This is a genomic window from Staphylococcus simulans, from assembly GCF_047037175.1.
Taxonomy (GTDB): domain Bacteria; phylum Bacillota; class Bacilli; order Staphylococcales; family Staphylococcaceae; genus Staphylococcus; species Staphylococcus simulans_C.
The window spans coordinates 865,070-922,740 of the sequence record NZ_CP178241.1 but is presented as its reverse complement, the minus strand read 5'-3'; the positions used below and the strand labels follow the sequence as shown (position 1 = coordinate 922,740).

At 35.9% G+C, this 57,671-nt stretch carries 54 protein-coding genes and 2 riboswitches (1 of these 56 cut by a window edge); of the genes, 40 read left to right on the top strand and 14 right to left on the bottom strand.

Annotated features, from left to right (window positions below; genetic code table 11):
* Positions 1 to 82, top strand: a riboswitch (SAM riboswitch) (it extends 34 nt beyond the left edge of the window).
* A 108-nt stretch (positions 83 to 190) separates the two neighbouring features.
* From metK to ACFCT9_RS04355, 3 genes are all read left to right on the top strand, one after another.
* Positions 191 to 1,387 (top strand): methionine adenosyltransferase, encoded by a 1,197-nt coding sequence (metK, locus tag ACFCT9_RS04365; RefSeq protein WP_412521205.1) that lies wholly within the window; start codon positions 191 to 193, stop codon positions 1,385 to 1,387.
* Positions 1,388 to 1,483: 96 nt separating this feature from the next.
* Complete coding sequence (locus tag ACFCT9_RS04360; RefSeq protein ID WP_412521203.1) at positions 1,484 to 2,383, top strand: hypothetical protein; 900 nt, start codon at positions 1,484 to 1,486, stop codon at positions 2,381 to 2,383.
* A gap of 121 nt (positions 2,384 to 2,504) precedes the next feature.
* Positions 2,505 to 3,341 carry an aldo/keto reductase gene (locus ACFCT9_RS04355; RefSeq protein WP_412521201.1) on the top strand — a complete coding sequence of 279 codons (837 nt, stop codon included), beginning with the start codon at positions 2,505 to 2,507 and terminating at the stop codon, positions 3,339 to 3,341.
* Between the two features lie 58 nt (positions 3,342 to 3,399).
* Here the strand turns inward: ACFCT9_RS04355 and ACFCT9_RS04350 are convergent, their stop codons facing one another.
* The 3 genes from ACFCT9_RS04350 to ACFCT9_RS04340 are packed head-to-tail and all read right to left on the bottom strand — an operon-like array spanning position 3,400 to position 4,473.
* Positions 3,400 to 3,753: a fluoride efflux transporter FluC gene (locus ACFCT9_RS04350; RefSeq protein WP_412521199.1), complete on the bottom strand. Its 354-nt coding sequence runs from the start codon at positions 3,751 to 3,753 to the stop codon at positions 3,400 to 3,402.
* Positions 3,746 to 4,117: a fluoride efflux transporter CrcB gene (gene crcB / locus ACFCT9_RS04345; protein WP_412521197.1), complete on the bottom strand. Its 372-nt coding sequence runs from the start codon at positions 4,115 to 4,117 to the stop codon at positions 3,746 to 3,748. Before crcB ends, ACFCT9_RS04350 begins: the two co-directional genes overlap by 8 nt.
* Before the next feature lie 47 nt (positions 4,118 to 4,164).
* Complete coding sequence (locus ACFCT9_RS04340; RefSeq protein ID WP_412521196.1) at positions 4,165 to 4,473, bottom strand: hypothetical protein; 309 nt, start codon at positions 4,471 to 4,473, stop codon at positions 4,165 to 4,167.
* A 187-nt stretch (positions 4,474 to 4,660) separates the two neighbouring features.
* Here ACFCT9_RS04340 and ACFCT9_RS04335 point away from each other — a divergent pair, with 187 nt between their 5' ends.
* The gene (locus tag ACFCT9_RS04335; protein WP_412521195.1) at positions 4,661 to 5,377 is read left to right on the top strand and encodes a transaldolase; all 717 of its coding nucleotides are present in this window, start codon (positions 4,661 to 4,663) and stop codon (positions 5,375 to 5,377) included.
* Between the two features lie 142 nt (positions 5,378 to 5,519).
* Positions 5,520 to 5,981: a hypothetical protein gene (locus tag ACFCT9_RS04330; RefSeq protein ID WP_412521193.1), complete on the top strand. Its 462-nt coding sequence runs from the start codon at positions 5,520 to 5,522 to the stop codon at positions 5,979 to 5,981.
* Here ACFCT9_RS04330 and ACFCT9_RS04325 read toward each other — a convergent pair.
* Positions 5,956 to 6,396 (bottom strand): hypothetical protein, encoded by a 441-nt coding sequence (locus ACFCT9_RS04325; protein ID WP_412521192.1) that lies wholly within the window; start codon positions 6,394 to 6,396, stop codon positions 5,956 to 5,958. The two genes, ACFCT9_RS04330 and ACFCT9_RS04325, sit on opposite strands and share 26 nt — an antisense overlap.
* The gene (locus ACFCT9_RS04320) at positions 6,396 to 6,893 is read right to left on the bottom strand and encodes a sigma-70 family RNA polymerase sigma factor (protein ID WP_412521190.1); all 498 of its coding nucleotides are present in this window, start codon (positions 6,891 to 6,893) and stop codon (positions 6,396 to 6,398) included. Before ACFCT9_RS04320 ends, ACFCT9_RS04325 begins: the two co-directional genes overlap by 1 nt.
* Before the next feature lie 205 nt (positions 6,894 to 7,098).
* Here ACFCT9_RS04320 and ACFCT9_RS04315 point away from each other — a divergent pair, with 205 nt between their 5' ends.
* From ACFCT9_RS04315 to ribE (ACFCT9_RS04285), 7 genes are all read left to right on the top strand, one after another.
* Complete coding sequence (locus ACFCT9_RS04315; protein WP_023016000.1) at positions 7,099 to 7,320, top strand: hypothetical protein; 222 nt, start codon at positions 7,099 to 7,101, stop codon at positions 7,318 to 7,320.
* Positions 7,321 to 7,718: 398 nt separating this feature from the next.
* Positions 7,719 to 8,564, top strand: a complete 846-nt coding sequence (locus ACFCT9_RS04310) for an N-acetylglucosaminidase (protein WP_412521188.1) — start codon at positions 7,719 to 7,721, stop codon at positions 8,562 to 8,564.
* Between the two features lie 140 nt (positions 8,565 to 8,704).
* Complete coding sequence (locus tag ACFCT9_RS04305) at positions 8,705 to 10,186, top strand: FAD/NAD(P)-binding protein (protein ID WP_412521186.1); 1,482 nt, start codon at positions 8,705 to 8,707, stop codon at positions 10,184 to 10,186.
* A 94-nt stretch (positions 10,187 to 10,280) separates the two neighbouring features.
* Positions 10,281 to 10,417: riboswitch (FMN riboswitch) on the top strand.
* 163 nt (positions 10,418 to 10,580) lie between these two features.
* Entirely contained in the window at positions 10,581 to 11,630 is a 1,050-nt protein-coding gene (gene ribD, locus ACFCT9_RS04300) for a bifunctional diaminohydroxyphosphoribosylaminopyrimidine deaminase/5-amino-6-(5-phosphoribosylamino)uracil reductase RibD (protein ID WP_412521185.1), read from the top strand.
* A gap of 4 nt (positions 11,631 to 11,634) precedes the next feature.
* Entirely contained in the window at positions 11,635 to 12,267 is a 633-nt protein-coding gene (ribE, locus tag ACFCT9_RS04295) for a riboflavin synthase (RefSeq protein ID WP_412521184.1), read from the top strand.
* A 15-nt stretch (positions 12,268 to 12,282) separates the two neighbouring features.
* Positions 12,283 to 13,464 carry a GTP cyclohydrolase II gene (ribA, locus tag ACFCT9_RS04290; protein ID WP_412521182.1) on the top strand — a complete coding sequence of 394 codons (1,182 nt, stop codon included), beginning with the start codon at positions 12,283 to 12,285 and terminating at the stop codon, positions 13,462 to 13,464.
* Between the two features lie 33 nt (positions 13,465 to 13,497).
* Positions 13,498 to 13,959, top strand: a complete 462-nt coding sequence (gene ribE, locus ACFCT9_RS04285; protein ID WP_412521181.1) for a 6,7-dimethyl-8-ribityllumazine synthase — start codon at positions 13,498 to 13,500, stop codon at positions 13,957 to 13,959.
* A gap of 70 nt (positions 13,960 to 14,029) precedes the next feature.
* On the opposite strand, the gene ACFCT9_RS04280 is transcribed toward ribE (ACFCT9_RS04285), so the two are convergent.
* Positions 14,030 to 15,025 (bottom strand): proline dehydrogenase family protein, encoded by a 996-nt coding sequence (locus tag ACFCT9_RS04280; protein WP_412521179.1) that lies wholly within the window; start codon positions 15,023 to 15,025, stop codon positions 14,030 to 14,032.
* A gap of 261 nt (positions 15,026 to 15,286) precedes the next feature.
* On the opposite strand from ACFCT9_RS04280, the gene ACFCT9_RS04275 reads away from it, so the two are divergent.
* Positions 15,287 to 16,117 (top strand): alpha/beta fold hydrolase, encoded by an 831-nt coding sequence (locus ACFCT9_RS04275; RefSeq protein ID WP_412521177.1) that lies wholly within the window; start codon positions 15,287 to 15,289, stop codon positions 16,115 to 16,117.
* Positions 16,118 to 16,292: 175 nt separating this feature from the next.
* Positions 16,293 to 17,249: an L-lactate dehydrogenase gene (locus ACFCT9_RS04270; protein ID WP_412521175.1), complete on the top strand. Its 957-nt coding sequence runs from the start codon at positions 16,293 to 16,295 to the stop codon at positions 17,247 to 17,249.
* Positions 17,250 to 17,307: 58 nt separating this feature from the next.
* On the opposite strand, the gene ACFCT9_RS04265 is transcribed toward ACFCT9_RS04270, so the two are convergent.
* Together ACFCT9_RS04265 and ACFCT9_RS04260 are read right to left on the bottom strand one after the other, a co-directional pair.
* Positions 17,308 to 17,865 (bottom strand): class I SAM-dependent methyltransferase, encoded by a 558-nt coding sequence (locus ACFCT9_RS04265; RefSeq protein WP_412521173.1) that lies wholly within the window; start codon positions 17,863 to 17,865, stop codon positions 17,308 to 17,310.
* The gene (locus ACFCT9_RS04260; RefSeq protein WP_412521171.1) at positions 17,862 to 18,824 is read right to left on the bottom strand and encodes a TIGR01212 family radical SAM protein; all 963 of its coding nucleotides are present in this window, start codon (positions 18,822 to 18,824) and stop codon (positions 17,862 to 17,864) included. The genes ACFCT9_RS04265 and ACFCT9_RS04260 overlap by 4 nt, the downstream gene beginning before the upstream one ends.
* Positions 18,825 to 19,093: 269 nt before the next feature.
* On the opposite strand from ACFCT9_RS04260, the gene ACFCT9_RS04255 reads away from it, so the two are divergent.
* The 3 genes from ACFCT9_RS04255 to ACFCT9_RS04245 all read left to right on the top strand — a co-directional run bounded on the left by ACFCT9_RS04255 (position 19,094) and on the right by ACFCT9_RS04245 (position 23,327).
* Positions 19,094 to 20,272: an MDR family MFS transporter gene (locus tag ACFCT9_RS04255; protein WP_412521169.1), complete on the top strand. Its 1,179-nt coding sequence runs from the start codon at positions 19,094 to 19,096 to the stop codon at positions 20,270 to 20,272.
* Positions 20,273 to 20,574: 302 nt separating this feature from the next.
* Positions 20,575 to 22,989: a leucine--tRNA ligase gene (gene leuS / locus ACFCT9_RS04250; protein ID WP_412521167.1), complete on the top strand. Its 2,415-nt coding sequence runs from the start codon at positions 20,575 to 20,577 to the stop codon at positions 22,987 to 22,989.
* A 20-nt stretch (positions 22,990 to 23,009) separates the two neighbouring features.
* Complete coding sequence (locus ACFCT9_RS04245) at positions 23,010 to 23,327, top strand: rhodanese-like domain-containing protein (RefSeq protein WP_412521165.1); 318 nt, start codon at positions 23,010 to 23,012, stop codon at positions 23,325 to 23,327.
* Between the two features lie 84 nt (positions 23,328 to 23,411).
* Here the strand turns inward: ACFCT9_RS04245 and ACFCT9_RS04240 are convergent, their stop codons facing one another.
* The gene (locus ACFCT9_RS04240) at positions 23,412 to 24,668 is read right to left on the bottom strand and encodes an NAD(P)/FAD-dependent oxidoreductase (RefSeq protein ID WP_412521164.1); all 1,257 of its coding nucleotides are present in this window, start codon (positions 24,666 to 24,668) and stop codon (positions 23,412 to 23,414) included.
* A gap of 270 nt (positions 24,669 to 24,938) precedes the next feature.
* On the opposite strand from ACFCT9_RS04240, the gene ACFCT9_RS04235 reads away from it, so the two are divergent.
* The 8 genes from ACFCT9_RS04235 to ACFCT9_RS04200 all read left to right on the top strand — a co-directional run bounded on the left by ACFCT9_RS04235 (position 24,939) and on the right by ACFCT9_RS04200 (position 32,817).
* Positions 24,939 to 26,573: a polysaccharide biosynthesis C-terminal domain-containing protein gene (locus ACFCT9_RS04235; RefSeq protein WP_412521162.1), complete on the top strand. Its 1,635-nt coding sequence runs from the start codon at positions 24,939 to 24,941 to the stop codon at positions 26,571 to 26,573.
* Positions 26,573 to 27,268 (top strand): pseudouridine synthase, encoded by a 696-nt coding sequence (locus tag ACFCT9_RS04230; protein ID WP_412521160.1) that lies wholly within the window; start codon positions 26,573 to 26,575, stop codon positions 27,266 to 27,268. Before ACFCT9_RS04235 ends, ACFCT9_RS04230 begins: the two co-directional genes overlap by 1 nt.
* 25 nt (positions 27,269 to 27,293) lie before the next feature.
* A complete protein-coding gene (locus ACFCT9_RS04225) occupies positions 27,294 to 27,710 on the top strand; it encodes a YtxH domain-containing protein (protein ID WP_412521158.1) in 417 nt (138 codons plus the stop codon).
* A 192-nt stretch (positions 27,711 to 27,902) separates the two neighbouring features.
* The gene (pepV, locus tag ACFCT9_RS04220) at positions 27,903 to 29,318 is read left to right on the top strand and encodes a dipeptidase PepV (protein ID WP_412521156.1); all 1,416 of its coding nucleotides are present in this window, start codon (positions 27,903 to 27,905) and stop codon (positions 29,316 to 29,318) included.
* A 2-nt stretch (positions 29,319 to 29,320) separates the two neighbouring features.
* Positions 29,321 to 30,169 (top strand): D-amino-acid transaminase, encoded by an 849-nt coding sequence (gene dat, locus ACFCT9_RS04215; RefSeq protein ID WP_412521154.1) that lies wholly within the window; start codon positions 29,321 to 29,323, stop codon positions 30,167 to 30,169.
* 268 nt (positions 30,170 to 30,437) lie between these two features.
* Positions 30,438 to 31,229: a phosphotransferase family protein gene (locus ACFCT9_RS04210; protein ID WP_023015987.1), complete on the top strand. Its 792-nt coding sequence runs from the start codon at positions 30,438 to 30,440 to the stop codon at positions 31,227 to 31,229.
* A gap of 13 nt (positions 31,230 to 31,242) precedes the next feature.
* Positions 31,243 to 31,881: a tRNA (guanosine(46)-N7)-methyltransferase TrmB gene (gene trmB / locus ACFCT9_RS04205; protein WP_412521151.1), complete on the top strand. Its 639-nt coding sequence runs from the start codon at positions 31,243 to 31,245 to the stop codon at positions 31,879 to 31,881.
* 105 nt (positions 31,882 to 31,986) lie between these two features.
* The gene (locus ACFCT9_RS04200; protein WP_412521149.1) at positions 31,987 to 32,817 is read left to right on the top strand and encodes an MBL fold metallo-hydrolase; all 831 of its coding nucleotides are present in this window, start codon (positions 31,987 to 31,989) and stop codon (positions 32,815 to 32,817) included.
* Positions 32,818 to 32,900: 83 nt separating this feature from the next.
* On the opposite strand, the gene ACFCT9_RS04195 is transcribed toward ACFCT9_RS04200, so the two are convergent.
* Positions 32,901 to 33,212, bottom strand: coding sequence for a hypothetical protein (locus ACFCT9_RS04195; RefSeq protein ID WP_412521147.1), 312 nt, complete (start codon positions 33,210 to 33,212; stop codon positions 32,901 to 32,903).
* A gap of 83 nt (positions 33,213 to 33,295) precedes the next feature.
* On the opposite strand from ACFCT9_RS04195, the gene ACFCT9_RS04190 reads away from it, so the two are divergent.
* The 10 genes from ACFCT9_RS04190 (at position 33,296) to ccpA (ending at position 45,499) form a co-directional block, all read left to right on the top strand.
* The gene (locus tag ACFCT9_RS04190) at positions 33,296 to 34,372 is read left to right on the top strand and encodes a M42 family metallopeptidase (protein ID WP_412521145.1); all 1,077 of its coding nucleotides are present in this window, start codon (positions 33,296 to 33,298) and stop codon (positions 34,370 to 34,372) included.
* Between the two features lie 25 nt (positions 34,373 to 34,397).
* The gene (locus tag ACFCT9_RS04185; protein ID WP_412521143.1) at positions 34,398 to 34,706 is read left to right on the top strand and encodes a thioredoxin family protein; all 309 of its coding nucleotides are present in this window, start codon (positions 34,398 to 34,400) and stop codon (positions 34,704 to 34,706) included.
* Between the two features lie 92 nt (positions 34,707 to 34,798).
* The gene (locus ACFCT9_RS04180; RefSeq protein WP_412521141.1) at positions 34,799 to 35,665 is read left to right on the top strand and encodes a DUF1444 domain-containing protein; all 867 of its coding nucleotides are present in this window, start codon (positions 34,799 to 34,801) and stop codon (positions 35,663 to 35,665) included.
* Between the two features lie 12 nt (positions 35,666 to 35,677).
* Positions 35,678 to 36,277 (top strand): YtpR family tRNA-binding protein, encoded by a 600-nt coding sequence (gene ytpR, locus ACFCT9_RS04175; protein ID WP_412521139.1) that lies wholly within the window; start codon positions 35,678 to 35,680, stop codon positions 36,275 to 36,277.
* A 23-nt stretch (positions 36,278 to 36,300) separates the two neighbouring features.
* Positions 36,301 to 39,840 carry a DNA translocase FtsK gene (locus tag ACFCT9_RS04170; RefSeq protein ID WP_412521137.1) on the top strand — a complete coding sequence of 1,180 codons (3,540 nt, stop codon included), beginning with the start codon at positions 36,301 to 36,303 and terminating at the stop codon, positions 39,838 to 39,840.
* A 17-nt stretch (positions 39,841 to 39,857) separates the two neighbouring features.
* On the top strand, positions 39,858 to 41,171 hold the full coding sequence (gene murC, locus ACFCT9_RS04165; RefSeq protein ID WP_412521135.1) for a UDP-N-acetylmuramate--L-alanine ligase: 1,314 nt from the start codon (positions 39,858 to 39,860) through the stop codon (positions 41,169 to 41,171).
* A 70-nt stretch (positions 41,172 to 41,241) separates the two neighbouring features.
* On the top strand, positions 41,242 to 41,682 hold the full coding sequence (locus ACFCT9_RS04160; RefSeq protein ID WP_412521133.1) for a DUF948 domain-containing protein: 441 nt from the start codon (positions 41,242 to 41,244) through the stop codon (positions 41,680 to 41,682).
* Positions 41,683 to 41,817: 135 nt separating this feature from the next.
* On the top strand, positions 41,818 to 42,972 hold the full coding sequence (locus ACFCT9_RS04155) for a hypothetical protein (RefSeq protein WP_412521131.1): 1,155 nt from the start codon (positions 41,818 to 41,820) through the stop codon (positions 42,970 to 42,972).
* 238 nt (positions 42,973 to 43,210) lie between these two features.
* Positions 43,211 to 44,302 carry a bifunctional 3-deoxy-7-phosphoheptulonate synthase/chorismate mutase gene (locus tag ACFCT9_RS04150; protein WP_412521615.1) on the top strand — a complete coding sequence of 364 codons (1,092 nt, stop codon included), beginning with the start codon at positions 43,211 to 43,213 and terminating at the stop codon, positions 44,300 to 44,302.
* 207 nt (positions 44,303 to 44,509) lie between these two features.
* A complete protein-coding gene (gene ccpA / locus ACFCT9_RS04145) occupies positions 44,510 to 45,499 on the top strand; it encodes a catabolite control protein A (protein WP_412521129.1) in 990 nt (329 codons plus the stop codon).
* A 70-nt stretch (positions 45,500 to 45,569) separates the two neighbouring features.
* Here ccpA and ACFCT9_RS04140 read toward each other — a convergent pair whose 3' ends face one another.
* Together ACFCT9_RS04140 and ACFCT9_RS04135 are read right to left on the bottom strand one after the other, a co-directional pair.
* The gene (locus tag ACFCT9_RS04140; protein ID WP_412521127.1) at positions 45,570 to 46,724 is read right to left on the bottom strand and encodes an acetoin utilization protein AcuC; all 1,155 of its coding nucleotides are present in this window, start codon (positions 46,722 to 46,724) and stop codon (positions 45,570 to 45,572) included.
* 12 nt (positions 46,725 to 46,736) lie between these two features.
* A complete protein-coding gene (locus ACFCT9_RS04135; RefSeq protein ID WP_412521125.1) occupies positions 46,737 to 47,369 on the bottom strand; it encodes a GNAT family N-acetyltransferase in 633 nt (210 codons plus the stop codon).
* 212 nt (positions 47,370 to 47,581) lie between these two features.
* Between ACFCT9_RS04135 and acsA the strand changes: the two genes are divergently transcribed.
* On the top strand, positions 47,582 to 49,294 hold the full coding sequence (gene acsA, locus ACFCT9_RS04130; RefSeq protein WP_412521123.1) for an acetate--CoA ligase: 1,713 nt from the start codon (positions 47,582 to 47,584) through the stop codon (positions 49,292 to 49,294).
* A gap of 368 nt (positions 49,295 to 49,662) precedes the next feature.
* The gene (locus ACFCT9_RS04125; protein ID WP_412521121.1) at positions 49,663 to 51,330 is read left to right on the top strand and encodes a formate--tetrahydrofolate ligase; all 1,668 of its coding nucleotides are present in this window, start codon (positions 49,663 to 49,665) and stop codon (positions 51,328 to 51,330) included.
* 53 nt (positions 51,331 to 51,383) lie between these two features.
* On the opposite strand, the gene ACFCT9_RS04120 is transcribed toward ACFCT9_RS04125, so the two are convergent.
* Entirely contained in the window at positions 51,384 to 52,289 is a 906-nt protein-coding gene (locus tag ACFCT9_RS04120; RefSeq protein ID WP_412521120.1) for a transglycosylase domain-containing protein, read from the bottom strand.
* Positions 52,290 to 52,648: 359 nt separating this feature from the next.
* On the opposite strand from ACFCT9_RS04120, the gene tyrS reads away from it, so the two are divergent.
* Entirely contained in the window at positions 52,649 to 53,911 is a 1,263-nt protein-coding gene (gene tyrS / locus ACFCT9_RS04115) for a tyrosine--tRNA ligase (RefSeq protein ID WP_412521118.1), read from the top strand.
* A 100-nt stretch (positions 53,912 to 54,011) separates the two neighbouring features.
* Here tyrS and ACFCT9_RS04110 read toward each other — a convergent pair whose 3' ends face one another.
* Complete coding sequence (locus ACFCT9_RS04110; protein ID WP_412521117.1) at positions 54,012 to 55,181, bottom strand: S1C family serine protease; 1,170 nt, start codon at positions 55,179 to 55,181, stop codon at positions 54,012 to 54,014.
* A gap of 197 nt (positions 55,182 to 55,378) precedes the next feature.
* Between ACFCT9_RS04110 and ACFCT9_RS04105 the strand changes: the two genes are divergently transcribed.
* Positions 55,379 to 55,990: a lysophospholipid acyltransferase family protein gene (locus ACFCT9_RS04105; protein ID WP_412521115.1), complete on the top strand. Its 612-nt coding sequence runs from the start codon at positions 55,379 to 55,381 to the stop codon at positions 55,988 to 55,990.
* A gap of 105 nt (positions 55,991 to 56,095) precedes the next feature.
* Complete coding sequence (nagE, locus tag ACFCT9_RS04100) at positions 56,096 to 57,565, top strand: N-acetylglucosamine-specific PTS transporter subunit IIBC (RefSeq protein WP_412521114.1); 1,470 nt, start codon at positions 56,096 to 56,098, stop codon at positions 57,563 to 57,565.
* Positions 57,566 to 57,671: the final 106 nt, after the last annotated feature.

Below are 57,671 nucleotides of genomic sequence, written 5' to 3'. Positions count from 1 at the left end.
AAGAAGCCCAGCAACCTCTCCTTGGCGGAGAAAGGTGCCAAACCGTTTGCAAATGTCACTAAAGATGTTTGAACGATAAGAGCGAAAGGACGTTTAAGGGCTTTCTCTCTATGTATATAGTTTGAAAGTCCTTTTTTATTTGAGCTCGTAGAAAGAGAATTTTCGTAATCAAAATCAAAAGGAGTCAGTTATGTCGAATAATAGAAAATTGTTTACGTCAGAATCTGTTACAGAAGGGCATCCTGATAAAATAGCGGACCAAATTTCAGACGCTATTCTGGATGAATTATTGAAGAAAGATCCGGATGCAAGAGTAGCTTGCGAAACAGTAGTCACTACGGGTATGGCTATGATTGTCGGAGAAATTTCTACAGCAACTTATGTTGATTTTCCTAAGGTTGTCCGTGACACAGTAGCAGAAATCGGTTATACGAGAGCGAAATATGGTTATGATAGCCAAACAATGGCAGTAATGTCAGCTATTGATGAGCAATCACCAGATATCGCACAAGCAGTAGATACTGCTTTAGAATATAGAAATGAAATTTCTGAAGAAGAAATTGAAAGTACAGGTGCAGGCGACCAAGGTTTAATGTTTGGTTATGCGACAAATGAAACTGAAACTTATATGCCAACACCTATTTATTTCTCACATCAACTTGCGAAACGTTTATCAGATGTCAGAAAAGACGGTACATTAACGTACTTACGTCCAGATGGAAAAGTACAAGTGACTGTTGAATATGATGAAAATGATAAACCTGTGCGTATTGATACAATTGTAATCTCAACACAACATGCTGAGGATGTATCATTAGATCAAATTCAACGTGATATTAGAACACACGTGATTGATCCGATTGTACCTGCTGAACTATTAGATGAAGAAACTAAATTCTTCATTAACCCAACTGGTCGTTTTGTCATTGGCGGACCACAAGGGGATGCTGGTTTGACAGGACGTAAAATTATCGTTGATACGTATGGTGGTCTTGCACGCCACGGCGGCGGCTGCTTCAGCGGTAAAGATCCTACAAAAGTAGACCGTTCAGCTGCTTATGCGGCACGTTATGTAGCTAAGAATATTGTAGCTGCAGGTTTAGCCGATAAATGCGAAGTACAACTCGCATATGCTATCGGTGTTGCAGAACCTGTATCTATTGCAATTGATACTTTCGGAACAGGTCAAGTTTCTGAAAGTCAATTAGTAGATGCAGTTAGAGCTAACTTTGATTTACGCCCTGCAGGTATCATTAAAATGTTAGACTTGAAACGTCCTATTTATAAGCAAACAGCTGCATATGGTCACTTCGGCCGTACAGATGTTGCTTTACCTTGGGAACGTGTAGATAAAGTGGACGCATTAAAAGAGGCTGTTCAAGCATAATCGAACAGTTTTTGAATTTGTGACATTTTATTATCGATACATTTGATATTTTCCTTTATAATTAGCATTAAGATATGTAAAGGAGCGGAATATGTTATGGGACCATTAGAAATTGGTTTGATTGCAGCAATTGTGGTCGCTGTTATCTTTTTTGTCTTATTCTTAGTTGTCTTAAACAGCAAGAAAAAGGCGAAGTTGAAATCAGAGGAACAATATGAGGCAAAAGAAAGAAGTTTAAAAGAAAATTATGAAGACGAGCTTGAAAAAGAACGCGTCGAACATAAAAAAGCGGTCACTAAACAACGCGCTGATTTCGATGAAACAGTGACAGCTAAAGACCGTGAAATCGATGCGCTGAAGCTCTTCTCGAAAAATCATAGCGAATATGTAACAGATATGCGTTTAATCGGTATCAGAGATCGTTTAGTGAAAGAGAAACGTATTCGACCAGAAGATATGCACATTATGGCGAATATATTCTTACCTAAAAATGATTTCAATGAGATTGATCGTATTAGTCACTTAGTTTTAACACGTACAGGTTTATACATCATTGATTCTCAATTACTAAAAGGACATGTTTATAATGGTATCAGTCAAGAACAATTCGGCAGTTTACCAACAATTGAACAAGTCTTTGATGTGTTAGATTTGGATAAACGTCATCCACAAACATTAGTGTTAGATGAAAATGATGATAAACAATCAGCTTCATTTGTGAATTACTCAAATCAATTGAAACAAGTTGAACATTTAGCTGATACATTAAAACGTGAATTGAATTTGAAATATACACCAATGGCATTACTCTACTTCAATCCTAAAAATGAAGGTGCCGTGACAATTTCAAATTACGCACAAACGACAAATACGAAAGTATTAGTCGGTCCAGAACAATTAGATGAATACTTTAATAAATTTGTTTTCCATGGACGTATTCAATATAATGTTGAAGATTTACAACGTGTGATGGATGAAATTGAATCATTTAATTAAAACACAAGCACTATCGACTGTATAAAGCAGTGGGTAGTGCTTTTTTAGTGCAAAATGTTTTACAGTGTCCTTTATCATGCAATAGCATAAAGATAACGTAACGAGGCAAGGAGAGAGAAGAATGAACACTTTCAAGTTATATAATGGACAAGCTATGCCACAAATTGGACTGGGAACGTATAGAGTAGAAAATAATGATGCATTAGCACAATCTGTATCCTTTGCGATTGAACAAGGTTACCGCAGTGTTGATACAGCTGCACGGTATGGCAATGAAGAGAAAGTCGGAGAAGGTATTAAATTAGGTATACAAGCTGCAGGAATACAACGTTCAGACTTATTCGTTACTTCAAAATTATGGCTAGAAGATTATGGCAGAATCAATGTCGCGGATGCGTATCAACGTACTTTAGATAAATTAGGGTTATCGTATTTAGATTTGTATTTAATGCATTGGCCAGGTGCAAGTGAAGAAGAGATGATTGAGACTTGGAAGGGAATGGAAGATTTACTGAAACAAAATAAAGTGAAAAATATCGGTGTCAGCAACTTCCAACCGCATCATTTAGAAAGCTTATTATCACATGCTTCGATTAAACCTGTGATTAATCAAATCGAATGTCATCCGTATTTAACACAAGATGATTTAAGATTGTATTTACAAGCGCAACGTATTCAAGCAGAAGCATGGTCACCATTTATGAACGGCGAAGTATTAAAGGATGCGACCATTCAAGCTATTGCGCGTGAAGTAGGAAAATCTGCAGCACAAGTGATTCTAAGATGGCATATTCAACATGATATCGTTGTAATTCCTAAATCAGTCACACCTTCGCGCATTCAAGAAAATCTAAATGTGTTTGATTTCGAACTCACAACTGAACAAATGCGACGCATCGATCAATTAAATCAAAATCAAAGCATTGATCAAGAAGTGCCTGCATATAAATCCTTTTAAATAAGAAGAAGCGTCACCCTTTACAGTTGAGTGTAAAAGGTAACGCTTCTTTTGTTGTTCATGCGATAACATAACCGATGAAACATGCAATAAAGCATAAGCCATATTGTAAAAAGCTATAGCCAATAAACAGCATACGCTGTGATTTTGTCGTTAACATATTCGTTAATTCCAGTGATAGGGTAGAGAATGTAGTAAGTCCTCCTAAGAACCCTACAATGATTAACGGAGAAAACCAAGCGTTTGCTATGGCAATTCCTGAAAGCAAACTGATTAAAAAGCTGCCGACTAAGTTGACAATTAAAGTGGCTACTGGCAGTTTTGTGGATAGCTTTGAACAACTGTTTGTGACAGCTGCACGTACTACAGCTCCTAAGCCGCCACCCAGCATTACTAATAAAATATTACTCATGGCTGAGGGCACCTCCTGCTTTACTACCGATATAACATACTGCTAAACCAAGAAGATAACTTGAAAGAGCATAAACAATTAATAATGTATAGTGTTGTTGATTGAACATTTTAATGAGTTCGAATTGAAAGGTAGAAAATGTAGTTAATGCACCTAAAAATCCAGTTGTAATACCTTTTTTGAGTAAAGGATTGGACTTAAATGCTTGAATCGCTAACGCGGAAAAGAAGCCCATCAAAAAGGCACCTGCTAAATTCGCGATAAACGTTCCAATCGGAAATCCTGTGCCATGATTTAATTGTGAAAAAATAAAGCGCAACAAGGCACCTAAAGCGCCTCCTGCAAAGACATATAAATACTGCAAAATATCGCCTCGTTACATGTGTAATCAAACATATCTTTGTTCGTCAGTTAAAACTTAATCATACCGAATGAGAATAAAGCGGTAATAATATGGATTACAATCACAATAAGTAAAATGATTGGTAAAAGCCTACTTGCTTTACGAATCCAATCTGTACGTTCCTTTGCATGTTTAATGGATTTATCCGCTAAAATAATCGCAATAATTAAGATGATTGCATTAACGACACTGCTTGTGATGATCTTTTTAGCAATTGAATGAAATTGCTCGTTTAACAGTGGGTTATACATGTTGAAGTTAAAACTGATGATAATAAGTATAAGTGTTAGGTAAAAATAAAGTTTTGACCGTGACATGATGACCTCCGTTTCTGTACATTCTTTAATATTATCATATATTTTCTCACTGCTACCAATACTTTTCGAAACGTTTAACAATATTTTTGTGATGAGTTAATCAATCGCGATTTGCATTAGGGAGTGTTATAATCAAGTTACTTTAGAAAGCATTGAAAGTTAACAGTAATAAGGAGGCACTTAATTTATGGTAAAAGCAAATTTAAACGTAGAAGTATTTGCGGATGGTGCAGATATTGAAGAAATGAAAAAAGCTTACAAAAACAATGAGGTTGATGGTTTCACTACAAACCCAAGTTTAATGGCAAAAGCAGGTGTAACAGATTATAAAGCCTTTGCTGAAGAAGCAGTGAAAGAAATTCCAGACGCTTCAATCTCATTTGAAGTCTTCGCGGATGATTTAGAAACAATGGAAAAAGAAGCGGGCATTTTAAAACAATATGGTAAAAATGTGTTCGTAAAAATTCCGATTGTGAATATTAAAGGCGAGTCTACAATTCCTTTAATTAAAAAATTATCAGCTGACGGCGTACAATTAAACGTGACTGCTGTATATACTTTAGATCAAGTTAAAGAAATTACAGATGCAGTGACAGAAGGTGTTCCAACATATGTTTCTGTCTTTGCAGGACGTATCGCTGACACAGGTGTAGATCCACTTCCATTAATGAAAGAATCAGTAGAAGTGACACATGCTAAAAAAGGCGTTAAATTATTATGGGCAAGCTGCCGTGAATTATTTAATGTCATCCAAGCAGACGAAATCGGTGCAGATATTATTACATGCCCAGCAGGCGTTATCAGCAAAATCCCTAATATCGGCAGAGATATCAATGAATTATCAGTAGATACTGTTGAAGGATTTGCGAAAGACATTCAAAAATCAGGACTTTCAATTCTATAAAAAAATAAAATCATAGTATCATGACTCATGATTCTAGTATAAAATAAAGGCAGAAATAATCTTTACAAAGGTATTCATCCTTCGCGTAAAGTTATTTCTGCCTCTTTTTAAAATTAATTATTTTGGCAGGTGTATAGGTTTCGTGAAAAAAGAGCAATTTGAAACAAAAGTAAAAAAGCAACTTTGGTTCCTGAATAAGAAAGAAAAAGGTCAGTTGAACCAAGTATTAAAAGAACTAGAAAACAGTCAGGACAATACTTTAACGTATAAACAACCGATAAAGTTTTCTAATCAATTTTTAAGAACGCATATTTTTCAACAGCGTCATCAAGGAACGGCTTCACTCTTCTTAATTATTGTAGGTATGCTACTCATCAATGCATTATTACTAGGTGTATTCCTATTTGGATTGTTAACTAGTTTAAGTGTCGTTCAATATTTCGTGAATCCGCAAGTGGATTTATCATTCGTACAATTAGCATTTATTCTGATAGGTGGTATTTTAGCGCTTGTTGTCGCAAGTATATTAATGAAAATCGTAACCGCATTCTTTACGAAAAAGTTGTTAGAACATCGCTTCAATCAGCGTCATGAAAAGTCATAAAATGTAAGAAGATACATTCCAACCATTTACGATGCACAAAAGCGTAATGAGCATTAACAACTAAATGCACGCCATTTTTAAAAATCAGCCTTGTCGCATAACGTTCTTGTTTAAGTCCAATGATTTCCAATCCGTTTATAAAGTGTTGGATAGGGGCACGTTTATTTCGGATAGGGAATAAGATGGTTTGCTGATTCACAATTAAAGGTAGTTGTTTACGAATATTAAGCATTTGTTTAAGTTCATAAGAAGCATATTTCGTTGGAGCAGATTCACGTCTAAGCAATGTATTCATGTAAGATTTCAGCGGCACTTTCGTTAAGCCGTGAAACATGTTGTAAACACATTCAATTTGGAAAGTATGATGTGGATAAGAAGTGAAATATAGAATTCTAGGACGTTCACTGATCGCCATTATGATACGTCTCCTTTCAGAAAGTGTTTTAATGGTGCAAGTTTATGTCGCACTTGCATCTGATACTTTCTAATCGTCGTTGCGGACTTCTGCATTAAAGCTTGAATTTCAAACTGCTTATAACCGCATAGTTTTAAATTCAGCCACATACGTTCATAATCATTAAGCAGCAAATAATACTCAGAAGCAATCATCTGTGTGAGATAATTATAATTATCATATGGATGGACAGCTTCAACCTCTGAAATGAAAGTTTGATGACTATCTTCTAGGATGGTTCCTTTCTTTCTAAATAAATCAATGAGATAGTAGTTCAGCCTTTGAAATAAGTAACCGCTCATGCTATTATGAATGGACGTATCAAATTGTTGTAATAATGCCCACATTTTAATGGATAATAGTTGGGCATATTCATCAATATCATACTTAATATTATACTTTTTCAACAAAGCATAAATAATACCTTGGTGTCTTGTGATTAATGTCTCTATATTCATCACTGCACCCATTCAACCTTTGTACATAACATATTATTTCTGGTTGGTTTTTAGTTTAGCGAAACAGATATATTCTTTCATTTGCTAAATGTACAAAATAGGTGTTAAATAGAAGGGTAGAATTAAATAAATTAACAAAATAAATTGTAGTTTTCGACATAATAAGCATGATTTAACATAATTCACAAATAGACGGGAGGATTTTATGGATTACGCTCACTTAAATTTGGAACACTTTTTCGCACGCCATGATGAATTGGATATGATTAAAGATAGTTCAGATTTTGTAATGATTAATAATATGACAAATGAAATGATGTATCGTGATGGCAAAATTGAAGGTACCATCGATTTGAACCGTTACTACTATAAGAATAGATCAGAAGCAGCTAGTTTTATAATTATGGAGTACAAACGTCCAGAGTAATTGTAAATAAAGGCTCGTATTCGCCTGTTTATTGCAGCAATGTCTGTAAATAAATAGGCTGTTTTTTATTTTAGGAATGTGATTTTGCACGAATGATGTACGGAAGTGTTAGAAATATTATTGAAAGACTACAGCAATATTACATTCTGACTAAAAGCACGTACGATAGAAAAAGATATGATAGAATGGTGGTTGGAAAACTCTAAATTGTGATACACTGCAGAAAGTGTTAAGATTTAGAATTAAATCGAATTATTTTTTTATTGTTATAGAACCATAGGAACTATGGGGGTAGCTCGGATATAAAATAATCAGTCAACATGAATGTACCGAGAAGCTTCAACACTAATGTCAACGTGTTAAGCAGTTCACTTTAACTTGACCTAAGAGGTGTAATTATGACGAAACACAAGAAAGGCTCTATCTTTTCAATTATAGGGCTGCTTGTTATTTTGGCTGCAGCGGGTTATATTTTCTTTTCAATGATTTCTGATCAAATTTTATTTAAACATGTCAAAAAAGTAGAAACTGTAGAACATTTAGATGTAACTTTGAATCAAGCAGCTAAAAAACAAATTAATAACTATACAAGCCAACAAGTTTCCGACAAAAATGATAGATGGCATGATGCAACAGGAACTGAAATCAAGAGAGCCATGAACAGTGAAAAGTTTATCGATGATAAAACACAAAAGTATCAATTCTTAGATTTGTCTAAATATCAAGGCATCGATAAAAATAGAATTAAACGTATGTTGGCTGATCGTCCTACATTATTAGCACATACAGACGACTTTATTCATGCGGCGAAGAAACGACATGTCAATGAAGTATACTTAATTTCACATGCTATTTTAGAGACAGGGGCTGTAAAAAGTGATTTGTCTAAAGGTGTAGAAATTGATGGTAAAAAATACTATAACTTTTATGGTGTTGGCGCATTAGATGAAGATCCAATTAAAACAGGTGCAGAGTATGCAAAAAAACACGGTTGGGATACACCGGAAAAAGCCATTGATGGCGGTGCAGAATTTATCCATAAGCACTTCTTATCTAATCCAGATCAAAATACATTATATAGCATGAGATGGAATCCTAAAAATCCTGGGGAGCACCAATATGCGACAGATATCAAATGGGCAGAAAGCAACGCTTCACTCATTGCAGACTTCTATAAAAAAATCAATACTGAAGGTAAATACTATAAGTTATTTGTTTATAAAGATGACAAAGAACATCAATAATAGTTCAATTTTATATTAAGTTTAAAGCGAAATGATTAAATGATTGTGATTTAATTGTTTCGCTTTATTTTTGTTTATTGCATAATAGAAGATGAAGCCATAAAAAGCGCGTTAGATATAAAGAGCAGGAGGTTAAACGTATGCGTGTTGCAATAATCGGAATGGGCACTGCAGGTGTGAGTATTTTAAGACAATTAGAACAGCATTCATATTTTAATGAACTAGATATAGATGTCTATGATAATGCTAAAAACATGGGGCAGGGCGTGCCATTTCAAAATGACAGTTCACAACTATTAATCAATTTACCAAGTAAAGATATGTCATTAAATTCTAAAGATCCAGAGGAATTTTATCGTTGGTACCAACAACAAAATGATTTTAAATTTGATAATGCGACCTATTTGCCGAGATTTGTCTTTGGTCATTATATGAAAAGTTATCTCGATCAATTTAATGACAAGTATGACAACATCCATATTATTACTGAAAAAGCGACTGAAATGTACTTGGAAAAAGGGTTTGAAAAAGATTCGCACATTCAATATTTCATTTGTACGAATCATGAACAAGAAGCATGCCGTCAATATGATTATGTCTTTTTAACAATTGGTACAATGGCGTATCACGATCCATATCAATTAAAAGGATTGAAAGGATTTATCAAATCACCGTATCCAACTTATGAAACATTAAATACTGTTGAAGATACGGATGATATCGCAGTAATTGGAACAGGACTATCTAGCCTTGATGTTATTCGCTATGTGGTAAAGCATCATCCTAATTTACCGTTGACTGCTGTGAGCAGAAGAGGTGCATTGCCAAGTGTTAGAGGCGAAATGCCTGACATTACATTAAAGCACCTGACAAAAGATAATTTTAATGAAATTATTAAATCTCATTTTGGTGTTGTACCATTAGAAAGAGCGATTCAACTATTTAAACAAGAGTGTGAAGATTTAAATATTCCGCTACAACAACTTATCAATCGCAAAGTCGGAGACCCAATTAAAGACTTAAAATATGATTTGGCACATCCAGAGATACTTGGCGTCTTCCAAAGTTTATTAGAAACAATCAAAGAAAACATGAATTGGATTTGGAATAGTTTAAGTATTGAAGATCAACGAACATTTATGAAGGATTATATGCCAATAATGAAAGCCAATTCGAACCCAATGCCGCCGCGCACTGCACGATTAATAATTGAAGAAATAGAAGCTGGACATTTATTAATCAAAAGTGGTTTGGAAAAAGTAACGCAAGAAAATGATGCATTTATCTTCAAATATAAGGATTCAGATGCATCAGAACAATATAACGTGGTCATCAATGCGACAGGTCCAAGAACACAGTTAAAAGATTTAGATGATGATGATGCTTTCTTAATTGATATTGCGAACAGACAAATTGTCCAAGCACATCCTATGGGCGGTATCCAAATTGTACCTGAAACCAATCAAGTGATCAGTCCAAGATACGGGACATTGCCGCATTTAATTGCGATTGGTCAAATCACTAATGGAATCAATCAAGCTCGTAATGGTGTCAATATGATTGTGCGCCAATCTGTGCAAGCAGTTAAGAGTTTATATGAATTTCATTCAGAAAATAGATAATCAATAAGTAATAATGATTGTCAGTTAAATAAAAATGAGCTATGATTAATTTATGAGCAAAGTATTGCTCGTTCGATTCAGAAACAATTTCATAATATTCTTTCGGGGCAGGGTGCAATTCCCAACCGGCAGTAAATACATAAGCCTGCGACCTGTACTCTTTTATAGAGTATGGCTGATCTAGTGAGAATCTAGAGCCGACAGTGAAAGTCTGGATGGGAGAAAGAATCAAGACGTCATTAAATATGATTTTAAAATTCGTATTTAAGTGAAGTCTAATTTGTGTTAGCAATTTTTAACATGGATGGACTCTGTTTAAATACGATAATGATACATTTTTTTCCGTTGCCTCTTTAATAGGTAACGGAATTTTTTATTTTAATGAGGTGATTGTTTGAATCGTTTTTTACAAAATGCGATTGCATTAGCAAAAATGGCTGAAGGCCAAACGGGTGTGAATCCGGCTGTCGGATCTGTTGTGGTTAAAGATGGCAGAATCGTCGGGTTGGGTGCCCATTTAAAACAAGGTGAACGCCACGCTGAAGTACAAGCGCTGGATATGGCTGGTGCGGATGCAAAGGGTGCAACGATTTATGTATCCTTGGAACCTTGTACACATTTTGGCTCGACACCGCCATGCGTCAATAAAATCATTGAAGCAGGTATCTCAAAAGTCGTGTATGCGATGAAAGATATTACTTTAGATTCACCTGGTGATGCGATTTTATCTGAAGCCGGCATTGAGGTTTCATATCAGCATGATGCCAATGCGGAAGCAATGTATACAGAGTTTTTCAAAGCTAAACAAGCACAGATGCCAGAAGTAACTTTAAAAGTCAGTGTTAGTTTAGATGGAAAACAAGCAACAGACTATGGTCAAAGTAAATGGATAACAAATCCAGGTGTGAAACAAGATGTGTTTAAAAATAGAGCTAGACACGATGCGATTCTCACAGGTGCTGGTACTGTACAAGCTGACAATCCGAGTTTAACGGTAAGGTTAGAAGGAGAAAGACAGCCTGTTCGAGTGGTATTAGCGAGAAGCGGTGAGTTAGATTTCACACAAACTTTATTTACAGACCAACAGACACCTGTGCTAGTGTATACAGAAAATACACAATTAAAAACACAAGCACTTGCATCTAATGTACAAATCGTTGTTTTGGATGAGTGCGCAATAGAAACTATTTTAAAAGATTTATATCAAAGAGGTATCGGCTCAGTCTATGTAGAAGCCGGACCTAAAGTGACTTCACAATTTCTCCAATCCCAGTGTGTCCAAACACTGATGATTTACTACGCCCCGAAAGTAATTGGAGGTTCTGGCAAGTATCAGTTTTATCAAACTGACAATATACTTCCTTTAGAACAAATTCCTCAATTTGAAATTGACCATTCTGAAATCATCGATCAAAATATCAAAGTTGTATTAAGAAAGAAGTGATTTCATGTTTACCGGTATTGTCGAAGAAATCGGTACGGTTGATCGCATTGTGACAGAACAAAATGTCATGAAACTCACTATCGCATGTCAAAAGATTTTAGAAGATATGCATATCGGCGATTCAATCAGTGTCAATGGTGCATGTTTAACAGTAACTTCATTTAATGAACAATCCTTTGACGTCAACGTGATCAAAGGAACTGAAAATAAAACATATCTCAATCAACTGACTAAAGGCAATTCAGTCAATCTTGAACGTGCGATGCCGAGTCAAGGTCGCTTCGGCGGTCATTTTGTATTAGGTCATGTGGATGAAGTAGGTAAAGTATTGAAGATACGACCTTCTTCTAATTCCAATATTATGACAATACAGTGCAAGAAGACCATTACGGATCAGATGGTTCAACAAGGCTCAATCACCGTTGATGGAACAAGTTTGACGATTTTCAGATTAGCAGAAGGCCAATTTGATATTCATTTAATTCCAGAAACAAAACGTGCGACCATTTTAGGTGAAAAGCGTGTGGGTGATGCGGTGCATTTAGAAGCGGATATGTTATTTAAATATGTACAAAAAGCAATTTCAAATCAAAATACTGAATTAACGTCAGATAAACTTGCGCAATTCGGATTTTAAGAGGAGTGTTCACATATGCAATTTGATGATATAGAAAGTGCAGTTGAAGCATTAAAACAAGGTGAAAGTATTATTGTTGTAGATAATGAAGAGCGAGAAAACGAAGGTGACTTGGTTGCGGTGACTGAATTAATGCACGAAAATACAGTCAACTTTATGGCAAGCGAAGCACGTGGTTTAATATGTGCGCCGCTCGCACCATCTCTCGCAAAGTCATTGAATTTAGAACCGATGGTTAAAGATAATAGCGATGCATTTGGTACAGCATTTACAGAAAGTGTAGATCATATCAATACGACAACAGGCATCAGTGCAGCTGAACGCATGATGACTGCGAAAGCATTAATCAGCGAAGAAAGTACAAGTGCAGACTTTAATCGACCAGGTCATTTATTTCCATTAATAGCTAGAATCGGCGGGGTATTAGTACGCCCAGGTCATACGGAAGCAGCAGTGGACTTAGCAAGTATGACAGGTTCAAAACCTGCAGGGCTCATATGTGAAATCATGAATGATGATGGCACGATGGCCAAAGGTGAACAACTTCAAGCATTTAAAGAAAAACACCAATTAAAAATGATTACGATAGAGTCATTAATTCATTACCGTAAACTGCATGAACAACATATGCATGCAAAAGCGAAAGTGAAATTACCGACAGATTTCGGCACATTTGATATGTATGGCTTTGAATCAGATTATGCACATGATGAAATCGTAGCAATCGTTAAAGGCGATATTCAAGAAGTTGAAAATGTGCGTATTCATTCATCTTGTTTAACAGGTGATATTTTCCATAGTCAACGTTGTGATTGCGGTGCGCAATTAGAAGCGGCTATGAAATACATTGATGAACATAACGGTATGGTCATTTACTTGCCTCAAGAAGGGCGAGGAATTGGTTTAATTAATAAACTTAAAGCCTATGAATTGATTGAACAAGGTTATGATACAGTCACTGCTAACTTAGCTTTAGGGTTTAAAGAAGATTTACGCGATTATTATCATGCGGCTGAAATCTTGAAACATTTCGGTATTGAAAAGGTGAATTTGCTAAGTAATAATCCAGAGAAATTTAAAGGGCTAAAACATTATGGTATTGAAGTTGAAAACCGTATTGAACTGATTGTACCAGAATGCAGTCATAACCATGATTATATGCAGACGAAAAAAGAAAAAATGGGACACATGATTTAAATATCATTAAACAAAACTATTGGAGGCATTAACATGAACTTTGAAGGTAAATTATTAGGAAAAGATTTGAAAATTGGAATTGTAGTGAGTCGTTTTAATGATTTTATTACTGGCCGTTTATTAGAGGGCGCTAAAGATGTATTAGTTCGTCATGAAGTAGAAAGCGATAATATTGATGTTGCTTATGTACATGGCGCATTTGAAATTCCGTTAGCTGCTAAAAAATTAGCAGAAACAAAGAAATATGATGCGGTCATTACATTAGGATGTGTCATTCGTGGTGCGACATCACATTATGATTATGTATGTAATGAAGTAGCAAAAGGTGTATCAAAAGTCAGCGATACAGCAGGTTTACCTGTTATTTTTGGTGTCTTAACTACTGAGACCATTGAACAAGCCATTGAACGTGCTGGAACAAAAGCGGGTAATAAAGGTGCCGAATCAGCAATGGCTGCAATTGAAATGGCTAACTTACTAAAATCAATTCAATAGAAAAAAGTTTAAAATATAAAGACATGAAGAAGGCAAGACCGAAATGATCTTGCCTTCTTCATGCTTAGATTTATTGACGTTTCTTTAAACCTTTGAGACCGAAACTTAACGCAATAGTTGCAGCAACTGCGCCGGCTCCTATAGCTAAAGTTTTAGGCTTCACAAATTCTTTCACAGCTAAATTCAAGTTTTGCGGACGTTCAGCTAAACGACGCATAAAGTAACCGAACCAATCTTCACCAAATGGTACATAAATACAGAAATGATAGCCTTCATCAGCTATTTCATATGCTAATTCAGAACGGAATCCATATAACATTTGGAATTCGAAACTATCACGATCAATGTTGTTCTCGTCCACAAACTTTTTAACGTGGTCGATGATATTATGATCGTGCGTCGCAATAGATGTAAAATTCTTCGCACTTTTCAGTCTTTTTTCGATAAGCTTAATGTAGTTTTTATCAATATCCTCTTTAGTTTGGTAGGCAATTGATGCATTTTCTTTATAAGCACCTTTGACTAAACGTAATCTAATATGCGGGTGATTTTCAATCATATTATCCGCTGAATATAAATAGGCTTGAATCACAGTTCCTACATTATCATAATCTTTAGATAATTTATCTAATACGTAAAGAATATCAGATAAACCTGCATATTTCTCGGTGTCAATATTAATGTGAATATTGCCCAATGATTTTGCCTTTTCAACAATTTCTCTTAAATTCTGTTCTGCTAAATCTACATCGAATTCAGCGCCTAATTGACTAATTTTAAGAGAAATATGCGCATCTAAATTGTTATCGTAAATCGCTTGTAAAACAGTTAAAATAATGTTCTTTTCTTTAATGCTTTGTTCCTTTGAATCTACAAATTCACCAAGACAATCCACTGTCACTGAAATCCCCTTATCATTCAGTGTTCTAATTGTCTTAATGACTTCATCAATCGAATTTCCAACAACTACTTTGCTGGCACCTAACATGGGTCCGTATTTTCGTGCTGCTTGATTCAAAAAAGTGTTATTAGATAAACCGATAAAAAAATCTTTGACTAATGGCATGTAAATTCCTCCCATACAACTCTGTTAAAAATAGTGTATCATGTTTCATAAAGGTATGAAAACGTTAACATTATACAAATATACTTGTTTATTTATAAATAACACGAATAGTAAATTATGTAATGTTTGTGAAAACAGAATGCAATTCAAAAGGGGAATTTCTAAATTCTGTTAAATATATATACCGGTTCTAAATAGATTTTAATCGGTGCGTTTTGATACAATAATAGTAATTAATTCAGTAGAAGGGTAGTCGTTGATATGTGGAAGTGGGAAACAGAAAGTGAAGCAAAAGGTGTCATAGTTATTGCTCATAATATTTTAGAACATACAGGAAGATATGCCTATGTGATTACGTCACTAAGACGAAATGGATATCATGTGATTATGGGTGATTTGCCTGGACAAGGTCAAACATCAAGATCTAATAAAGGCCAAATCGACAACTTTGAAGTCTATCACGAACATATCTTAGAATGGTTGCGAATAGCGAGTGAATATAAATTACCTACATTTTTAATGGGTGTCGGTTTAGGTGGTTTAATTACGTTAAATCTAATGGAAAGAACTGAATTGCCGATTGAAGGTATTATTTTGATTTCACCATTAGTTGCATTTAAGACGAATTCGAAAACACGAAAAAACTTATTCACCTCTAATATCGGTGCAGGTGTCAAAGATATGCGATTTAACTTAGGAATTGAACCTGAACACCTGACAAGAAATGAAGAAGTTATCAGAGAAACTAAAGAAGATGGTTTAATGCTGACAAAAGTATCTTACCATTGGTATAAAGAAGTTGTACATGTCATGAAAACGACTTTAGAACACTTAGAAGATATTCAAAGTATTCCTATGTGTTTAATGTACGGGAAAGAAGACCAGATATTAGATACAGAAGCAATTATTGATATCAAAAAGCGTGTTAAAACGGATGAACTTTATTATAAAGCGTGGGAAGGACTCTATCATGAAATTCACAATGAACCTGAACGTCCTTTAGTGATGCGTTATATCTTGAGTTATTTAAATAATAAAGTTAATGCACTTGGTTTTATCCCGAATGATATTGATGATCAAATAGAAATTTAGTCAAAAAAATGACGCTGTAATGGATGGTGACATTGCAGCGCTTTTTTGTCGGAAAATGTTCACAATGTGTGAAATTTCCAAGATTTTCGCATTGATTTTATCGGCTAAAATTGGTATCTTGTATATGTGAAATAAATCACATAGAAGCGATTTTATATTGGAGAGGGTAAGTAATATGAGTAATGTAAAAGCGAATAAAGTAGTTTTAGTAGGCGATGGTGCAGTAGGTTCTAGTTATGCATTCGCTATGGTAGCACAAGGTGTTGCTGATCAATTAGTTATTATTGACTTAGTAGAAGAAAAAGTTAAAGGTGATGTCTTAGACTTAAATCATGGTATGCCATATGGCGAATCACCATCTATTGTTTCAGCAGGTTCTTATGCTGACTGTTCTGATGCTGATTTAGTTGTAATCACTGCAGGTGCACCCCAAAAACCTGGTGAAACACGCTTAGATTTAGTAGAAAAAAATACAAAAATCTTTAAATCAATTGTGGGTCAAATCATGGACAGCGGTTTTGACGGTATTTTCTTAATTGCTGCTAACCCAGTAGATGTGCTTACTTATGTGACTAAAAAAGTTTCTGGTTTACCAAAAGAACGTGTTATCGGATCTGGTACAATTTTAGATACTGCACGTTTCAAATATGAATTAGGTGCAGAATTCGGTGTAGCACCTGAAAGTGTAAATGCTAGCATTATTGGTGAACATGGTGATTCAGAATTAGCAGTATGGTCACAAGCAAGTATCGCAGGTCAAAATTTATATGATATTTTAAACAGCGATCCTGAACGTGCAAAACGTATTGAAGAAATCTTCTTAAATACACGTGATGCTGCATATGACATCATCAAAGCTAAAGGCGCAACTTATTATGGTATCGCAATGGGCTTATTACACATCTCTAAAGCCATTTTACGTAACCAAAACCAAGTATTAACTGTTTCAAGTTACTTAGAAGGTGAATATGGTCAAAAAGATGTTTATATCGGCGTACCAACACTTGTTAACCGTGCAGGCGCAGTAAAAATTTATGAAACACCATTAAATGAAAAAGAAACAAAAGAATTCAACCATTCTGTTGAAGTCTTAAAAGAAACAGTTAAAAGTGTAGATAAACTATTTAACTAAGTTTGAATATAAAGAGAGCAGTTACCCAATGACGGTAGCTGCTCTTATTTTTATATAATTATCTTTTCTCAATAGCACAAATATAGGGTGGGTTATTTTGTTGGTTGATAAAGCCATATTGCAAGACATGTGCCTTTTGTTGATCAAATTGTTGCAAGTATTCAAAGACGATATTACTTTCGATTTGACCTTCAGGATGACCAGGGTAAATAACAAGTACAATAATACCTTCTGGTGCTAACATGTTGAAAAGTGATTCAATGGCTTGAATCGTCGTGTTTGCTGTTGTCACAATATGTTTATCGCCTTTAGGCAAATAACCTAAATTGAAGATTGCTGCATCAATCGGTAAATCTTCCTGTTTGATATACTGTGCAACATGTTCGTGTCCATCTAGAATTAAAGTTGTATTCTCAAAGGTTTTTACTTTATCACGAGCCGCTTCAATTGCGGCTTCTTGTATATCAAATCCGTAAACATGACCTTCTGGGACATGTTTTGCTAGAAATAATGTGTCATGCCCGTTACCGCATGTCGCATCAACCACAGTACTCTTTTCAGTAATATGTGAAGTAATTAATGATTTCGCAAAAGGTAAGATTCGTTCTACTTTCATGACTGTTCTGCTTTCTCAAGTGGTTGATAATGTTTACCTTGAGCAGAGTGGCGTCGTGCTAATTCCGCATCAATCGCATTCAGTACTTCCCATTTATTTACACTCCACATAGGTCCGACCATTAAATCAATAGGACCATCACCTGTAATACGGTGAATAATCATTTCTGGCGGTAAGACTTCAAGTTGATCACAAACTAAATTCACGTATTCTTCTTGTGACATAAAGTTCAACATACCTTTTTCATATTGTTTGACCATCGGTGTACCTTTAAGTAAATGGAGTAGGTGGATTTTAATACCTTGTACATCCATTTGTGCAACAGTTTTCGCTGTTTCCATCATCATGTCGTAATCTTCTTCTGGTAATCCGTTGATGATGTGTGTACATACATTGATGTTATGCTTTCTTAATTTTGCAACACCGTCATAATATGTCTGCATATCATGTGCACGGTTAATTAAATCAGACGTTTTTTGATGAACAGTTTGTAATCCTAATTCCACCCATAAATACGTACGTTTATTTAAATCAGCTAAATATTCGACGACGTCATCAGGCAGACAGTCCGGTCTAGTCCCGATCGATAAGCCAACAACACCGGGTTCTTTTAGTACGGGTTCAAATTTTTCTTTGAGTACCTCGACAGGTGCGTGCGTATTTGTGAATGCTTGGAAATATGCGATATATTTTCCTTCGTGCCATTTTTCGTGCATACGTTCTTTAATTTCTTGGAATTGTACTTCAATCGGATCAGCACGGTTACCGGCAAAATCGCCGCTGCCTGCAGCTGAACAGAACGTACAACCGCCGTGTGCAACTGTGCCATCTCGGTTAGGGCAGTCAAATCCTCCATCTAATGCGACTTTAAATATCTTTTGTCCAAATCTATTTTTTAAATGGTAATTCCATGTATGATAGCGTTTATCTTCAAATGCATACGTAAAATATCGACCCATATGACATTTTCCTTTCTTAAATTAATCCATTGTAAGATTTTACCATACATTGAAGGTGCATGTTGAGCAGAAATTACGAAATAGGTCTTTTATTCATATGGAAATTATAGTAAGATTACTTGGTTGCAAAATCTAAAGTTCAAATCAATATAAACACTACACATGTTTCGCACACAGTTAAGATGTTCTGTATGCGAAATTTTTATTGGTAAAAATACAGTTTTTTCCTAAGACAAAGATTAATAGATATAGAAAGCGGGTGGAACAGTATGAATATGCCTAAGGCCATTTGGTGGTTAGTTATTGGTATGGCAATTAATATTATGGGCGCGAGTTTTTTATGGCCTTTAAATACAATTTATATGAGTCAAGAATTAGGCAAAAGTTTAACCACTGCCGGTTTAGTTTTAATGATTAACTCTTTAGGTATGGTTGTCGGTAATTTACTCGGCGGTTTTTTCTTCGATAAACTCGGTGGTTTCATTACGATTATGAGTGGGTCAGTGATTTGTTTATGTGCCACAACGTTATTAAACTTTTATCACGGATGGCCATTATATGCGGTGTGGTTAGTGATGTTAGGATTTGGCGGCGGTATCATTATTCCAGCTATCTATGCGATGGCAGGTGCGGTCTGGCCGAATGGTGGACGTCAAACATTCAATACGATTTATTTAGCGCAAAACTTAGGTGTTGCATTCGGTGCTGCGATTGCTGGGTATGTCGCTGAGCTTAGCTTTAATTTTATCTTCATCGCAAACTTATTAATGTATGTCGCATTCTTCATTGTGGCAGTTACACAATTTAATTTACAATATCGCGGGAAGGTTAAAATACCTGATGCGAATCAATGGGCACAAAAGCAATACCGTAAACGTTTTGTGGCATTATTGTTACTATGTGTGATGTTTTCAATTTGTTGGATAGCATATATTCAATGGGAAAGTACCATTGCATCATTCACCCAACAAATGAACATTTCGTTATCTCAATATAGTGTATTATGGACGATTAACGGGATTATGATTTTAGTTGCACAACCATTGATTTATCCAGTGATTCGTTTACTGAGAGGGAACTTGAAGAAACAAATGTTTGTCGGTATTTGTGTGTTTATCATATCGTTCTTTGTGACAAGTTTCGCAGAACAATTCTCTGTTTTCGTCATTGGTATGATTATCTTAACGTTAGGTGAAATGTTTGTATGGCCTGCAGTACCGACTATTGCGAATCAATTAGCGCCAGAAGGCAAACAAGGTGCTTATCAAGGTATCGTTAATTCGGCAGCAACTGTCGGTAAAGCATTTGGACCGTTAATTGGCGGTATTTTAGTCGATACATTCAATATGCAGATGATGTTCTTAACAATGATGGGACTTTTGTTTATTTCAATGTTTTTCTTATTTATCTATGATAAACGTCTGTCACCTGATGAGTTTGATGTCTAAACAAAGGTTACGTGCAGCCTTGAAATTTAAGACTTGCATTAAATGATAGAATAAAATATAGTTATATGTGTATATGGAGTAGTAATTTAAAGGGCTTATCAAGAGAGCTGGTGTTCGGTGCAAACCAGTTAAGTCATTTAGGTGAACTTACCAACGATTATATTAAGAATAAATACAGCTCGAGCTATTATGTATGAGGTGCGTAGAAGATACGAATGAAGGTGGTACCGCGGCAAAATGTCGTCCTTCATAAGCAAAGCATAATAGTTTGAGTTGTATTTTTTTATTAGGAGGAAAGCAAAGTGAGTTTTAATCATCAAGAAATTGAGAAAAAATGGCAAGATTACTGGGCTGAGCACAAAACGTTCAAAACAAGTGATAACTTAGGTCAAAAGAAATTTTACGCTTTAGATATGTTCCCATATCCATCAGGTGCTGGACTTCATGTTGGACACCCTGAAGGTTACACAGCAACAGATATTATTTCACGTTACAAACGTATGCAAGGGTACAATGTATTACATCCAATGGGATGGGATGCGTTTGGATTACCTGCTGAACAATATGCATTGAACACTGGTAATGATCCACGTGAATTTACTAAGAAGAACATTCAAACATTTAAACGCCAAATTCAAGAATTAGGTTTCAGTTATGATTGGGATAGAGAACTAAGTACAACAGATCCTGAATATTATAAATGGACACAATGGGTATTTATCCAATTGTTCAATAAAGGGTTAGCTTATGTTGATGAAGTGGCTGTAAACTGGTGTCCTGAACTTAAAGCAGTTTTATCAAACGAAGAAGTCGTAGATGGCGTTTCAGAACGTGGCGGTTTCCCAGTATATCGTCGTCCGATGCGTCAATGGGTTTTACGAATTACTGAATATGCGGACCGTTTATTAGAAGACTTAGAAGAATTAGATTGGCCTGAATCAATCAAAGATATGCAACGTAACTGGATTGGCCGTTCTGAAGGGGCAAAAGTTACGTTTGATGTTGAAAATCACGATGGCAAAATTGATGTCTTTACAACGCGTCCAGATACAATTTATGGTGCAACATTTGCGGTATTAAGTCCTGAACATGAGTTAGTTGCTCAAATTACAACTGAAGATCATAAAGCTGAAGTAGAACAATATCAAAAAGATGCTTCGATGAAATCTGATTTGGAACGTACAGATTTAGCTAAAGACAAAACAGGAGTATTTACAGGTGCTTATGCGATTAATCCATTATCTGGTGAAAAATTACCGATTTGGATTGCGGACTATGTATTATCATCTTATGGTACAGGAGCTGTAATGGCTGTTCCTGCACATGATGAACGTGACTATGAATTCGCACAAAAATTTGACTTACCAATCAAAGAAGTGATTGAAGGCGGAGATGTGACAGAAGCAGCATACACAGGTGATGGCCCACATGTTAATTCTGGCGCGTTAGATGGCTTGCATAATGCTGAAGCAATCACCAGAGCTATCGCATTATTAGAAGAAAAAGGTGCCGGTGAGAAAAAAGTCAATTACAAATTACGTGACTGGTTATTCAGCCGTCAACGTTATTGGGGTGAACCTATTCCAATTATTCATTGGGAAGATGGCACAATGACAACTGTTCCAACTGATGAGTTACCATTGTTATTACCTGAAACAGATTCTATCGAACCTTCAGGTACAGGTGAATCTCCACTTGCGAATATCGATGAATTCGTAAATGTAGTAGATCCAAAAACAGGTATGAAAGGCCGTCGCGAAACAAATACAATGCCACAATGGGCAGGCAGCTGCTGGTATTACTTACGTTATATCGACCCGCATAATGACGAAATGTTAGCTGATCCTGAAAAATTAAAACATTGGTTGCCGGTTGATTTATATATCGGTGGTGTAGAACATGCAGTTCTTCACTTATTATATGCAAGATTCTGGCATAAAGTTCTTTATGATTTAGGGGTAGTACCAACAAAAGAACCATTCCAAAAATTATTCAACCAAGGTATGATTTTAGGTGAAGGTAACGAAAAAATGAGTAAATCTCGCGGTAATGTAGTTAACCCAGATGATATTATTCGTTCTCATGGTGCTGACACATTACGTTTATATGAAATGTTTATGGGACCATTGGATGCGGCCATCGCATGGAGCGAAAAAGGTTTAGATGGCTCAAGACGTTTCTTAGACCGTGTTTGGAGATTGTTCGTAAATGAAGATGGTTCATTATCTTCTAAAATTGTAGATACAGATGATAAATCACTTCAAAAAGTATACAACCAAACCGTTAAGAAAGTGACAGAAGACTTTGATACATTAAACTTCAACACAGCAATCAGTCAATTGATGGTCTTCATCAATGAAGGCTATAAAGCTGATCAATTATATAAACCATATGTTGAAGGTTTCGTAAAAATGTTATCACCAATTGCGCCGCACTTAGGTGAGGAGCTATGGGCAAAATTAGGTCATGATGAAACAATCAGTTACCAACCATGGCCAGATTTCGATGAATCATTATTAGTAGATGATGAAGTTGAAATTGTTGTTCAAGTAAATGGTAAAGTAAGAGCAAAAGTCTTCATTCCTAAAGATGCGACGAAGGAAGAAATGGAAGACATTGCGTTAAATAATGAAAATGTTAAATTAGATATAGGGGATAAAGACATCAAGAAAGTCATCGCAGTACCTCAAAAATTAGTTAATATCGTAGCTAAATAATAAAGGAGGATGATTACGTTATGGAAACCATCACAACGGATGAATTGAAAAAGAAAATGTTCGATAATGAACCGATTCATATCATTGATGTCAGAGAAGACGAAGAAACAGCAAAAGGAATTATTCCAGGAGCAACTACAATTCCTATGAATGATATTCCAAATCACGTAAATGAATTCAATGACAAAGATACTTACTACTTTATTTGTGCTGGCGGTGTACGCAGTGCGAATGTAGTTAACTATTTGAAACAACAAAACCCTGGTATTCATGCGGTTAATGTAGAAGGCGGCATGAAAGCATGGGGCGATGAAGGTTTAGAAATTAATAGAATTTAATCAGATAGAAAAAGCCGAAACGGTTCGTAAATATACGAAACGGTTTCGGCTTTTTTGTCGTCTTATTAAATTTTTAGCTGTATATTATTCAAATTGTCCGGCGTTGATACCTGAAACACGGCCGGTTACTAACGCACTCGTAATATTATAACCGCCTGTATAACCATGGATATCCAATACTTCTCCGCATAAAAAGAGTCCAGGAGTAATTTTTGACATCATGGTATGGGGTTCAATTTCTTTGATTGATACACCGCCGCCAGTCACAAAGGCTTTTTCAATCGGTAATGTACCATTGACTGTAAATGTGAAGCCTTTAAACAGTTGCGCGAGTGTAAGAATTTGTTGGTTAGAAATATGATGACCCGTCGTTTCTTCAGACACATCGGCTTGTTCTAAAATAAAGTTGAGATAGCGTTCTTCGATGATGCCGCGCAAACTATTTTTGACAAGTTTATCTGGAGTATCTTTAATCAAAGATTTAATGCGAGCTTGTACTTCATTTTCTTTTTCATCAGGATAGACATCTAATTGCATTTGAATTTCCTGTTTCTTTTGTGATTTTTGTTCTTTATACACGAATTGGCTACAGCGTAATGCTGCGGGACCACTGATGCCAAAATGTGTGAAAATCATATCCATGCGATGTGTAATACGAGGTTTACCATTCTTTCTTAACACCGATAACGAAACATCTTTTAAACTTAATCCCTTTAAAGTTTTACGGATAATAAAAGGTTCTTTTGAAGTGATTGGGACTTCGGTAGGGAAAAGTTCTGTAATCGAATGGCCTAAGGCTTTTGCGAAGGTATATCCATCTCCTGTTGAACCTGTTTGCGGGACACTCGTACCGCCAGTCGCGATTACTACTGTTTTAGAATGATAAACTTGATCGTTTTGGTCAGTGACAATAAAATGGCCAGCTTCATCTTGTTGAATATGTTTCACTGCAGTTTCTTCTTTGATTTCTACTTTATTATTAATCAACTCTTGGACTAAAGTGTCTACGACATCTTGCGCACGATTAGATACTGGAAACATTCTGCCATGATCTTCTTCTTTTAGTTTCACACCACGTGATTCAAAGAACGCAATAATAGATTCATTGTCAAAGACGGAAAAAGGGCTGTAGAGAAATTTTCCATTACCTGGAATATGACGAATAATTTCGTCGTAAGGGAGACGATTGGTCACATTGCATCGTCCACCGCCAGAAATTTTTAATTTTCTGCCGAGTCCTTTTTTCTTTTCTATTAATAAGACTTTTTGTTTGTTTTGACTTGCGGCAGCTGCGGACATTAAACCGCTCGGTCCGCCGCCGATGATAATCGATTGATACATATAATCGGTACGCGCTTAAAATGAATTTGCGCGCTTACCTCCTTTAAATTTGATTTCTTTATTGTATTTAGGTTATTGTGAAAGCTTAGGTGAGTCATTTGTTTGTTTAGCTTTGTCAGATATCAATTTGTCTGACACTGTTGTGAAATTATTTATATTATCTTTCCTGTTAACACTATTTTAAGCTATAATACTAATGAAAAAAAGTAACTGCTGACAATTGTTGGTAGTAGGATAAGATTAAAATTATTTTGAGATAGGAAGATTGTAATGAATGAAAGTCAAGAATTAGTAAGAGGGACCTTTCTTCTAACGGTAAGTATTTTAATAACTAAAATACTTGGTGTATTATTCATCATTCCGTTTTATGCGATTATCGGAGGAGAAGAAAACTTGGCCCCGTTCAACTATGCATATGCACCTTATAACATTGCGATTGCGGTAGCAACTGCAGGTGTACCATTGGCTGCATCTAAATATGTAGCAAAGTATAATGCGATTGGTGCGTATCATGTCAGTCAAAAATTATATCGATCAAGTTTCATCGTGATGTCAATCAGCGGTATCATCGGTTTTATTATTTTATATGCATTATCACCATTGATTGCCAATGTGACGCTTGCGCATAAATCAAATATTGAAGGCGGCTGGACAGTTGAAGATATTACATGGATCATTCGAATTATCAGTACAGTAGTTATCTTCATACCGTTGCTTGCGACATGGCGCGGGGTATTCCAAGGATTTAAATCTATGGGACCTACAGCTGTTTCTGAAGTAACTGAACAAGTTGCGCGTATTATTTTCATTTTAGGCGGCAGTTATGTCGTTTTACATGTGATGGGCGGAACAGTATTAATGGCGAACGGTGTTGCGACATTTGCGGCAGCTATCGGTGCCATCGTCGGCATCTTTACGCTTTGGTATTACTGGCGTAAGCGTAAACCGCATATTGATAAAATGGTCGCCTCTGACACAACAGGTTTAGATGTACCGTATACAAAAATGTATAAGGAAATTATTTCTTATAGTATTCCGTTTGTTATTGTGAGCTTAAACTTCCCATTATTCAATATTGTAGACCAATTAACGCATAACAATGCGTTAGGAATCGCTGGTGTACCGCAGCAATTACACGATTACTTCTTTACAATCTTGAATATGACAACAAATAAAATTGTGATGATTCCAACGTCATTAGCAGCTGGTTTCGCAATCAGCTTAATCCCATATATTACTAAGACGTATGAGTCTGGCGAATTAACAGAAATGCATCGCCAAATCAGAACGTCATTAGGTGTATTGATGTTTATCACAGTTCCAGCAAGTTTAGGTATTATGGCTTTAGCAGCACCATTGTATACAGTGTTCTACAGCAGTAACTTTGACGGCAGTCGTTTATTATTCTTCTACGCACCAGTAGCTATGTTGATTTCATTATTAAGTATTACAGCATCAATGCTGCAAGGCATTGATAAACAGAAATTAACCGTCTTTGTTATCTTAGCTGCAGTCGTAGTTAAAATTGTATTAAACTTCCCGTTAATCGTAGCATTCCATACAGCAGGTGCAGTATTAAGTACAGGTATCGCCTTATTATTTGCCAACATTTGTAACTTCTATATTTTGAAAAAGTATGCGAAGTTTACATTTACTGAAACTTGGATACAGTTTACGAAAATCTTTATCTATGGCTTTATCATGATGATTTGTGTAGAACTTGCGTATTGGGGTATGCAATTTATTGTGTCGCCGCAAACAAAACTTGGCAGTCTCATCATCTTAATTGTAGGTGTTGTTGTCGGCATGGTTGTGTATGGCGGTATTACACTTAAAACAAGACTTGCAGACCAATTCTTAGGTGAATTACCAAGCAAATTACGTAGAAAGTTGAGAATCTCATAATGCGATTAGATAAATTTTTATCGAACATGGGTGTTGGTACACGCAGTGAGGTAAAACAATTGCTTAAGCAGAATGCGGTTGAAGTAAACAATAAGAAAGAAAAGCAAAGCAAACGACAAATTGATCCGAATTCAGATGAAATTACAGTCAATGGAGAACTGATTCGCTACATTGATAAAATTTATCTGATGCTTAATAAACCAGAAGGCTATGTATCTGCGGTAGAAGATGCAGAACATATGACGGTTATCGGATTAATTGAAGACTACCAGTATTTGGACATTTTTCCGGTTGGACGTCTTGATAAAGATACAGAGGGATTATTATTGATAACAAATGATGGTCAATTTAACCATGACGTCATGAGTCCAAATAAACATGTATCTAAAGTATATCGCGTGGAAGCAGCACATCCAGTTTCAAATGAAGATGTACAAAAGTTTGAACAAGGTATTGAATTATCAGATGGACCTGTTAAACCAGCCAAGCTTGAAATAACGGAAAATCCAAGGGTTGTGTACGTAACAATTCAAGAAGGACGTTACCATCAAGTAAAAAGGATGTTTCATGCGATAGAAAATGAGGTAACTAAATTAAAGCGAGTACAAATCGGAAGTTTAAAACTAGATGAAAATCTGTCTAAAGGTGCATATCGTACTTTAACTGAGGCAGAATTAGAGCTAGTAAAAAATTAATTTCTTAAAGGACAAGGTGATTATTATGGCAAAATCAAGTAACTTTTTAAAAGCGGTATTAGGTATTGGTGCAGCAACTGCAGCAGTAATTTTATCAAGAAAAGACAGCAGAGACCGTCTTAAACAAGAATATGATAAATACAAAGAAAATCCAGAAACATATAAAGAAAATGCTAAAGATTTAGCAAACCAAGTTGCATCTAAAGCAACTGAAACTTTTAACGAAGTAAAACAAGATCCTAAAGGTTATGCTGAAAAAGTAAAACAAGACCCTAAAGGTTTCTTACAAGAACAAAAAGAACGTTTCTCAAATTCAGAAGATGCAGCATCACCAACATTAGATGATGTTAAACAATCTGATGAAGCACAAAACAATATCAGAATTGTGACTGAAGAAGATTTAAAACAAAATGAAAATAAAGGTTCAAACGATACAAAATAATAACTTTCGAACTTTCAATGCCTTAGTTAACAGCTAAGGTATTTTTTTGTACAAAAAATTTTTCCTTAAGTGACTGTGGTGACAACGTTTCAAGATTTAGTCAGAAAATTAAGGGGGTTCCTACTGTTGTTTAAGAAACAGTTAGGGTAAAATATAGAGTGAACTAAAAATTGAGAAGGAAGTTGATCACGAATGTGGAAAGAAAAAGTGCAAGAATATCAAGATCAAATTATTGCTGATTTAAACGGCTTACTTTCAATTGAGAGTGTCAGAGATGACAGCAAAGCTACACCTGATGCACCGCTAGGTCCAGGTCCAAGAGCTGCGCTTGATTATATGTATCAAATTGCAGAACGTGACGGATTTAATGTCCACGATGTCGATCATGTTGCAGGCAGAATTGAAGCAGGACAAGGTGAAGACTTATTCGGCATTTTATGTCATGTCGATGTTGTACCTGCAGGGGAAGGCTGGGATACACCGCCGTTTGAACCGACTGTAACTGAAGATGCGATAATTGCACGTGGAACATTAGATGACAAAGGTCCTACAATCGCAGCATATTATGCGGTTAAAATCTTAAACGAGATGAATGTGGACTGGAAAAAACGTGTGCATATTATTATCGGTACAGATGAAGAGTCTGATTGGACTTGTGTTGACCGTTACTTTAAAACTGAAGAAATGCCAGAATTAGGATTCGCACCTGATGCAGAATTCCCGGCAATTCATGGTGAAAAAGGTATCACAACATTCGATATTGAATTACAAGGTGAAGCTAAAGGTATTGAAGATTCAAATGCAGACGTAACACTTACAGCATTTGAATCTGGTCAACGTTATAACATGGTACCAGATGAAGCTGTGGCACATCTTAAAGTTAAATCAAGCAATTCAGAAGTGACAGAACGTTACCAACAATATTTAGAAGCGCATGAATTAGTAGGTAATAGTGAACTAGAAGGCGACAGTCTCGTTTTACGTTTAAAAGGTAAAGCGGTACATGGTATGGATCCATCTATTGGATTAAATGCTGGTTTATTCCTACTTCACTTCCTACGTGGACTAGAATTAGATGCACAAGCAGCTAAATTTGTTGATTTAAGTGAACGTTATTTATTTGAATCACACTTCGGCGAAAAAATGGGTATGAAATTCCATACTGATAAAATGGGAGACTTAACAACAAACATCGGTATTATTTCATATACATTAGCTGAAGGCGGCAAATTCGGTGTAAACTTACGTTACCCAGAGGGATTTGAATTTGATGAAGCTATTGAAGGCTTTAAACATGAAGTGAATGATTTAGGATTTGAACTTAAACTAGGCAAAGTGCAACGTCCGCACTATGTCGACAAAGAAGATCCTTTTGTTCAATCATTAGTTCAAGCTTATCGTAATCAAACAGGTGATATGACTGAGCCTTACACAATTGGTGGAGGTACTTATGCACGTAATCTAGATAAAGGCGTAGCATTCGGAGCAATGTTCAGCGACTCAGAGGACTTAATGCATCAAAGAAACGAATATATTACGAAAAAACAACTATTCAATGCTACTAGCATTTATTTAGAAGCGCTATACGCATTATGTGTGGAGGAATGAGTATGACAAACAAGGTATTTTTGAACGGCCAATTTGTAGAAGAACAGGATGCAAATGTACCATACAATGACAGAGGATATAACTTCGGTGATGGTATCTATGAATATATCCGCATTTATGATAAAAAGCTCTTTACTGTAAAAGAACATTTTGAAAGATTCTTACGCAGTGCGTCTGAGTTAAATATTGATTTAGACGAAACTGTAGAATCATTAACTGAAAAAGTACAAGCGCTTGCGGAAGAAAACCAAATTGAAAATGGCGGGATATATATCCAAGTGACACGTGGTGCTGCACCTCGCGATCATGCATTCCCTGGTCCAGAAGTTAAAACTCAAATGATGGCATTTTCAAGAAGCTATGGCAGACCTGTTGAAAAACTCGAAAATGGTATCAATGCAGTGACTGTCGAAGATATCCGTTGGTTGAGATGTGATATTAAAAGTTTAAATCTGCTAGGTAATGTCTTAGCAAAAGAATACGCTGTGAAATATAATGCAGATGAAGCGATTCAACATCGTGGAGAAACAGTTACTGAAGGTGCTTCAAGTAACGTGTATGCGATAAAAGACGGCGTGATTTATACACATCCAACAGATGACTTTATTTTAAATGGAATTACAAGACGTGTGATTAAAGCTGTGGCTGAAGAACAAGAGATTCCATTTAAAGAAGAAACATTTACTGTAGACTTCTTAAAACAAGCAGATGAGATCATTGTATCTAGTACATCTGTAGAAGTAATGCCTGTGGTTAAATTGGATGGAGAAGCGGTCGGCAACGGTGAAGTCGGACCGATTACGCGCCAATTACAAAAAGGCTTCGAACAAAAAATTGAAGAAAGTCATTAATTGCGAGATTTTCTCCAACTTACCTTGAATATGTGTTATAATTTTATTTTGTCGCTGCTGAAAATTTAATAGTTTTCAATAGCATGTTAGAAAGTAAAATGTGTCTTTTTGTTTCTCATTTTTGGTTGAAAACCAAGGTCAAAAATTATAAAATTAACAATGAGTGCTAAGGACGTAAAAGTATTATACTTTTGTTAAAGAAATATAAAATATGGCTCTTGAAATACACTTCTAGAGCCATTTTCTAATTGAAAGCGAGGTGAACGTGTTGGAGCAGTTCTATCAGTTAGGATGGACTTTAGATTCTGCTGGGGGTGCATCCGGTGAGGCATATATGGCCGAACAAGATGGTCAAAAGCTATTTTTGAAAAGAAACTCAAATCCATTTATAGCTGCATTATCAGCTGAAGGTATTGTCCCCAAATTAGTTTGGACAAAACGAATAGAAACAGGGGAAGTTGTCACAGCGCAACATTGGAAAAATGGCAGAGAATTGACTTTCGAAGAAATGACTCAGACAAGAGTGGCTAAGTTATTGAAAAAAATCCATAGCTCAAAAACATTGCTGACAATGTTGAAGCGTATGGAAATGGAGCCAATCACGCCAGATATTCTTTACAATAAAATCAATACCTCGCTTTCCAGACAGGTTCTGACTCATCATGTAGTTAGAAAAGCCTTGACGTATCTTGAAGAGCATAAACCTCATTTGGACCCTCGCTTTTATACAGTCGTTCATGGAGATGTAAATCATAATAATTGGTTACTTTCTGATCGTGATGAATTATATTTAGTCGACTGGGAAGGTGCAATGTTAGCAGATCCTGCCATCGATATCGGAATGCTGCTTTACAATTACGTTCCTCAAAATGAATGGTCAGAATGGCTTGAGAAATATGGTTGCAAGGAATCATTAGATTTAAGTAAAAGAATGAAGTGGTATACCGTTATTCAAGCGATTGGTCTTGTAGAGTGGTCTGAAGAACAAAAACGTTATAAAGATATGAATATATGGCTGAAATTTTTAAATGAAGTGATGAACAGCAACGTATTTATTTGAGGAGAATAAGCAAATGAGATTAAGAAATAAACCTTGGGCAGAGGATTATTTGCGTAAACATAATACTGTTGTAGATATGGATGGAACGCATGCTGGTGAGATGTCATCATGGTTCGATAAATCACAACCGATTTATATTGAAGTAGGTTCTGGAATGGGACAATTTATCACAGAACTTGCTGCACAACATCCAGAAGTTAACTTTGTCTCTTTAGAAAGAGACAAAAACGTGATGATTCGTGTGTTAGATAAAGTGTTGGAAAAAGATTTGCAGAATATCAAATTGATTTGTAATGATGCAATGGAATTAACCGATTACTTTAAACCAGGCGAAATTGATCGTGTTTATTTAAACTTTTCTGATCCATGGCCCAAAAAGCGACATGCGAAAAGAAGATTAACTTACCATACGTTCCTTGAATTATATAAAACGATTTTGAAAGCAGAGGGAGAAATCCATTTCAAAACAGATAATCGAGGTTTATTCGCATATAGTTTAGAAAGTATGTCTCAATTCGGTATGTATTTTACTAAAATAAATTTAAACCTTCATGATGAAGATGATGAAGATAATATTGAAACTGAATACGAAAGAAAGTTTGCGGACAAAGGTTCACGTATTTACCGTATGGAAGCAAAGTTTCATCATTAATCACTGCATTCAATCGAATGCAGTTTTTTTACGTTGTTAAAGTTTGAAAATATGTATATATCAACCTATACTTAGATTATATATTAGAACGTTAGGGTGAGACTTTTGAAGCTAGGAAAATTTGAAATTCATGGTTTGAACGGTGGAATGACACATATGGATGGCGGTACAATGTTTGGTCCTGTGCCCAAACCTTTATGGGATAGAAAGATTCCCGCAAATGATAAAAACCAAGTACCGATGAGTGTATCACCGATTTTAGTTCAAACAGGAACACACAATATCCTGATTGATACCGGTTTAGGTAAGGGTAAACTTACAGATAAGCAAAAGCGTAATTTCGGTGTTGATAACGAGGGATTGATTGAAGAAGGTTTACAACAATTCGGCTTAACTCCAGATGATATAGATATTGTTCTTATGACACATATGCATTATGATCATGCATCTGGCATTTCTGATTTAGAGGGACATGCGACTTTTTCTAATGCAGTTCATTACATTCAACAAGATGAATGGCATGAATTTTTAGCACCTAATCTACGCAGTCAGGCTACGTATTGGCCAAAGCTGAATTTAGGAGATTATCAAAACCGTTTGATTTTATTTGAGGATGACATCGAGGTTTTACCTGGTATTCATATGTATCATACAGGCGGCCATAGCTATGGCCATAGTATTGTTACCATTGAAAGTGAAGGAGAAAAAGCGGTACATATGGCAGATATTTTCCCTTCGCACGCACATATGAATCCGCTATGGGTCACATCTTATGATGACTATCCGATGCAATCAATCAGAGAGAAGGAAAGATGGATGCCTTGGCTGATTATGCAAGGTTATTGGTTCTTGTTTTATCATGATGCGACATATTTTGCACTGCAATTTGATAAAGAAGATCATTCAATTAAAGCTGAAATCAAGAGAAATCAGTAAATCAAACGAATAAAAGGCACAAAAAAAACAATGCTTCCGTTAAATGGAAACATTGTTAGAATTAAGTATGCATACCAATATCATTAAACTTCTTTTATGTTAATGATTTTACCATTTGTCGCATCGGCGATAAATTCATAATTGCTGACTTTACCGTGGTTTTTAGTCGTAACACCACCGCGATATATCTCATAATGAATACCGTCTTGTTCGAATGGTTGAGGTTCTGAGACAATGTATGACCCTGTCACGTTCATAAAGTAGCTTTTCACTTCTTCGATTAGCTTTTGAGGGTTATACTTTTTAGTGCCTAAAAATGTGAGGTAAGCTAGTAAACTACTCAATAAAACTGTAATTGGTAATACTATCAATAACAAAATTTTTCTTCGAGACATCTCAATTTATACCTCCACTTACGTTATAAGAACATTCTACCATAACATGAGGAAGATAATGAATTATTAAGGAGTGATGAACAATGGAAATTGCGAAAAATGAAACATTAAAACATATTAAAGCTTTAACAGAATTTCATGGTGCACCAGGTTTTGAACAAGATTTAAAAACGTACATAAAGAAAGAAATGGAGCCCTACGCTGATGACTTTATTTACAATCGTATGGGCGGCTTTTACGCAGTGAAAAAATCTAAAAAAGAGAATGCTAAAAAAGTAATGGTGGCAGCCCATATGGATGAAGTAGGATTCATGGTGACGGACATTACATCTAACGGGATGTTGCATTTTACGAATTTAGGCGGAGTTGCTGCTGATATTTGGCAAGGCCAACGTTTAAAAGTTAAAACAAGAGAACAAGCAATCATTACAGGTGTAGTTGCTAGTATCCCTAAACATTTCAGAACAGGCAATGAAGGCCAACCGCAAATTAAAGATTTGATGTTAGATATTGGAAGTGATTCTGCAGATGAAGTCAGAGCACGCGGTGTAGAAATAGGAGATTCTATTGTTCCAGATACTGAGTTAATCCAATTATCTGAACATCGCTATGCGGGTAAAGCATGGGATAATCGTTATGGTTGTTTATTGGCGATTGAAATTTTAAAATTATTTAAAGACAAAGAATTAGATGTTGATTTATATGTAGGTGCAAATGTTCAAGAAGAAGTCGGTTTAAGAGGGGCACGTGCAGCTGCAGAACAGATTAATCCAGATATCGCATTTGTGGTCGATTGTTCTCCGGCTAATGATATGAAAGGTGTACAGCAACTTTCAGGTAAGCTCGGTGGCGGAACATTAATTCGTATTAAAGATGGAACAATGATACTTAAACCAGCCTTTAGAGATTATTTATTAGATCAAGCTAATCAACATGATATTAATACGCAATACTATATCTCACCAGGCGGTACTGATGGGGGAGAGATTCATAAAGCCAATATTGGTATCCCAACAGCTGTTATAGGTGTTTGTGCACGTTATATTCATAGTTCAGATTCAGTCTTTGATATTAGAGATTATTATTCAGCAAGAGCGTTGTTAGAAGCGTCTATTTTAGGTTTAGATGACGAAGTCATTGCGCATTTACAATACTCATAAAAATAGAAGAAAGAAGTGGATATAAATGAAACAATTAGAATCAGTAGAAGCATTTGAACAACTTAAAGAAGGTAAAACAGTATTTATGTTTACAGCAGATTGGTGTGTTGATTGTCGTTTTATCGCACCAAGACTGCCGGAATTAGAAGAAAAGCATCCTGACTATACATTTGTATCAGTAGATCGCGACCAATTCATTGATTTAGCTGCAGACTTAGGCATAATGGGAATTCCAAGCTTCTTAGTTTACGAGAAAGGCGAGCAAGTCGGAAGTTATGTCAGCAAAGACAGAAAAACGATTGAACAAATCAGCGAATTTATTTCGAATATTTAAATAAAAATACCCTTAGGAAATTCACATTTTTTCTGTTCCTAAGGGTATTTTTACGGTAAACTATAAAAAGGTATGTAATTAGGAGTGTTAATATGAATGTCTTTCAAATGAGAGATAAACTAAAAGAACGTTTAAATCATTTAGATGTTAACTTTACATTTAATAGAGAAGAAGATACCTTGCGCATTGCACGTAAAGATAATGGTAAAGGTGTAACAATTAGATTAACACCCATCGTCGCAAAATATAATGATCAACAAGAAAAAATTGTTGATGAAATTGTTTACTATGTCAATGAAACAATTCGTCAAATGAGTGATGATGCATTACAAGAAATGGAGAACATCAAAGTAATGCCTGTTATGCGTGCAGCAAGTTTTGATAAAGAGACTAAAGAAGGTCATCCGTTTGTGATTGATAAACATACGGCAGAAACGAATATCTATTATGCATTAGATTTAGGAAAATCATATCGATTAATTGATGAATCTATGCTTAAACAATTAAATATCACTGCACAACAAATAAAAGAGATGGCATTATTCAATATTAGAAAATTAGATAATCCATATAAAACAGATGAAGTAAAAGGCAATCTGTTCTATTTTATTAATACCAATGACGGATATGATGCAAGCAGAATTTTAAATACACCTTTCTTAAACACATTCGAAGAAAAGTGTGAAGGTGAAATGCTTGTAGCTGTACCGCATCAAGATGTCTTGATTGTAGCTGACATCAGAAATAAAACAGGCTATGATGTGATGGCCCATTTAACAATGGAATTCTTTACCAAAGGACTTGTTCCAATTACATCACTATCATTTGGATACGACAGCGGACACTTAGAACCAATCTTTATCTTAGCCAAGAATAATAAAGAGAAAAAAGACAAGAGTCCGAACGTAGTTCAAGAATTAAGTGCAGTTAAAAATCAAAATAAAAATGATAAGAAATAAGGTGAATAGAGAATGAATTTATTTTACAACTTAAACGGTGTCGGAGATGTAGCTTTCTTACAAGTAGAACCTGCTGAAGGAGAATTCAATTATACAACACATGGTGACGTAGTGAGAATTACGTTAGATGATAAAGCTGTAGGATACAATATCTTCAATGCATCTAAACATTTACCAATCGAAGGTAATGGATATATTAAATTGACACCAGAATTGGTAGACAGCTTACAAAAGGTGCTAAATGAATCTGGTATTGAAGACCAATTAGATTCTGACTTATCACCAAAATTTGTAGTGGGTTACGTTAAAACGAAAGAGAAACATCCTAATGCGGATAAATTAAGCATTCTACAAGTGGATGTGGGCAGTGAAACACTACAAATTGTGTGTGGTGCACCAAATGTTGAAGCGGATCAAAAAGTAGTTGTCGCTAAAGTAGGTGCGGTAATGCCGAGCGGTATGGTAATTAAAGATGCTGAATTACGCGGTGTGCCTTCAAGTGGTATGGTTTGCTCAATGAAAGAATTAAACTTACCGAATGCGCCACAAGAAAAAGGCATTATGGTATTATCAGATGATTACCAAACAGGACAACCATTTTTCGAAGAATAAAATGATTGGAAGGAAGTGACATTATGAACTGGTTTGACAAATTGTTTAGTGATGATGATGACGAAGAAGTTTATCAAAGAAAATATAGTCAACGCAGACAAAAATTAGAAGAAAAAGAACGTCGTCGTCATGCATTACTACCAGAAAATAATGATATTTACGAACGTCCAAAAGGTAATTTCAGATTTCCACTTCATGTGAATGATTCTGATCAACAAGCAGAATCAGATTCAGAATCCAATCATTCTGAACCAACCTATGAGTCAGAAGAATTTGTTGAAACACCTTCGTACCAAAAATCAGAACGCCGTCATAGAAGAAGACGTACTTTCTATGACGATGATGCACCATCATTTCGTTCTTCACGTCATACACGTAAGCAGTCAGAACCAAAAGAGCGTACTACTGACCAACCTAACAAAAAAGAAAACCATAATAGACGTGTTCAAAATTATTCAACACGTTATGATACGAAAGATATTTATTATAAAAGCGGTGAATTTAAAGCTGAAGAAGTCCCTTCAGCAATTTTCGGTACGAAGAAGCGTCATCCTTTAGAAAATGGTGTCATTCAACGTTCAAATAAAAGTACTGAAGAACCGAAACAAAAACAAGAAAAAATACCTACAGATCCATTAAATGGTATGCGTAAGCAAACTTCAAATACGCAAGAAATTGAAAAAGGTGAATCAGAAGAAGTTCAGACTAATCCTGAACAAACGACGAATAAATCATCAGAACATCAAGTAAAACAAACACCTAATTATTCTAAAGCAGATAATACAATTAATATTAATAATATTTATGCTTCGCAAATTGTAGAAGAAATTCGACGCGAACGCGAACGAAAAGTATTGCAACGCAAAAAATTCAAAGAAGCACTTCAACAAAAACGTGAACAAGAAGATGTCAGCTCTATTCAAAAAGCGATTGATGAAATGTATGCTGAACAAGCAAAACAATACGTTGAAGATCCAGTTTTCCAAGAAAATGGCTTTGAAAAAGAAAAAGAAGCCAAAACTTCTGATCAAGAAGCAGAAGAAACAACAGAAACAAATTATGAGCAATTACATTCCGACACTTCAGAAGAAACAAGTCACCCACAGGATGATTTTGATTATGAAGAAGTAGACTTAAATAAAGTTCAAAATGTTCAACAAATTGATGAGCAAGACGTAAAAGTGGTTGAAGATGTTTCAGACGAAGCACATCAAATTGAATCAGATGAACAACATACTGAACCAGTAGAAGAACCACAAACGACAGAACCATTACCAGAAGTTTCAGAAGCACAATATACTGAAGTAGCAGATGAAGAGACACCTGTTGAAAGTGAACATGAAGAACAACCACAAGTGTCTGAAGAGATTGAACATACAGAAGAAGTTCAGGAATCAGAAGAAGAATTAGAATCTGAACCCACACAAGCTACAGAAGATGTTCAAAATCCATCTGAAACACAAAAAGAAGCGTCTGAAGGTATTTATGAACCTGTATTAACACCAGAACATAAAGAAACAGAACCTGAAGCAGCACAACAGGATGAGGCACATGAAGACAAGGTAGAACAAGAGAAAGAAGCAGAAAAATCAAGTCTTGAACCTCAGTTGAAACCAGACCAGCCAAAATCAGTTGAAGAAGCACATGCAGTTAAACAAGAAGAATCACATATAGATGAAGTTGATGAGACACTTGGAACAATTGAAGAGGCAGAAGAGACAGTTTCAACATCTGAACAACATGATGAAGTTTCAGAAGATAACAAAGCTGAATCAGAAGAAAGTAAATCTGAACAACCGAAAGTGTCTCGTCCAATTCGAAAAGGGGCTAAGCCTTTCAATGTGATGATGACACCTTCTGATAAGCGTCGTATGATGGATGCGAAGAAACGTCAAGCAGCTCAAGCGACTAACAATACGGAGGATGAAACATCAGTTTCTGAAACAAATTACGTGGCACAGCCTGAAAGATCAACTCAAACGCAAAGTGAACCGTCATCAATAAATCATGAAACAAAAGCTTCAGATGAACCCACTGTTGAACAAGGTCATATTACAACGCGTGTACAAACGGGAAAACCAACACAGAGTCAAACACAAGAACTAACGCAACAGCCTGTGAACGTAAATAAAGGACCTGTTCAAGCACATCATGAAGGAATTCGTAAGGGCCCTAACTTGAAGTTGCCGAGTCTAGATTTATTAGATGAGCCAGAAGTGCATGAAGTTGACCAGGAATGGATAGATGAGAAAAAAGAAGAACTCAATGATGCATTTTATTACTTCAATGTACCAGCTGAGGTTAAAAATGTTACTGAAGGACCAAGTGTGACACGCTTTGAATTATCGGTTGAAAAAGGTGTGAAAGTTTCAAGAATTACAGCATTGCACGATGACTTGAAAATGGCTTTAGCCGCAAAAGACATTCGAATTGAAGCACCGATTCCAGGAACAAGTTTAGTGGGGATAGAAGTACCGAATGTATCACCCACTAAAGTGAACCTAAAATCGATTATTGAAAGTTCGCAGTTTAAAAATGCGGAATCTAAATTAACAGTCGCGATGGGTAATCGCATTAATAATGAACCGCTATTAATGGATATTGCGAAGACACCACACGCACTGATTGCAGGGGCAACAGGTTCAGGTAAATCAGTTTGTATCAACAGTATTTTACTTTCACTCTTATATAAAAATCACCCTGAAGAGTTGAAACTCTTGCTAATTGATCCGAAAATGGTTGAATTAGCGCCATATAATGGTTTGCCACATCTTGTATCACCAGTAATTACAGATGTTAAAGCGGCTACACAAAGTTTAAAATGGGCTGTTGATGAAATGGAAAGACGTTATAAATTGTTTGCACAATATCATGTACGTAATATTACAGCATTCAATAAAAAGGCTTCGTATGAGCAACGTTTACCTAAAATCGTTATAGTGATTGATGAACTTGCGGACTTAATGATGATGGCACCGCAAGACGTTGAACAATCAATTGCTAGAATTGCACAAAAAGCACGTGCATGCGGAATCCATATGCTAGTTGCGACACAACGCCCATCAGTTAATGTTATTACAGGATTAATCAAAGCGAATATTCCAACTCGTATCGCATTTATGGTATCATCTAGTGTGGATTCAAGAACTATATTAGATAGTGGCGGTGCTGAACGCTTACTTGGATACGGTGATATGTTGTATCTTGGTAATGGTATGAATAAACCAATTCGTGTTCAAGGCAGCTTTGTGTCTGATGAAGAAATCGATGAAGTCGTAGACTTTATTAAGGCACAACGAGAACCGGAATATTTATTTGAAGAGAAGGAATTGTTGAAACAAACAAAAGAACAGCCAAAAGATGAGTTGTTTGATGATGTATGCAGATTCATGGTGTCAGAAGGCCACATTTCAACATCTTCAATACAACGTCATTTCCAAATTGGTTACAATAGAGCTGCACGCATTGTTGACCAACTTGAAGCGTTGGGTTATATTTCAGGTTCGAATGGTTCGAAACCAAGGGAAGTTTATTTAACTGCAGCTGAAATAAATGAGGAATAAGAAAGAAGGAGTTAAGTATGACACACTATCATTTTGTCGGAATTAAAGGCTCTGGTATGAGTTCATTGGCTCAAATCATGCACGATTTAGGTCATGAAGTTCAGGGCTCCGACATCGAACAATATGTGTTTACAGAAGAAGCATTAAGAAATAAAGGGGTTAAAATTTTGCCATTTAACCCAGATAACATTCAAAAAGGCATGGTTGTGATTCAAGGTAATGCTTTTTCAGATACACATGAAGAAATTGTCCGCGCGAAAGAATTAGGATTGGAAATCATTGATTATCCAACATTCTTAGGCCATGTTATTGAGCAGTATACTTCTGTAGCGGTAACAGGCGCACACGGCAAAACATCTACAACAGGCCTTTTATCACATGTAATGAATGGAGATAAAAGAACTTCTTTCTTAATTGGTGATGGTACAGGTTTAGGTATTCCTCAAAGTGAATATTTTGCATTTGAAGCATGTGAATATAGACGTCACTTTTTAAGTTATCATCCTGATTATGCGATTATGACTAATATTGATTTTGATCATCCGGATTACTTTAAAGATATAGATGATGTTACAAGTGCATTCCAAGAAATGGCACATAATGTCAAAAAAGCAATTATCGCATGGGGTAAAGATGACCATTTAAGAAAAATTAAAGCCGATGTTCCTGTGTATTACTATGGATTAGAAAAAAATGAAGATATCTATGCAGACAATCTTCAAATTACAGAACATGGTACATCATTTGATGTATACATTGATGGTAAATTCTTTGAACATTTCTTATCACCGCAATATGGAAATCATAATATTTTAAATACACTTGCGGTTATTATGGTCTGCCATTTAGAAGGTTTAGATGTTGAAAATATTAAAGAAGCATTAGAAACATTCGGCGGTGTAAAACGTAGATTTAATGAAACAAAAGTGCATAATCAAGTAATTGTGGACGATTATGCTCACCATCCGCGCGAAATTAATGCTACAATTGAGACAGCACGTAAAAAATACCCACATAAAGAGGTAATCGCTGTCTTTCAACCGCATACTTATTCTAGAACTAAAGCATTCTTGAATGAGTTTGCCGAAAGCTTGAATAAAGCTGATCGTGTCTTCTTATGTGATATTTTTGGTTCAATTCGTGAACATGAAGGCAGTTTAACCATTCAAGATTTAATTGATCGCATTCCAGGTGCACAATTAATTAGTGAAGAAAATGTAAATGTATTAAAATCATATACAGATGCTGTGATTTTATTTATGGGTGCAGGGGATATTCAAAAAATTGAACGTGCCTATTTAGACAATCATGGCGTAACAAATGAATTTTAATATGTTTATGTTAAAATATGTATGGGTATTAAGTAAAAATAAGACATAAGCAATTTAGGAGGCGTTTTTAATGGACTGGATTTTACCTATAGCAGGTCTAATTGCAGCTATAGCATTTTTAGTATTAGTAATCGGCATTGTAGTTGTTCTTTTATCTGTTAAGAAAAACTTAGACTACGTGGCTAAAACTCTTGATGGAATTGAAGGACAAATTCAAGGGATTACAAGAGAATCAACAGATTTACTTCATAAAGCAAACCGCTTAACTGAAGATATTCAAGATAAAGTGGACCGCTTAAATTCTGTAGTTGACGGAGTAAAAGGTATCGGTGATTCTATCCAAGATTTAGATGGATCAGTTGACCGAGTAACTAACTCAATTGCACATAATATTTCTCAAAACGAAGACAAAATTTCACAAGTCATCCAATGGTCAAACGTTGCGATGGAAATTGCTGATAAATGGCAATATAGAAAAGAACGTAGAGAAAGTGCAAACTACAGACGCTAATGGTTTAATGCAGTTCAACTTGAGCTGTATACCTCATCTGTAGGCTACATTATCATTTATAAGACGTACTAACTGCACTTAAATGAGGTTGAATCAACTTTGTTTAAGTGCTTTTACTTTATAGGAGGCAAATACATGAGAAAGAACGATGAAGCTAAATTAGAAATTTACGAAGTAGAAGCAATGTCTGATACTGTACGTAAAGATTTCGTTTATGGGTTTATTGCCGGTGTATTTATCGGTACAGCAGGTGGTTTCATTATTAATCAAGTGAAAAAACGTAAACAACTTGCACAACAAAATCAACCAGCTAAAGAGCAAAAACCATCAGTGAAAGAAAAAGTATCTGCACAAACAGATGCGCTAAAAGCCAATGCGCAAAGTCAAATTCAAGATATTAAAGATAAAGTACAACAGCTTAAATCTGATGTGAAACAAAAATTCAACAATGATGAGCAAGAAACTGATCCAAAAGCATTACGCGCACAAAAAGAAGCGATTCGTAATGAAGCATCAGCACATGACTTAGCAAATGTTTCACCAGAAGCTCAAGCGGCACAAACAGATGATAATCCTTTAAAATCATCACAACCTGATACAGTGCCTTTCCATGAATTCACAGCTTCAGGTAATGCATTAGCAGCTAAAGAAAAAGCAAAATTAATCGAAAATGATAATACTGTTGCGGCTAAAGTGGCAGAATTATTTAAAGCTGAACCTGTTAAATCAAGTGGTTTTAAAACAGTGCCAGTTTTAGTTACAGTTGCTGCAGCAACAGCAGCAGGCAGTAAAAAAGCAGCTGACGCAAAAGCAGCAAAACCTGCAGATGCAGAAAAACGCACTGCACAAACACATGAGAAAGCATCATTCGACAAAGGTGTGATTTCTCATGATAAAGCAACTGCAAATCATTCTGAAGCACATAAAGTACCAGAAGCATCAGGTAAAGTAGAATCTAAAACTGTAAATGATACAAAAACAACAAAAACTGAAACTACGAAGACTACAAACACACCAAAACAAACAGCATCTACAACTAAGAAGACAGCTAAAGCAACTTCTCCAAAAGATGCGACAAAAACAACAAAAACTACAACACAAAAACCAGCAGCAAAAGGTAGCAAAACAACAACACAAAAAACAACAACTAAAACGACAAAATCAGCTGCAAACAAATCATCAAAGAAACCAAGTGTAACAACTAAGAAAACATCATCAAATAACACAAAAGCACAACCAAAAGGCGAAACAACTAAAAAGAAAATTGAAAAGAAAACATTCAATGACTAATTGTACCTAAAAGAAATCAACCTTATTCTTTTTGAGGTTGATTTTCTTTTTTATTTTTAGTTACAATCTAGTTAAGGAATTGTGAGAAAATTACTAATAATCTAAAAACATGCAATTTATTTCGCTTTTCCCCTTGATTAATGATAAAGTTCTTGCTAGAATAACTGTTAAATTCAATATATTTAACGCTTTAAAGCGTGACAAATTGGATGCAAAATAATTACATAGAGGTGACCAAATAATGAACAAGTTAGAACAATACAGAAATGAAATTCAAGACATTAATGAAAAGATTTTAGACTTACTTGTAGAGCGTGGTAAGTTAGCGCAAAAAATTGGGGATGAAAAACGTAAACAAGGTACTAAAGTTTATGATCCTGAACGTGAAAAAGTGATGTTAAATGCTTTAATCGAAAAAAATAATGGTCCATTTAACGATAATGTAATTAAACAATTATTCAAAGAAATTTTTAAAGCATCCACTGACTTACAAAAATCAGAACACGAAAAACATTTGATTGTTTCAAGAAAATTAAAAGCTGAAGATACAATTGTGCGTTTTGAAAATGGCGGTGTGATCGGTGATGGCAATAAGTCATTCATCTTTGGCCCATGTTCAGTTGAATCACAAGAACAAGTTGATGCTGTGGCACAAGACCTACAAAGCAAAGGTTTAAAATTCATTCGTGGTGGGGCATTCAAACCACGTACGTCACCTTATGACTTCCAAGGTTTAGGCTTAGAAGGCTTGAAAATCCTTAAAAATGTTAAAGATAAATATAACTTAAATGTAGTAAGTGAAATTGTAACACCAGCTGATTTAGAATTAGCAGATGAATACTTAGATGTATTCCAAATTGGTGCACGTAACATGCAAAACTTCGAATTATTGAAAGAAGCAGGACGTACGAATAAACCAATTTTATTAAAACGTGGTTTATCAGCAACAATTGAAGAATTCATTTTTGCAGCTGAATACATTGCTTCACAAGGTAACCAAAATATTATTTTATGTGAACGCGGTATTAGAACATACGAAAAAGCAACACGTAATACGTTAGACATTTCTGCAGTGCCTATCCTTAAACAAGGTACGCATTTACCAGTAATGGTTGACGTTACGCACAGTACAGGAAGAAAAGATATTATGCTTCCAACAGCAAAAGCAGCGCTAGCGGTAGGTGCTGATGGTGTTATGGCAGAAGTACATCCGGATCCAGCAGTTGCCTTAAGCGACAGTGCACAACAAATGGATATTGAACAATTCAATCAATTCTATAATGAGTTGAAACCACTTGCTGATATGTACGACAGCAAACAATTACGCTAATTAATTGCTAATAAACAGCCTTTTAAATCAAAGTGTAAAAGCTTTGATTTAAAGGGCTTTTTCTGTTTTTCGGAACAGTCTATGTGTGACAAAACAGTGACATCAGAAAAAATTGTTTTGAGTTTGTGACAAATTATGGTACACTTTGAAAATGTTATGAAAACTTACTATAATAGTGTTTGAAACGCTTTCAGAAAGGGTGATATTATGACCGTTACTATTTATGATGTTGCAAGAGAAGCGCGTGTTTCCATGGCAACTGTTTCTCGTGTGGTAAATGGCAATCAAAATGTCAAACCGGAAACTAGAGATAAAGTAAATGCAGTCATCAAAAAGCTTAACTACAGACCTAATGCTGTTGCACGTGGGTTAGCAAGTAAAAAAACAACTACAGTCGGGGTTATTATTCCAGATATCTCCAATGTATACTATTCTCAACTCGCACGAGGGTTAGAAGATATTGCAACGATGTATAAATATCATTCAATTATTTCTAACTCTGATAATGATTTAGAAAAAGCTAAGGAAATCTTTAACAATCTACTCAGCAAACAAGTAGATGGTATTATTTTCTTGGGTGGTACGTTAGATGCAGAATTAGAAAGTTTAATTGAAAACTCTTCTGTACCTGTAGTGGTATCAGGCACAAGTGATGATGATAATACTGTCGCATCTGTAAATATCGACTATAAACAAGCCGCAGAAGAAGTGACCAATCATTTGATTCATTCAGGCGCAAAACGTTTTGCCTTTGTAGGCGGCAACAACTCTGAAAAAGCTGAAAATGATGTGTTATCAAGCTTAAAAGATACGCTCGCATCACATGGTTTAGCTTTAGATGATCAGTTGACGTTAAGAGGTAAAGAAACATATCGCGATGGAATTAAAGCTTTTGAAGAAATTAAAGCACATCAACCAGATGCAATATTATCAATCAGTGACGAACAAGCTATTGGTATTGTTCACGCTGCTGAAGATGCAAATGTTAATATTCCATCTGATTTACAAATTGTCAGCTTTAATAATACGCGTTTAGTTGAAATGGTTCGTCCTCAACTTTCAAGTGTGATTCAACCGCTTTATGACATCGGTGCAGTAGGCATGCGTCTATTAACAAAATATATGAATAATGAAACGATTGAAGATTCAACGGTAATTTTACCATATCGTATTGAGTACCGCGGTACGACGAAATAAAGTGAATCTATTTAAAAAGTCTGGAAGAAAGCATGATTACTTTCTCCCAGACTTTTTTAATGCCTTTATATTAGAACCAACTTGCGACTTGGTTGGCATGTTTTAAATTTTTAGCAGTAATTTCAGCGGTACGTGGAATTTCCATATAATCTAAACGTTTATCTTCCCAAGTCGTCGGTAAATCCGTTGGCGCATAAGTTTTCCATTTTTCTATCCAATCTTTAGGTAAATCACCATGTTGAATGGGGATGTCCATCAGACTTAAGAAAACGTGACTCCATGCTCTTGGGACTACACGCCAAATATTATAACCTCCGCCGCCAAACATCATCACTTTGCCATCTGTATATTCATCAGCAAGTGCCTTGATATAGTAGGGAATCGCATAGAGTGAATCGAGTGTGCAGTTCATATGTGTAAGTGGATCTAAGTAGTGGATATCAACGCCATGTACACTCAAGATGATATCTGGCTTAAATGATTTCACTACGGGTGTGACGGTACGTTTAAAACAGTCGATATACGAATCGTCTTCTGTATAAGGTTCAAGCGGTACATTGACTGAGTAGCTGAAACCTTGTTCTTTCCCACGTTCTGTATAATGGCCTGAACCTGGAAATAAAAATTTGCCTGTTTCATGAATGGAGTAATTCAGTATTTCATTTTGTGTATAGAAACTCCATTGTACACCATCCCCATGATGCGCATCGGTATCTATAATCATCACTTTCATGTTATAACGCTCTGATAAATATTTAGCGGTAATGGCGATATCATTATAGATACAAAAGCCATTAGCACGTCCTGGCAAGGCATGATGCAAACCTCCGCCTAAATGACAGCCATTTTTTACTTCACCTTGCACAATCATATCCGCAAGTTTTAACGCACCGCCGACAATACGTGCACTATGTTGATGCATATGTTTAAATTGTGAAGTATCTTCGTTCGCAAACCCATATTTTTTAGATTCTACCTCACTTAAAATTCCTCGAGAGGCGTGTTTAATCGCATTGACATAATCATAAGAATGAATTAAGGTTAGTTCTTCATCTGTCGCAATTCTAGGTGTGATGATTTGATTTGAGCTGAGTAAACCAGCATCAATTAATAATTCAGTCGTCAATTTAAGGCGCATTTGGTTAAATGGATGTTCATCACTAAACCGATAGCGCATTAATTGATTGGAATAGACATACCCCGTTTGTTTTTGATTTTGACTCATAAAATCTCCCCTTTAGTAGAAGAAGCGGTTCATAAAACGAATATCATCAAACGCCTCCATTTGGTCTAATGTTATACGCTTGCCGATTCTTGCCATTAAACAGTTTGCTGGATGTCCTGTGATTTCAGGATCATCTGTTGCGAAAATCTCTAATCCCCCATGCGACATCATTTTTTGCATTAATTTTTTATATTCATAGACGTCTAATTTAGAGTTTTTCAAATCCCAATGCCAATAGTATTCAGTCGTTAAGACAATATAATCTTCAAATTCATCTTTACTTAAGCTGATTTTAATCAATTCATTACCTAATCCAGTCCCACGATGCGGTAACGCAATTTCAATTGCCCCAAGTTCAATTAAGTAGGGCAAATTGCCAGTAGACCATCGCTCTAAAGGATCTGGATAATGATATGTGACATAGCCTACAATTTTATTTTCATGTCGTAAAACATAAATACGACCTTCAGGCAGTTCACTGATTTCTTGAATGGCTTCAAATTGTTCAATCGGCCTTCTAAAGGCATCTAAGCCATCATCATAATCCATTTGCTCAAGTTGATGACGTGGTACAGGTCCTTCAATGACATATGTTGTATCGTGTCTTGTATATGTTTGTTGCACATAGGTTTTGACATGTTCCATCTTGCCACATCCTTTTCCATATTCTCCTAGATGAGTGAGTACATTTTTCTTTTTTACGTAATTAATAAAGATTTCACGTATTCAATCTAATTATAATGGATTTAATATTAATTTACACACAAATCAGAATTATCGCAATAATTTTTGAATCTTTAGAATGATTTTTGTATAATAGTTTTTGAAAGCGATTTCAAACAAAGGGGGCAATTCAAATGAAAGTTGATATTTATAAAGGGGGAGAAGGTAATTATAACCTTCAGAACTATGAAGAAACGTATCAGAACTTTGATTGGAAGGAAGTAGAAAAAGCTTTTTCATGGTATGACACAGGAAAGGTCAATATGGCCTATGAGTGTATTGATCGTCATGTAGATAATGGTCTTGGGGATAAAGTGGCCTTAAACTACAAAGATGCTAAACGCAAAGAAAGTTATACTTACCAAGAAATGCAGCAATTATCTAATAAAGCAGGCAATGTTTTAAAAGACAAAGCACACGTAGAAAAAGGGGATCGTGTCTTTATCTTTATGCCAAGAACGCCAGAATTATACTTTGCGTTCTTCGGAATCTTAAAAATTGGTGCGATTGTAGGACCATTATTTGAAGCATTTATGGAAAAAGCAGTTGCTGACCGCTTAGAAAACAGTGATGCAAAAGTTATTATCACTACGAATGATTTAGTAGATCGTATTCCTAAAGAAGGGTTACCGAACTTAGAAAAAATTGTTGTAGTAGATAGTGATGGTGTAGATGATAAATATGTAGATTTCCAAAAAGAAATGGAAGATGCAAGTGAAACATTTGATATTGAATGGTTAGACCGCGAAGATGGTTTAATCCTACACTATACATCTGGTTCTACAGGACAACCTAAAGGTGTGCTGCACGTTCAAGATGCGATGATTGTACACTATATCTCAGGGAAATATGTACTTGATTTACAAGAGGACGATATTTATTGGTGTACAGCAGACCCAGGTTGGGTAACTGGCACATCTTACGGTATTTTCGCACCATGGTTAAACGGTGTCACAAATTGTATCGCTGGCGGACGTTTCTCTCCTGAAGCATGGTATGGCATGATTGAAGAGTTTAAAGTAACAGTTTGGTATACAGCACCGACAGCTTTACGTATGTTAATGAGTGCTGGTGATGATGTGGTGAAAAAATATGACTTATCATCATTAAGAGAAGTCTATTCAGTAGGTGAACCATTAAACCCTGAAGTGATTAAGTGGGCTAAAGAAGTCTTAGAACATACGGTGTTAGATACATGGTGGATGACTGAAACTGGCGGTCATATGATTGTCAACTATCCTTCAATGGACGTTAAATTAGGTTCAATGGGTAAACCATTACCAGGTATTGAAGCGGCTATCGTAGATGATCAAGGTAATGAATTACCACCAAATCGTATGGGTAACTTAGCGATTAAAAAAGGGTGGCCATCTATGATGCGCAAAATTTGGAAGAACCCAGAAAAGTATGATTCTTACTTTATCGGTGATTGGTATGTATCAGGAGACTCAGCTTACCAAGATGAAGATGGTTACTTCTGGTTCCAAGGTCGCGTCGATGATGTCATTATGACAGCGGGTGAACGTGTCGGACCATTTGAAGTAGAATCTAAATTAGTAGAACATCCAGCAGTTGCTGAAGCAGGTGTTATTGGTAAGCCAGACCCAGTACGCGGTGAAATTATTAAGGCATTCGTCGCATTAAATCATGGTTATGATGCTGATGATGAATTGAAAGAAGATATCAGACAGTTTGTGAAACATGGTTTATCAGCACATGCTGCACCGAGAGAGATTGAGTTTAAAGAGAAATTACCTAAGACACGTTCAGGTAAAATTATGAGACGTGTGTTAAAAGCTTGGGAACTTGATCTCCCTGAAGGTGATTTAAGTACAATGGAAGACTAATCAGTACTGAAGCAGACAATAAAATAGATTAAAAACATAAGCGGTACCAAATCATCAAATTCAATTTGGTATCGCTTACATTATTGCAAAATAACGCTTTTAGATAAATTTTTATCACTGATTTTTGTAAAATTACCATAAAAGTAAGAATACTTAAAAATTCAGGATGAATATGTTCGACATTAAATGTATATTTCGATATGATGAATGATGTAAAAGGTTTTAAAACAGTTGAAGCCATTCTCTTTTACTGCATTTATCATATTGTATTTTTAAAGCGTTGAGGGCATGAAAGTATAAGATATTTCAACAGTAAATAGAGGATAGTAGAAACTGAATTTCAATTACTTAATAAGGGGCTGAATGAATTGAGTCATTTATCAGATTTGGATATAGCGAATCAAGCTACATTACAACCAATCAAAGACATTGCAGAAAAAGTTGGTATTTCGGAAGATGCTTTAGAGCCTTATGGCCACTATAAAGCTAAAATTGATATTAACCAATTGAAAGACAATGGGGACAAAGGGAAAGTTGTTCTTGTAACTGCAATGAGTCCAACACCAGCTGGTGAAGGTAAATCAACAGTAACAGTTGGTTTAGCAGATGCGTTCCACGAATTAGGTGAAAATGTCGTAATGGCATTACGTGAACCAGCATTAGGTCCGGTTTTCGGTATTAAAGGCGGCGCTACAGGCGGCGGTTATGCACAAGTATTGCCGATGGAAGATATTAACTTACACTTTAACGGTGACTTCCACGCAATTACAACTGCAAACAACGCTTTATCAGCATTCATCGATAACCACATTCATCAAGGTAATGCATTAGGTATCGACCAACGCCGTATCGAATGGAAGCGTGTGTTAGACATGAACGACCGTGCTTTAAGACAAGTTATTGTAGGTCTTGGCGGACCAACACAAGGTGTTCCACGTGAAGATGGATTCAACATCACAGTAGCGTCTGAAATTATGGCGATTCTTTGCCTAAGCACTGGCTTAAAAGACTTAAAAGAAAGCATCGCTAAAATTACAATCGGTTACACACGTGATCGTAAACCTGTAACAGTTGCTGACTTAGAAGTTGAAGGTGCACTTGCGATGATTCTTAAAGACGCAATCAAACCTAACTTGGTACAATCAATTGAGGGTACACCAGCATTAATTCATGGTGGACCATTCGCAAACATAGCACATGGTTGTAACTCAATTATTGCAACTGAAACTGCGCGTAAATTAGCGGATGTTGTGGTGACTGAAGCTGGTTTCGGTTCAGACTTAGGTGCAGAAAAATTCATGAACATCAAGTCTCGTAAAGCTGGATTTGAACCAAGTGCTGCAGTTGTTGTAGCAACAATCCGTGCATTGAAGATGCATGGCGGCGTAGCAAAAGATGACTTGAAAGAAGAAAATGTTCAAGCTGTCAAAGATGGTTTAGAAAACTTAGCACGCCATATCAAAAACATCCGTTCATTCGGTGTAGAACCTGTTGTTGCATTAAATGCTTTCGTAGCTGACACAGATGCTGAAACTAAAGTAGTTGAAGATTGGGCGAAAGAAAACAACGTACGTATTGCTTTAACTGAAGTTTGGGAAAAAGGCGGTAAAGGCGGCGTTGAATTAGCTAAACAAGTTAAAGAAGTATTAAATGAAGAACATGAATTCAAAAATACGTATGAACTTGATGAGCCAATCGAAGACAAAATCGAAAAAATCGTTAAAAACATCTATGGCGGTAAAAAAGTAACATTTACAAGCAAAGCACAAAAACAATTGAAACAAATTAAAGAAAATGGCTGGGATAACTACCCAGTATGTATGGCTAAAACACAATATTCATTCTCAGATGATAAAGATTTATTAGGTGCGCCTGATGATTTCGAAATCACTATCAGAGAATTACAAGCCAAAACAGGAGCTGGCTTTATTGTTGCATTAACTGGTGCGATTATGACAATGCCTGGCTTACCTAAAAAACCAGCAGCATTAAATATGGACGTTACTGAAGACGGCCATGCTAAAGGTTTATTCTAATATAGGCTTTAAATGAAATAAGACCCTGAAGTGTGAGTATCATACTCATAACTTCAGGGTCTTTTTGTCATTAAATGACTTTGTATATCATATTTTTCTGCTTTTTCATACGTCGTTTCAGAGATTAATCCTTCAACCCTCATACGCCATAGCACGTAATGTTGACGATGAATACCAATTTCTAATTCATCTTTTGGTTTAAGCGTGCCATCTGCTTGATACGGTGTATAGTAGTAGGGGCTTTGGACTAACCCGACCAGATAGGCCGCTTCCGGCAAATTCACATCACTCGGCGGCTTCCCGAATAAACTAAAAGATGCAGAGCCAATCCCTGTAATATTATCACCGTTATAATCACGTCCGAAAGGCACAATATTCAAGTACGTATATAATATTTCCTCTTTCGTCATAATACGTTCAAGTTTTAGTGCCAATACGATTTCATTCGCCTTACGGTTATAGGTCTTATCATTATTCAACACTTGGTTTTTAATGACTTGCTGTGTGATGGTACTTCCGCCTGAAGACACTTCTGTTGCAAAGATATCTTGGAAAATGGCTCTAAGCAGTGCTTTCGGTAATATCCCGTCATGCTTATAATAAAGTGAATCTTCAGAAGCAATGAGTGCTTTAGGGATGAGATCATTTACACTTTCGGGTCCGACAAGTAAAGGATTTTGCGACTGATCATATTGTGTTAAGAAATCTTTCTTTTTGTAATCAACTTGTTCATCACCGGGTACATTCAGTACTGCTTCACGCAACGCGGTATCCGTAATATTTTCTGACTGAGCTGTCATACTCATAAAGAAACCGACTAACAAACCGGTGGCTAAACTCAAAGTCAGCAATATAATAATGAACAGCCAAACGAAAGAATATTTAATTCGCTTATACCACTTTTCAAAGATGCGAAGCGGGGTAGAAGCCAAGGGTTCATTAAGTTTGAATGATTTCATATTTCTCCTCCATTAATTAAACATAGTATAGCATAATTGTATTCAAGTTGACTTTTAAAAAACAGTTGATTATAATGAATACAAATTAATAAGTTTTGGATAAGGAGAAGTAACTCATTTGATTGTTTTCAGAGAACTGGTGGTCGCTGCGAACCAGTAACAACAAATAAGCGAATACACCTGTTGCCTTAATCGTAAGTATCCAACGTTTGACTTAATGAACGTATCATTAATGAAAGTAACCTTTAAGTATGGTGGTACCGTGCAATAGATGCGCCCTTACAGATTAATTCTGTAAGGGTTTTTTATTTTCCTAAATTCCAAAATAGCGAAACACAAAATATGAGGAGGAATATGAAATGACAAATGAATTATTACAAGATTTAGAGTGGCGTGGCTTAGTATATCAACAAACAGATGCTGAAGGATTTGAAGCATTATTAAATAAAGAGCAAGTAACATTATATTGTGGTGTAGACCCAACTGCAGATAGTATGCATATTGGTCACTTATTACCACTCTTAACATTACGTCGTTTCCAAGAACATGGTCATAAACCGATTGTGTTAATTGGCGGCGGTACAGGTATGATTGGTGATCCATCAGGCAGAACAGATGAGCGTGTGCTACAAACAGTATCACAAGTGGAAGATAACGTACGCGGAATTGGTGCGCAAATGGATAAAATCTTTGATTTTTCTGGTGAAGATGCAGCACAACTTGTTAACAACAAAGATTGGTTAAGCCAAATTTCATTAATCGACTTCCTACGTGATTACGGTAAACACGTTGGTGTTAACTATATGTTAGGGAAAGACTCAGTACAATCTCGTTTAGAAAAAGGGATTTCATATACTGAATTTACTTACATGATATTACAAGCTATCGATTTTGGTCATTTAAACCGTGAGTTCAATTGTAAAGTTCAAATCGGCGGTTCTGACCAATGGGGCAACATTACAAGCGGTATTGAATTAATGCGTCGTATGTATGGTCAAACAGAAGCGTTTGGTTTCACAATTCCGTTGGTGACTAAGGCAGATGGTAAAAAATTCGGTAAATCAGAGTCAGGTACTGTTTGGTTAGACGCTGAAAAAACAAGTCCGTACGAATTATACCAATTCTGGATTAATACCTCAGATGAAGATGTGATTAAGTTCTTAAAATACTTCACTTTCTTAGATAAAGCTGAAATCGAAGCATTAGAAGCATCTAAAAATGAAGCACCGCATAAACGTGAAGCGCAAAAAGCACTTGCTGAAAATGTAGTACGCTTTATTCACGGCCAAGCTGCTTTAGATGATGCGATTCGTATTTCAGAAGCATTATTCAGAGGTAACTTAAAAGCACTTAGCAGTAAAGAGTTACGTGAAGGCTTTAAAGATGTGCCACAAGCTGCGGTAAGTCACGAGACAACTAATATTGTTGATTTCATCGTAGAAGCGGGTATTTCTTCTTCTAAACGTCAAGCACGTGAAGATGTATCTAATGGTGCGATTTACATTAACGGTGAACGTCAACAAGATTTAAACTATGAAATTGCTGATGAAGATAAAATTGATAATGAATTTACAATTGTTAGACGCGGTAAAAAGAAATACTTCATGGTGAAATACCAATAAGCAAGTGAGTCAAAAATAGACCAAAATTAATAAGAGCATAATAAAAAATCAAACGCTTGAAGAGTGGATTCTCTTTCAAGCGTTTGATGCTTTCATAGGGTTATTTTTTGCCTAAATGTACATTGACATCTTGTTTTTTACCATCACGAATCACTGTGACTTTCAGAGTTTCGCCTGGTTTTTTGTTTTCATATAAGTATGATCTTAAATCACTATCATCTTTAACCGCTTTACCATCTGCTTCAATGATAATATCGCCTTCTTTAAGGTCACTGCTGCTTGATGCTTTAGCAACATAAACACCTTCGTTTTTATCAGTATTTAATTCACGCTTGTAGCGCTCAGGAATATCACTGAGATTAATTGTGCCAATACCGATAGAAGGGCGTTCAACTTTGCCGTGTTTTACAAGTTGTTCGATTGTAATTTTTACTTCATTACTTGGAATCGCAAATCCGATACCTTCAACTTGTGCCATAGAAATTTTCATAGAGTTGATACCGACTAAATCACCATCTAAATTGACAAGCGCACCCCCAGAGTTACCTGGGTTAATCGCCGCATCAGTTTGTAGTACAGAGACTTTATTATTGCCGGCTGAAGTTTGTGTTTCTATGTTACGTTCATTTGCGGAAATGATACCTGATGTCACGGTATTCGCAAATTCTAACCCTAATGGATTACCGATCGCAAAAACACTATCTCCAGTTTTTACTTTAGATGAGTTTGCGAATTTAATTGCTTTTGTACCTGGTGCATTTTCAACTTTTAATACTGCAATATCAGTTAAGGCATCTTTACCAACTAATTTGGCATCGACTTGTTTTGTGTCATGAAGTTGCACTTTAATTTCGTTCGCACCATCAACGACATGATTGTTTGTGACAATATAAGCGCCGTCACCAGATTTTTGATAAATCACGCCTGAACCGATACCCGCTTCTTGTGATTTACCTGCAGAGCCGTTGAAGAAGTCTTCTAAGCTTTGCGCTTTCTGCATATTGATGACACCTACAATAGAAGGAGACACATCGTTAATCATTTGATTAACAGATTTATATTTTGAACTTTTACCGTCCAACACATTGCCGCCTTTACTATTTGAAGCCTCTTGTACGGTAGCACCATTGTTCGATGGATTCATCAATTTTGAAGCACCGAAGACAATTAACGCGCCAACGATTCCTGAGAGTAACGCGATAAGAATTACACGTATCCATGGGAATGAACGTTTAGGCGGTTGATGATTTTCATTATAGTATTCAGTCATTGAATTCCTCCCAATATGTTTCTTTTATTATTATCATATGTTTACTTCATAATTTCTACTAATTTGCTATAGTGTTGTGATAATTTAAAATAAAACAAATGATGACAGAATTAAGAGAAGCTTGAAATAGGCTTGTTGCTAAGGGGTGGAAGTGATAAAATTTGGATAGTTAAATAAACAATTTAGTAGGTGACAAAATGTATAAATTTATCAGTAGAATTTTATATTGGATCATTTTCAGACTATGTAAATCGCTGAAAATCTATGGTAAAGAAAATGTGCCGCAACTTAACCGTTATGTTGTAACATGCAACCATGAGAGTTATAACGAAGTGATTATGCTTGGTATGGCACTTTATCCAAATCAAATCCATTATATGGCTAAAAAAGAATTATTTTATAATCCAGTTTTTGGTAATTTCTTAAAATCATTAAATGCTTTCCCAGTGGATCGTGAAAATCCAGGACCAAGTACGATTAAAACACCCGTAAATTTACTGAAAAAGAATAAAACAATCGGCATGTTCCCAGCAGGACATCGTACATCTGAAGAAACACCATTAAAACGTGGTGCAGCTACAATTGCGATGATGGCAAAAGTACCGATTGTACCAGCAGCGTATGAAGGTCCAACTAAAATTTTAGGTATGATTACTGGCCAAGCTAAAATTATCTTTGGTGAGCCGATTGATACAAACGCATTGCCAAGTCATTTAAAAAAACGTCATGAAAAAGTTGACTATATAACACAAGAATTAACAAACCGTACAAGAGCATTACAACAAGAATTGAAACAGTTACCTAAATAAGAACATGAACTTAAAGTCAGATGACGGTAGAGAAGACAGCTCCTACACCACATCTGGCTTTATTTTTGTGTTTTCATAACAATTATAGAGAGAGAAGGATGAACAGTGTATAACTTTTTACAACGTCTTGGACGTTCATTAATGCTGCCTGTAGCCGTTTTACCAGCTGCAGCCATTATTATTGGTATTGGGAACTTATTAAAAGCATTGAAGGTTACACCCGTTTTAGCTGAATTTATTTTCCAAAGCGGGATTGCCGTTTTAGGACAGCTTGGTTTATTATTTGCGATTGGTGTCGCATTAGGTATGGCGAAAAAGAATGATGGATCTGTAGCACTCGCTGCAGTCGTTGGCTATTTCGTCGTAACATCTGCATTAAAGCCAGAAGTATTAGCTCAAATTTTACAAGTGAAGGAAGACAGCTTGAATATCGGGTTCACTGCGATGAATAACCAAAATGTCTTCATTGGCTTAATCATTGGTTTAATCGCCGCATTTTGCTACAACAAATTTAGCGCAACGGAATTACCCACTGCGTTGTCATTCTTTAGCGGTAAACGTTTAGTGCCGATTATGACCGCATTTTTATCCGTTATTTTAACGATTATTTTAGTATTTGTTTGGCCAATTGTTTACAGTGGCATCATTTCATTTGGTAAGTGGATTATGGACTTTGGTGCTTTTGGCGCATTCTTATATGGATTCTTCAACCGTTTATTGATTCCGACAGGCTTGCACCATGCGCTTAATTCAGTTTTCTGGTTCGATTTAGCAGGGATTAATGATATCGCTAAATTCCAAACAGGTGACGGTGCTGTAAAAGGTGTGACAGGCAGATATATGGCTGGTTTCTTCCCAGTCATGATGTTTGGTATACCTGCCGCTGCTTTAGCTATGTACCAAACTGCAGAATCAAAACAAAAGAAACGTGTAGCTGGATTAATGTTAGCAGGTTCAATTTCAGCATTCTTTGTTGGCGTAACTGAACCGATTGAATTCGCGTTTATGTTTGCTGCACCTGTATTATTTGTGATTCACGCATTATTAACAGGCTTATCTTTATTTATCGCCGCATTATTCCATTGGACAGCAGGCTTCTCATTCAGTGCGGGTCTTATTGATTTCTTATTATCATTAATCAATCCGGTTTCTAATCATCCATGGATGTTGATGGTACAAGGCGTTGTCTTCTTTGTGATTTACTATGTAGTATTTAGAGCAGCTATCTCAATCTTTAATTTAAATACACCTGGACGTGGAGAAGAAAAAATTGCTGATCCTGTAACAGCAGAGGGTGCTGAGACAAGCACACAAGGAGAAGGTGGCAAATATACTGCGATGTCCGCACAAATTATTTCAGGATTAGGCGGCAAAGCAAACATTACTTCTTTAACGAACTGTGCAACCCGCTTACGTTTAGAAGTGGCAGACCTCAATCAAATTGATAAAGCACAAATTAAACAATCCGGTGCTGCCGGCGTCACAACGAGCGGACAACATAATGTTCAAGTGATTATCGGTACACAAGTTCAACAAGTAGCTGATGAAGTAGAAAGACAATTAGAGACACAATAGAATCATAGCACGGAGACATCTTGACAGGAGTTGTCTTCGTGCTATTGCTTATTTATGTATAAGTTTGTATAATATTAATTATTCTGAATTTTCCGAAGTAGGTGGA

Bases quoted from the DNA above. Each gene is read 5' to 3' on its own strand.
- metK (WP_412521205.1), top strand. From the start codon at position 191: ATGTCGAATAATAGAAAATTGTTTACGTCAGAATCTGTTACAGAAGGG.
- ACFCT9_RS04360 (WP_412521203.1), top strand. From the start codon at position 1,484: ATGGGACCATTAGAAATTGGTTTGATTGCAGCAATTGTGGTCGCTGTT.
- ACFCT9_RS04355 (WP_412521201.1), top strand. From the start codon at position 2,505: ATGAACACTTTCAAGTTATATAATGGACAAGCTATGCCACAAATTGGA.
- ACFCT9_RS04350 (WP_412521199.1), bottom strand. From the start codon at position 3,753: ATGAGTAATATTTTATTAGTAATGCTGGGTGGCGGCTTAGGAGCTGTA.
- ACFCT9_RS04340 (WP_412521196.1), bottom strand. From the start codon at position 4,473: ATGTCACGGTCAAAACTTTATTTTTACCTAACACTTATACTTATTATC.
- ACFCT9_RS04335 (WP_412521195.1), top strand. From the start codon at position 4,661: ATGGTAAAAGCAAATTTAAACGTAGAAGTATTTGCGGATGGTGCAGAT.
- ACFCT9_RS04325 (WP_412521192.1), bottom strand. From the start codon at position 6,396: ATGGCGATCAGTGAACGTCCTAGAATTCTATATTTCACTTCTTATCCA.
- ACFCT9_RS04320 (WP_412521190.1), bottom strand. From the start codon at position 6,893: ATGAATATAGAGACATTAATCACAAGACACCAAGGTATTATTTATGCT.
- ACFCT9_RS04315 (WP_023016000.1), top strand. From the start codon at position 7,099: ATGGATTACGCTCACTTAAATTTGGAACACTTTTTCGCACGCCATGAT.
- ACFCT9_RS04310 (WP_412521188.1), top strand. From the start codon at position 7,719: ATGACGAAACACAAGAAAGGCTCTATCTTTTCAATTATAGGGCTGCTT.
- ACFCT9_RS04305 (WP_412521186.1), top strand. From the start codon at position 8,705: ATGCGTGTTGCAATAATCGGAATGGGCACTGCAGGTGTGAGTATTTTA.
- ribE (WP_412521184.1), top strand. From the start codon at position 11,635: ATGTTTACCGGTATTGTCGAAGAAATCGGTACGGTTGATCGCATTGTG.
- ribA (WP_412521182.1), top strand. From the start codon at position 12,283: ATGCAATTTGATGATATAGAAAGTGCAGTTGAAGCATTAAAACAAGGT.
- ribE (WP_412521181.1), top strand. From the start codon at position 13,498: ATGAACTTTGAAGGTAAATTATTAGGAAAAGATTTGAAAATTGGAATT.
- ACFCT9_RS04280 (WP_412521179.1), bottom strand. From the start codon at position 15,025: ATGCCATTAGTCAAAGATTTTTTTATCGGTTTATCTAATAACACTTTT.
- ACFCT9_RS04275 (WP_412521177.1), top strand. From the start codon at position 15,287: ATGTGGAAGTGGGAAACAGAAAGTGAAGCAAAAGGTGTCATAGTTATT.
- ACFCT9_RS04270 (WP_412521175.1), top strand. From the start codon at position 16,293: ATGAGTAATGTAAAAGCGAATAAAGTAGTTTTAGTAGGCGATGGTGCA.
- ACFCT9_RS04265 (WP_412521173.1), bottom strand. From the start codon at position 17,865: ATGAAAGTAGAACGAATCTTACCTTTTGCGAAATCATTAATTACTTCA.
- ACFCT9_RS04260 (WP_412521171.1), bottom strand. From the start codon at position 18,824: ATGGGTCGATATTTTACGTATGCATTTGAAGATAAACGCTATCATACA.
- ACFCT9_RS04255 (WP_412521169.1), top strand. From the start codon at position 19,094: ATGAATATGCCTAAGGCCATTTGGTGGTTAGTTATTGGTATGGCAATT.
- ACFCT9_RS04245 (WP_412521165.1), top strand. From the start codon at position 23,010: ATGGAAACCATCACAACGGATGAATTGAAAAAGAAAATGTTCGATAAT.
- ACFCT9_RS04240 (WP_412521164.1), bottom strand. From the start codon at position 24,668: ATGTATCAATCGATTATCATCGGCGGCGGACCGAGCGGTTTAATGTCC.
- ACFCT9_RS04235 (WP_412521162.1), top strand. From the start codon at position 24,939: ATGAATGAAAGTCAAGAATTAGTAAGAGGGACCTTTCTTCTAACGGTA.
- ACFCT9_RS04230 (WP_412521160.1), top strand. From the start codon at position 26,573: ATGCGATTAGATAAATTTTTATCGAACATGGGTGTTGGTACACGCAGT.
- ACFCT9_RS04225 (WP_412521158.1), top strand. From the start codon at position 27,294: ATGGCAAAATCAAGTAACTTTTTAAAAGCGGTATTAGGTATTGGTGCA.
- pepV (WP_412521156.1), top strand. From the start codon at position 27,903: ATGTGGAAAGAAAAAGTGCAAGAATATCAAGATCAAATTATTGCTGAT.
- dat (WP_412521154.1), top strand. From the start codon at position 29,321: ATGACAAACAAGGTATTTTTGAACGGCCAATTTGTAGAAGAACAGGAT.
- trmB (WP_412521151.1), top strand. From the start codon at position 31,243: ATGAGATTAAGAAATAAACCTTGGGCAGAGGATTATTTGCGTAAACAT.
- ACFCT9_RS04195 (WP_412521147.1), bottom strand. From the start codon at position 33,212: ATGTCTCGAAGAAAAATTTTGTTATTGATAGTATTACCAATTACAGTT.
- ACFCT9_RS04190 (WP_412521145.1), top strand. From the start codon at position 33,296: ATGGAAATTGCGAAAAATGAAACATTAAAACATATTAAAGCTTTAACA.
- ACFCT9_RS04185 (WP_412521143.1), top strand. From the start codon at position 34,398: ATGAAACAATTAGAATCAGTAGAAGCATTTGAACAACTTAAAGAAGGT.
- ACFCT9_RS04180 (WP_412521141.1), top strand. From the start codon at position 34,799: ATGAATGTCTTTCAAATGAGAGATAAACTAAAAGAACGTTTAAATCAT.
- ytpR (WP_412521139.1), top strand. From the start codon at position 35,678: ATGAATTTATTTTACAACTTAAACGGTGTCGGAGATGTAGCTTTCTTA.
- ACFCT9_RS04170 (WP_412521137.1), top strand. From the start codon at position 36,301: ATGAACTGGTTTGACAAATTGTTTAGTGATGATGATGACGAAGAAGTT.
- murC (WP_412521135.1), top strand. From the start codon at position 39,858: ATGACACACTATCATTTTGTCGGAATTAAAGGCTCTGGTATGAGTTCA.
- ACFCT9_RS04160 (WP_412521133.1), top strand. From the start codon at position 41,242: ATGGACTGGATTTTACCTATAGCAGGTCTAATTGCAGCTATAGCATTT.
- ACFCT9_RS04155 (WP_412521131.1), top strand. From the start codon at position 41,818: ATGAGAAAGAACGATGAAGCTAAATTAGAAATTTACGAAGTAGAAGCA.
- ccpA (WP_412521129.1), top strand. From the start codon at position 44,510: ATGACCGTTACTATTTATGATGTTGCAAGAGAAGCGCGTGTTTCCATG.
- ACFCT9_RS04140 (WP_412521127.1), bottom strand. From the start codon at position 46,724: ATGAGTCAAAATCAAAAACAAACGGGGTATGTCTATTCCAATCAATTA.
- ACFCT9_RS04135 (WP_412521125.1), bottom strand. From the start codon at position 47,369: ATGGAACATGTCAAAACCTATGTGCAACAAACATATACAAGACACGAT.
- acsA (WP_412521123.1), top strand. From the start codon at position 47,582: ATGAAAGTTGATATTTATAAAGGGGGAGAAGGTAATTATAACCTTCAG.
- ACFCT9_RS04120 (WP_412521120.1), bottom strand. From the start codon at position 52,289: ATGAAATCATTCAAACTTAATGAACCCTTGGCTTCTACCCCGCTTCGC.
- tyrS (WP_412521118.1), top strand. From the start codon at position 52,649: ATGACAAATGAATTATTACAAGATTTAGAGTGGCGTGGCTTAGTATAT.
- ACFCT9_RS04110 (WP_412521117.1), bottom strand. From the start codon at position 55,181: ATGACTGAATACTATAATGAAAATCATCAACCGCCTAAACGTTCATTC.
- ACFCT9_RS04105 (WP_412521115.1), top strand. From the start codon at position 55,379: ATGTATAAATTTATCAGTAGAATTTTATATTGGATCATTTTCAGACTA.